This is a genomic window from Mesorhizobium sp. WSM4847 (genome assembly GCF_055811335.1).
Genome location: NZ_JBVVPY010000018.1, coordinates 57,672 through 115,342, shown reverse-complemented (window position 1 = coordinate 115,342; position 57,671 = coordinate 57,672). Strand labels below are relative to the sequence as shown.

At 59.8% G+C, this 57,671-nt stretch carries 48 protein-coding genes and 6 pseudogenes; 27 read left to right on the top strand and 27 right to left on the bottom strand.

Annotation, left to right across the window (positions count from 1 at the left end):
• Positions 1-2: 2 nt before the first annotated feature.
• Positions 3-376: pseudogene (locus AC0L28_RS24165) on the bottom strand (transposase); the annotation flags it as partial.
• A 339-nt stretch (positions 377-715) separates the two neighbouring features.
• On the opposite strand from AC0L28_RS24165, the gene AC0L28_RS24160 reads away from it, so the two are divergent.
• The 3 genes from AC0L28_RS24160 (at position 716) to AC0L28_RS24150 (ending at position 1,725) form a co-directional block, all read left to right on the top strand.
• The gene (locus tag AC0L28_RS24160; protein WP_473480636.1) at positions 716-1,117 is read left to right on the top strand and encodes a hypothetical protein; all 402 of its coding nucleotides are present in this window, start codon (positions 716-718) and stop codon (positions 1,115-1,117) included.
• A gap of 189 nt (positions 1,118-1,306) precedes the next feature.
• Positions 1,307-1,438 (top strand): YHYH domain-containing protein, encoded by a 132-nt coding sequence (locus tag AC0L28_RS24155; protein WP_367185466.1) that lies wholly within the window; start codon positions 1,307-1,309, stop codon positions 1,436-1,438.
• Between the two features lie 11 nt (positions 1,439-1,449).
• Positions 1,450-1,725, top strand: a complete 276-nt coding sequence (locus AC0L28_RS24150; protein WP_254022756.1) for a DUF5334 family protein — start codon at positions 1,450-1,452, stop codon at positions 1,723-1,725.
• Here the strand turns inward: AC0L28_RS24150 and AC0L28_RS24145 are convergent.
• The 3 genes from AC0L28_RS24145 to AC0L28_RS24135 all read right to left on the bottom strand — a co-directional run bounded on the left by AC0L28_RS24145 (position 1,674) and on the right by AC0L28_RS24135 (position 4,073).
• Positions 1,674-2,015: a hypothetical protein gene (locus AC0L28_RS24145; protein ID WP_473480633.1), complete on the bottom strand. Its 342-nt coding sequence runs from the start codon at positions 2,013-2,015 to the stop codon at positions 1,674-1,676. The two genes, AC0L28_RS24150 and AC0L28_RS24145, sit on opposite strands and share 52 nt — an antisense overlap.
• 58 nt (positions 2,016-2,073) lie before the next feature.
• Positions 2,074-2,916, bottom strand: coding sequence for an ATP-dependent DNA ligase (locus AC0L28_RS24140; RefSeq protein WP_473480631.1), 843 nt, complete (start codon positions 2,914-2,916; stop codon positions 2,074-2,076).
• Between the two features lie 1,043 nt (positions 2,917-3,959).
• Entirely contained in the window at positions 3,960-4,073 is a 114-nt protein-coding gene (locus tag AC0L28_RS24135; protein ID WP_473480731.1) for a KTSC domain-containing protein, read from the bottom strand.
• Positions 4,074-4,478: 405 nt separating this feature from the next.
• Here AC0L28_RS24135 and AC0L28_RS24130 point away from each other — a divergent pair, with 405 nt between their 5' ends.
• A complete protein-coding gene (locus tag AC0L28_RS24130; RefSeq protein WP_473480628.1) occupies positions 4,479-5,207 on the top strand; it encodes a thermonuclease family protein in 729 nt (242 codons plus the stop codon).
• 13 nt (positions 5,208-5,220) lie between these two features.
• On the opposite strand, the gene AC0L28_RS24125 is transcribed toward AC0L28_RS24130, so the two are convergent.
• The gene (locus AC0L28_RS24125; RefSeq protein ID WP_473480625.1) at positions 5,221-5,721 is read right to left on the bottom strand and encodes a hypothetical protein; all 501 of its coding nucleotides are present in this window, start codon (positions 5,719-5,721) and stop codon (positions 5,221-5,223) included.
• On the opposite strand from AC0L28_RS24125, the gene AC0L28_RS24120 reads away from it, so the two are divergent.
• The gene (locus tag AC0L28_RS24120; RefSeq protein WP_473480622.1) at positions 5,715-6,851 is read left to right on the top strand and encodes an ImmA/IrrE family metallo-endopeptidase; all 1,137 of its coding nucleotides are present in this window, start codon (positions 5,715-5,717) and stop codon (positions 6,849-6,851) included. The genes AC0L28_RS24125 and AC0L28_RS24120 overlap by 7 nt on opposite strands.
• A gap of 4 nt (positions 6,852-6,855) precedes the next feature.
• A complete protein-coding gene (locus tag AC0L28_RS24115; RefSeq protein WP_473480620.1) occupies positions 6,856-7,299 on the top strand; it encodes a hypothetical protein in 444 nt (147 codons plus the stop codon).
• Between the two features lie 509 nt (positions 7,300-7,808).
• Here the strand turns inward: AC0L28_RS24115 and AC0L28_RS24110 are convergent.
• The 7 genes from AC0L28_RS24110 to nifB all read right to left on the bottom strand — a co-directional run bounded on the left by AC0L28_RS24110 (position 7,809) and on the right by nifB (position 14,855).
• The gene (locus tag AC0L28_RS24110) at positions 7,809-9,713 is read right to left on the bottom strand and encodes an ABC transporter ATP-binding protein (RefSeq protein ID WP_473480618.1); all 1,905 of its coding nucleotides are present in this window, start codon (positions 9,711-9,713) and stop codon (positions 7,809-7,811) included.
• On the bottom strand, positions 9,713-11,575 hold the full coding sequence (locus AC0L28_RS24105) for an ABC transporter ATP-binding protein (protein ID WP_473480616.1): 1,863 nt from the start codon (positions 11,573-11,575) through the stop codon (positions 9,713-9,715). Before AC0L28_RS24105 ends, AC0L28_RS24110 begins: the two co-directional genes overlap by 1 nt.
• A gap of 93 nt (positions 11,576-11,668) precedes the next feature.
• Positions 11,669-12,553 carry an SIR2 family NAD-dependent protein deacylase gene (locus tag AC0L28_RS24100; RefSeq protein ID WP_473480614.1) on the bottom strand — a complete coding sequence of 295 codons (885 nt, stop codon included), beginning with the start codon at positions 12,551-12,553 and terminating at the stop codon, positions 11,669-11,671.
• Between the two features lie 38 nt (positions 12,554-12,591).
• The gene (nifT, locus tag AC0L28_RS24095; RefSeq protein ID WP_473480612.1) at positions 12,592-12,804 is read right to left on the bottom strand and encodes a putative nitrogen fixation protein NifT; all 213 of its coding nucleotides are present in this window, start codon (positions 12,802-12,804) and stop codon (positions 12,592-12,594) included.
• Positions 12,801-13,121 (bottom strand): nitrogen fixation protein NifZ, encoded by a 321-nt coding sequence (locus tag AC0L28_RS24090; RefSeq protein WP_473480610.1) that lies wholly within the window; start codon positions 13,119-13,121, stop codon positions 12,801-12,803. Before AC0L28_RS24090 ends, nifT begins: the two co-directional genes overlap by 4 nt.
• An 88-nt stretch (positions 13,122-13,209) precedes the next feature.
• Positions 13,210-13,404 carry a 4Fe-4S dicluster domain-containing protein gene (locus AC0L28_RS24085; RefSeq protein WP_008878193.1) on the bottom strand — a complete coding sequence of 65 codons (195 nt, stop codon included), beginning with the start codon at positions 13,402-13,404 and terminating at the stop codon, positions 13,210-13,212.
• A 32-nt stretch (positions 13,405-13,436) separates the two neighbouring features.
• A complete protein-coding gene (gene nifB / locus AC0L28_RS24080; RefSeq protein WP_473480728.1) occupies positions 13,437-14,855 on the bottom strand; it encodes a nitrogenase cofactor biosynthesis protein NifB in 1,419 nt (472 codons plus the stop codon).
• On the opposite strand from nifB, the gene AC0L28_RS24075 reads away from it, so the two are divergent.
• Entirely contained in the window at positions 14,770-14,991 is a 222-nt protein-coding gene (locus tag AC0L28_RS24075; RefSeq protein WP_473480750.1) for a hypothetical protein, read from the top strand. The two genes, nifB and AC0L28_RS24075, sit on opposite strands and share 86 nt — an antisense overlap.
• 423 nt (positions 14,992-15,414) lie before the next feature.
• On the opposite strand, the gene nifA is transcribed toward AC0L28_RS24075, so the two are convergent.
• From nifA to AC0L28_RS24030, 9 genes are all read right to left on the bottom strand, one after another.
• Positions 15,415-17,094 (bottom strand): nif-specific transcriptional activator NifA, encoded by a 1,680-nt coding sequence (gene nifA / locus AC0L28_RS24070; protein WP_473480608.1) that lies wholly within the window; start codon positions 17,092-17,094, stop codon positions 15,415-15,417.
• 247 nt (positions 17,095-17,341) lie between these two features.
• Positions 17,342-17,641: a ferredoxin family protein gene (locus tag AC0L28_RS24065; RefSeq protein ID WP_473457739.1), complete on the bottom strand. Its 300-nt coding sequence runs from the start codon at positions 17,639-17,641 to the stop codon at positions 17,342-17,344.
• Between the two features lie 12 nt (positions 17,642-17,653).
• Positions 17,654-18,961 (bottom strand): FAD-binding protein, encoded by a 1,308-nt coding sequence (locus AC0L28_RS24060; RefSeq protein ID WP_473480606.1) that lies wholly within the window; start codon positions 18,959-18,961, stop codon positions 17,654-17,656.
• Between the two features lie 11 nt (positions 18,962-18,972).
• Positions 18,973-20,082: an electron transfer flavoprotein subunit alpha/FixB family protein gene (locus tag AC0L28_RS24055; protein ID WP_473480603.1), complete on the bottom strand. Its 1,110-nt coding sequence runs from the start codon at positions 20,080-20,082 to the stop codon at positions 18,973-18,975.
• Positions 20,083-20,100: 18 nt separating this feature from the next.
• Positions 20,101-20,949, bottom strand: a complete 849-nt coding sequence (locus AC0L28_RS24050) for an electron transfer flavoprotein subunit beta/FixA family protein (RefSeq protein ID WP_473480601.1) — start codon at positions 20,947-20,949, stop codon at positions 20,101-20,103.
• Between the two features lie 181 nt (positions 20,950-21,130).
• On the bottom strand, positions 21,131-21,508 hold the full coding sequence (gene nifW / locus AC0L28_RS24045; protein ID WP_473480599.1) for a nitrogenase stabilizing/protective protein NifW: 378 nt from the start codon (positions 21,506-21,508) through the stop codon (positions 21,131-21,133).
• Entirely contained in the window at positions 21,505-22,371 is an 867-nt protein-coding gene (locus AC0L28_RS24040) for a beta/alpha barrel domain-containing protein (RefSeq protein WP_473480725.1), read from the bottom strand. Before AC0L28_RS24040 ends, nifW begins: the two co-directional genes overlap by 4 nt.
• 171 nt (positions 22,372-22,542) lie before the next feature.
• Positions 22,543-23,742, bottom strand: coding sequence for a cysteine desulfurase NifS (gene nifS / locus AC0L28_RS24035; protein ID WP_473480597.1), 1,200 nt, complete (start codon positions 23,740-23,742; stop codon positions 22,543-22,545).
• Between the two features lie 180 nt (positions 23,743-23,922).
• Positions 23,923-24,243, bottom strand: a complete 321-nt coding sequence (locus tag AC0L28_RS24030; RefSeq protein WP_473480595.1) for a HesB/IscA family protein — start codon at positions 24,241-24,243, stop codon at positions 23,923-23,925.
• A gap of 318 nt (positions 24,244-24,561) precedes the next feature.
• Here AC0L28_RS24030 and AC0L28_RS24025 point away from each other — a divergent pair, with 318 nt between their 5' ends.
• The 5 genes and pseudogenes from AC0L28_RS24025 (at position 24,562) to AC0L28_RS24005 (ending at position 30,163) form a co-directional block, all read left to right on the top strand.
• Positions 24,562-25,623, top strand: coding sequence for a hemin-degrading factor (locus tag AC0L28_RS24025; RefSeq protein ID WP_473480593.1), 1,062 nt, complete (start codon positions 24,562-24,564; stop codon positions 25,621-25,623).
• A 1,343-nt stretch (positions 25,624-26,966) separates the two neighbouring features.
• On the top strand, positions 26,967-28,184 hold the full coding sequence (locus AC0L28_RS24020; RefSeq protein ID WP_473480592.1) for a cytochrome P450: 1,218 nt from the start codon (positions 26,967-26,969) through the stop codon (positions 28,182-28,184).
• A 31-nt stretch (positions 28,185-28,215) separates the two neighbouring features.
• A pseudogene (locus AC0L28_RS24015) lies at positions 28,216-28,398 on the top strand (ferredoxin); the annotation flags it as partial.
• Between the two features lie 126 nt (positions 28,399-28,524).
• Positions 28,525-29,094: a nuclear transport factor 2 family protein gene (locus tag AC0L28_RS24010; protein ID WP_473480722.1), complete on the top strand. Its 570-nt coding sequence runs from the start codon at positions 28,525-28,527 to the stop codon at positions 29,092-29,094.
• Between the two features lie 424 nt (positions 29,095-29,518).
• Positions 29,519-30,163 carry a nitrogen fixation protein NifQ gene (locus AC0L28_RS24005; RefSeq protein ID WP_473480590.1) on the top strand — a complete coding sequence of 215 codons (645 nt, stop codon included), beginning with the start codon at positions 29,519-29,521 and terminating at the stop codon, positions 30,161-30,163.
• Here the strand turns inward: AC0L28_RS24005 and rpoN are convergent.
• From rpoN to AC0L28_RS23990, 3 genes are all read right to left on the bottom strand, one after another.
• Entirely contained in the window at positions 30,142-31,551 is a 1,410-nt protein-coding gene (gene rpoN / locus AC0L28_RS24000; RefSeq protein WP_473480587.1) for an RNA polymerase factor sigma-54, read from the bottom strand. The genes AC0L28_RS24005 and rpoN overlap by 22 nt on opposite strands.
• A 180-nt stretch (positions 31,552-31,731) precedes the next feature.
• Positions 31,732-32,265, bottom strand: coding sequence for a peroxiredoxin (locus AC0L28_RS23995; protein ID WP_065010713.1), 534 nt, complete (start codon positions 32,263-32,265; stop codon positions 31,732-31,734).
• A 1,393-nt stretch (positions 32,266-33,658) separates the two neighbouring features.
• Positions 33,659-34,876 (bottom strand): MFS transporter, encoded by a 1,218-nt coding sequence (locus tag AC0L28_RS23990; RefSeq protein ID WP_473480585.1) that lies wholly within the window; start codon positions 34,874-34,876, stop codon positions 33,659-33,661.
• A gap of 633 nt (positions 34,877-35,509) precedes the next feature.
• Here AC0L28_RS23990 and nifH point away from each other — a divergent pair.
• The 9 genes from nifH (at position 35,510) to AC0L28_RS23945 (ending at position 45,371) form a co-directional block, all read left to right on the top strand.
• Positions 35,510-36,403: a nitrogenase iron protein gene (gene nifH, locus AC0L28_RS23985; RefSeq protein ID WP_404926324.1), complete on the top strand. Its 894-nt coding sequence runs from the start codon at positions 35,510-35,512 to the stop codon at positions 36,401-36,403.
• A 92-nt stretch (positions 36,404-36,495) separates the two neighbouring features.
• On the top strand, positions 36,496-37,998 hold the full coding sequence (nifD, locus tag AC0L28_RS23980; RefSeq protein ID WP_473480583.1) for a nitrogenase molybdenum-iron protein alpha chain: 1,503 nt from the start codon (positions 36,496-36,498) through the stop codon (positions 37,996-37,998).
• Between the two features lie 131 nt (positions 37,999-38,129).
• Positions 38,130-39,671, top strand: a complete 1,542-nt coding sequence (nifK, locus tag AC0L28_RS23975; protein ID WP_473480581.1) for a nitrogenase molybdenum-iron protein subunit beta — start codon at positions 38,130-38,132, stop codon at positions 39,669-39,671.
• 60 nt (positions 39,672-39,731) lie between these two features.
• Positions 39,732-41,234, top strand: a complete 1,503-nt coding sequence (gene nifE, locus AC0L28_RS23970; protein WP_473480579.1) for a nitrogenase iron-molybdenum cofactor biosynthesis protein NifE — start codon at positions 39,732-39,734, stop codon at positions 41,232-41,234.
• Positions 41,231-42,613: a nitrogenase iron-molybdenum cofactor biosynthesis protein NifN gene (nifN, locus tag AC0L28_RS23965; protein WP_473480577.1), complete on the top strand. Its 1,383-nt coding sequence runs from the start codon at positions 41,231-41,233 to the stop codon at positions 42,611-42,613. Before nifE ends, nifN begins: the two co-directional genes overlap by 4 nt.
• A complete protein-coding gene (gene nifX, locus AC0L28_RS23960; protein ID WP_163603092.1) occupies positions 42,579-43,076 on the top strand; it encodes a nitrogen fixation protein NifX in 498 nt (165 codons plus the stop codon). The genes nifN and nifX overlap by 35 nt, the downstream gene beginning before the upstream one ends.
• 17 nt (positions 43,077-43,093) lie before the next feature.
• On the top strand, positions 43,094-43,573 hold the full coding sequence (locus AC0L28_RS23955) for a NifX-associated nitrogen fixation protein (RefSeq protein WP_065010706.1): 480 nt from the start codon (positions 43,094-43,096) through the stop codon (positions 43,571-43,573).
• Positions 43,574-43,600: 27 nt separating this feature from the next.
• A complete protein-coding gene (locus AC0L28_RS23950; protein ID WP_141246642.1) occupies positions 43,601-44,386 on the top strand; it encodes a response regulator transcription factor in 786 nt (261 codons plus the stop codon).
• A gap of 97 nt (positions 44,387-44,483) precedes the next feature.
• Positions 44,484-45,371 (top strand): universal stress protein, encoded by an 888-nt coding sequence (locus tag AC0L28_RS23945; protein WP_473480575.1) that lies wholly within the window; start codon positions 44,484-44,486, stop codon positions 45,369-45,371.
• Positions 45,372-45,898: 527 nt separating this feature from the next.
• Here AC0L28_RS23945 and AC0L28_RS23940 read toward each other — a convergent pair.
• A complete protein-coding gene (locus tag AC0L28_RS23940) occupies positions 45,899-46,561 on the bottom strand; it encodes a hypothetical protein (protein WP_473480573.1) in 663 nt (220 codons plus the stop codon).
• 193 nt (positions 46,562-46,754) lie between these two features.
• On the opposite strand from AC0L28_RS23940, the pseudogene AC0L28_RS23935 reads away from it, so the two are divergent.
• The 4 genes and pseudogenes from AC0L28_RS23935 to AC0L28_RS23920 all read left to right on the top strand — a co-directional run.
• A pseudogene (locus AC0L28_RS23935) lies at positions 46,755-47,098 on the top strand (oligopeptide/dipeptide ABC transporter ATP-binding protein); the annotation flags it as partial.
• Between the two features lie 587 nt (positions 47,099-47,685).
• Positions 47,686-48,672: pseudogene (locus tag AC0L28_RS23930) on the top strand (NAD(P)/FAD-dependent oxidoreductase).
• Positions 48,673-49,115: 443 nt separating this feature from the next.
• A pseudogene (locus AC0L28_RS23925) lies at positions 49,116-49,295 on the top strand (ATP-binding protein); the annotation flags it as partial.
• A gap of 61 nt (positions 49,296-49,356) precedes the next feature.
• Entirely contained in the window at positions 49,357-50,523 is a 1,167-nt protein-coding gene (locus AC0L28_RS23920; protein WP_473480571.1) for an NAD(P)/FAD-dependent oxidoreductase, read from the top strand.
• Positions 50,524-50,925: 402 nt separating this feature from the next.
• On the opposite strand, the gene AC0L28_RS23915 is transcribed toward AC0L28_RS23920, so the two are convergent.
• On the bottom strand, positions 50,926-52,713 hold the full coding sequence (locus AC0L28_RS23915) for an acetolactate synthase 3 large subunit (RefSeq protein ID WP_473480568.1): 1,788 nt from the start codon (positions 52,711-52,713) through the stop codon (positions 50,926-50,928).
• A gap of 186 nt (positions 52,714-52,899) precedes the next feature.
• On the opposite strand from AC0L28_RS23915, the gene AC0L28_RS23910 reads away from it, so the two are divergent.
• Together AC0L28_RS23910 and AC0L28_RS23905 are read left to right on the top strand one after the other, a co-directional pair.
• A complete protein-coding gene (locus AC0L28_RS23910; protein ID WP_156768484.1) occupies positions 52,900-53,259 on the top strand; it encodes a hypothetical protein in 360 nt (119 codons plus the stop codon).
• 295 nt (positions 53,260-53,554) lie between these two features.
• On the top strand, positions 53,555-53,869 hold the full coding sequence (locus tag AC0L28_RS23905) for an SMC-Scp complex subunit ScpB (protein ID WP_348626653.1): 315 nt from the start codon (positions 53,555-53,557) through the stop codon (positions 53,867-53,869).
• Positions 53,870-54,565: 696 nt separating this feature from the next.
• Here the strand turns inward: AC0L28_RS23905 and AC0L28_RS23900 are convergent.
• Positions 54,566-55,045 (bottom strand): annotated as a pseudogene (locus tag AC0L28_RS23900) (LysR family transcriptional regulator); the annotation flags it as partial.
• Between the last annotated feature and the right edge of the window lie 2,626 nt (positions 55,046-57,671).

Genomic DNA, 57,671 nt, shown 5'->3' with positions numbered 1-57,671 from the left:
ATCGACTGCCAGCGCCGCGACGTCAGCGAAGTAGGCCGCAACGTCACGCGAGCGACGGAAGCGCGTCGGATCATCGATCGAAGTCATGAGCGAAAGCGCCGTCACCGGACCGACACCTGGGATAGCCATGAAACGCCGGCACGGCTCACTACGCCCGACAATCTGCACGACGAGATCGTGCAGCCGGCAATACTGTTTCTACCGCGTCGCGCACCGCCAGCATCGCGTCCAACAGTTCGCTCGGCAGCGGATCGTCCGCCACCGCTTGGCGCACCGACCGCTCGAACGCCCCGCGTCCGACCTTGCCCAAGCGGGTGCCGAACGACTTCAGCGAGTGCCGGATGGCGTTCTCTAAGTCGAGGAACTTGGCCTTCAGATTGCGAGATACTTGGCCGATCTTTGGCCGGAGTTCGCCGATCGGCGGGACTCAGATAAGATGGGGCAGGTAGAATGAAGGGCGCTCCAAACATGGTCTCTGCAGAGCTTGTCGAAGCGCGCGAGTTTGCAAACAGGCTGCGCGAAATCTGCCAGGCTCGTATCGACGCTGCCGCTTTAGGGGTTTGGTCCAAAGCGCCATTCCAATTGCTGTGCCCACGCGAAGCGCTGATCTGGCGGAGCGAAGAGCTGGCGCGCAATGCATGCGATGCTCTTGGACGCGAGGACCTGAGCGTTGCCGCCCTTTTGACCCGAGCGGCTCACCGAGAATGCTGCCCTGGTGTGGAAACTCTGGGAAATTCTCGATGCGCGGCATACCCATTCACCGCAAGACCTGAACGATCTGCTGATACGGCTGCTCGTGGACTCACGTAAATGGCCGGATGGGCCACAGGCCATGCAAATCCTGAGCTGTATCGACCGCATGGACAAAGCCGTACCCGGGGTGCTTGCCAGCTACGAGAGCCTGAGTGAAATCGCACATCCGAATTGGTCCGGCGTCGCCGGACAATATTCCAAGCCCGACCCTGCACGGTATTTGACAGATTTCGGACGCGGATTGAGGGATACAAAGAGCACCGTCGACATGATCGCCAATGCGCTGCTTGGCTCGTTCGGCTTGTTCGAAACTTGCGTACAGTCGAATAGCCGAAGCCATGCCGGAATTCCTGGTGGAACTTGAACCCATTTGATCGAATGAACGCTCCCAGGTCGCAAGCATGGATCACGAGCAAGCGCAGAAGTCCTACGGCACCGATCGAGCGCAACTCGTCTATGATCGTCGACGAGCCCGCCACACAGACCGCCTTTCCGTGTTCTCTTGACTCCGCCAAGATTGAGCGCCGAATAGCCATCTACTTGGGAGGGCGGAATGAAATATCTGATTTTTCTTAGTGTTCTTTTTGGCGCCTATAGCGTTGCCCCGGCGTTCAGCCATGGCGGCGGAACAGACTCAAACGGCTGCCATACGAATCATAAAACTGGCCAATATCACTGCCATTAGGGCGGCTTACTATGATCAAATGTTTTGCGCTCGCAATCGGACTCGTTTTGGGCGCGTCCGATGCATATGCTTGGGATGGGACGGATACGACGACTGGCGAGTCTGTTGAGATTGGCAAGGGTAATCTTGTCAGGACGGGCAGGGACATCGAAATATTTGATAGTGGTGCTGGCGAATATCGAGACGTAACCGTCGAAAGTATCCGGCGACACGGATCGACAGTTGAAGTCGAGGTCTACGACAACGAAAGCGGCGAGTATCGGACTCTTGAAATGGAAGACGACTGATCTCGCTCATCAACTGCGCTGGCGCAGCGGGCCGCGATATCTTCTTGCCAGTTGTTGCCGGCCATCGGTTCAGCGACCCTATTGCGAACGCTCGACCGCAAATGTTGGGGCATCATCTCCCTTGCGATGGCAAATAGAAGTTGCTCGGCCAAGGTCCTATTCATAGCCAGCTCGATCGTGCCGGTGTCGGTCTCCAGTTCGAGGAATCCGATCAAAGGCTCGGCTGATAGGAGTGTGGTGTCGACGTCGAGAAGTTTGTTGAATCCGGATTTACTGGGCTTGCGTTTCATAGGGCCTCCCTTCTAGCGCCCGTCCCTTGCCTCGCGCTAGGCGCTCGGACGGAGCGCATTAAATTCCTTCATCCCAAAAATCCTGCAGCGATGCGTGCCGAAGATCTTCCTCGCCTCTGAGGTGCTTCACGCGGGCTTTGATGCCCGGTTTGACCCACTGCGTTGCCGGCCGCTTTGGCATGTCCTTTGGCGGTGGCCCGGCATGTTCCTGGACGCGTTTCCAAAGCCGCTCCCGCATCTCGCGATTTACACTGACAAACGCGCTGCCGACATACTTGCGGGTCTCCGGCTCGGCCATCAGAGCAAAGGCCGGCTTACCCCGCTCGCGTTCGACGCCAAGAAGCTCGAACTCGCTTTCGGTGAAGGATTTTGTCTTCAGCCAATTGGTGGTCGGCCCGCTGCGATATTTGCTGTCTCGACGCTTCGATACCATCCCTTCCAGACCGGCCGCGTCGATCAGATGATAGATCGCGTTGGCTTCGCCCGGCATCGTCTCGCTGAACTGGATGCGACCGTCGGACCCTATGAGGCCGGCGAGGATTTCCCGCCGATCCTCAAGCGCCATGTCGCGCAAGTCGTGGCCATTGAGATGCAGCATATCGAACGCGACGAAATAGAGGTCTTGCTGGCGCCTGGTGATTGCCTTGCGCAGCGCGGCAAAATCCGAAAGGCCAGCCTCATTCAACACGACGACTTCGCCGTCAATGATGGCGTTCTGTAAGTTGAGACCTTTGGCTGCCTCGACCAGATCGCGGTATTTGGAGGTCCAGTCGAGCCCGCGGCGGGTGAAAATCCGCGCACCGCCGGCGTCGATGATGATCTGGGAGCGGTAGCCGTCGAATTTGGCTTCATGCATCCAGTCATCGCCTTGGGGCGGCTTTGCCACCAAGGTAGGCATCATTGGCGGAATGAACTCAAGCCGGCCAACGCCGGTACTTACAATTTTACGCACTTATTCGATTCTAGGCACCAAGCTTATATTAGCCAGAGTGAACGGAACGTGATTCCGCAGGGCTGCGGAAACAAAAACATGCCGGCCAGCGTTCCCATTCGCGCGGGATCGATGGCCTCCGCCGAAAAAAGCGGTGAAAGCAGGACCTATTTGCGTGCGCCTACCGACCCAACGGCAGCTTTGACGCTGAGACAAGTTCGTCCTCGTCAGTGATACCGGCCGTATAATTTGCCAGGATCCGGGACGCGAGAGCCTCACGGAGGTGTTCGGAGTCGCCCTCCCTCTTGAGCCGGTCGAACACGCGGCCCAGCGTAGCTACTTCGGATGCACTGAAGACGCCAAATTCTTTAGCCTTTCGATTAATCGGCATACCACCCCCTCCGGCCAAATTCTGCGCAACTAATACGATTCAGGACATCTCGGACAACAAAAAAAGCCCGCCGCACCTTTCGGCACCGCGGGCGAGACTTCTCAGCGTTCACCAGGCACAGGGGTGTGGGCGGGGGTAGTGTGCCCGGTGAACCGAAAACCTATGCACGCCGTCAGGACGCGTCTACCAACCGGCAGTTGGAAGTATCGAGCGCTAGGTAGAGGAGCGTAGCAGCCCCTCCTCCTTGGCAGCAGCCTCGTTCCTTACGTCGTCGGGGGTGAGCGCACATAGGAGCGGCCCTACTGATGCCGCGCGAGCCGGTCCATGGGTGCGTTTGCTTCGGCCAACTGCTCGACTTTTTGAGCCGAGGCGTCAGTGCGCTTGATGTGCCGGATCATTGCTGCCTCAACCGCGCGAGCCTTTCCGCGCGATATAGATCGCCGTATTTTCAAGGTGGAGGGTCGCGAGCCTCATGGGCGACGATTCCGATTATCTAGCAGTAGAAATTCGCGAATCCGCCTTTCGTTCCGATGTCCGACCTTGCCTCGCAAAGGGTTGGGCCGGGGAGCCGCGATGAATGAGCCGCCTCACTGCCAAAAGAGAGATCGTCCGCTGATGCTGCTCAGCCGACCGCGGGGCCAACCAGACGGTAGCGGAAGTGATTGCGGATGTGGTCATTGAAGAAGCGGCCCTTGGCAAACGCGGCCTTGAACGCGGCAAAGGTCTCCGGTGGGATGTCCTCAAACTTATCGTTTGCCGCCGGCGACGAGCCACACGGAAAGGATTCTGCTGTCCGGATCGTATGCCGTTTTGCGTATCCAGGGATGGCATGACGGCGGCTCGACCAAAAGACGTCAACGATCGGGTGGGCCGTCGCGTTCCTTGTTGGGGGGGCGCAAGGCCCAGGAAGGTGGTCCCGGCGACCACGAGGTCAATGGCTTCATGCCCACGAAGCCGAACGCTCTTGCCACGGACCTGTCCGCGCGACCGTGAAGGGCCACTGGACTCTCCGGAGCCAGTAACGCATTGTTCCCGAGGGAGCGGGGACTTGGACAAATCTCGATATAATAATCGGTCTGGCCAGTGGAGGAAGCGCGCTGGCTTAAGGCGGTATCGTGCGCGACTATTCTCGGGCGTGCCGATGCGGCTGGTGTATGTGACCATCGCGGCAGTGGCCGCATTCGCGACACAGTACTTCCTGCAGCACACCGACGGTTTCCAAGAAGCAGTGAAATGGATCGGCCCGGCGCCCGCTCCGATAGCGGGTGTTGCTTCCGTAATCGACGGCGATACGATCGAAATCCGCGGACAGCATATTCGTTTCAGTGGAATCGACGCCCCGGAGGCCGCGCAACAGTGCGATGACGCCAAGGGCTTCCGCTACCAGTGCGGTGCGAAGTCCGCCGCCGCCCTTGACACCTTCCTGGCAGCCTCGAGGCCGGTCCGGTGCACTTTTGTCGCTTGGGACCGCTACAGCCGCTTTGTTGCCGACTGCTCGCGGGCCGACGGGAAAAGCGTTGCCTCGTGGCTGGTGGAGAACGGCCAGGCGCTCGACTGGCCCCGTTACAGCCGAGGCGGCTATGCAGGGCAGCAGGCGAAGGCCAAGGCGGCGAAGGTCGGTCTTTGGGCTGGCGAGTTCGAGGCGCCATGGGATTGGCGCGCTGAGCAAGCGGACCATGCCCGACCGGCCGTCAGCCAGCCTCTCGGCATCATCAGCCGACAGGTAGTGCAAAGTTACTCGTGCCAGCCGCGGCGGACTTGCTCGAAAATCAGCTCATGCGATGAAGCCCAGTGGTATCTCAGCAACTGTCCGTGGGGTGGCAGGCTGGACCGCGATGGCGACGGAAGGGCATGCGAGACGCTGTGTTAGAGTCAGCCAAGCGCTATGCTAGTGCATCTTGCTTAAGCAAATTGATCTTTTGCCAAACGTCTTTATAGACAAAATGGGCTCTGGCGTAGAGGATTAGAATAGCCAATGGGAGGGGAACGAAATGCACAATGGTCGTAAAGAGAGCAAGCGGCTCGCCCATGCAAGATTGGTCCACCGCAGCGTAGAACGACCAATATAGCGCCGTCAGCCCGAACAAGGATGTGACGGCCGCGCAACACGTTACCCAGGTGGCCAAGCTATCGTCATTGATTACGATCTCTCGCTTTGCCGATTCCAAACGTGCCCGAAGGCTGCCGGCTGATGAGGGGTTTCTCACCTTTCTTGATGCGATTAACGTTTCGATTGCCGCGATCTGGCGTGCAAGCGGGCCTCGAGGGACAATTGCTAGCTCTTTGAAAATCGACAGCGCCAAATTTAATCCGAATGCTAGTTGAAGCAGTCCGGAAAACTCATTGAGCCGAAAACACTCTATTGCGAGCGACTGAGATGCCATTGAAACTTACCCCCCGACCTTCGGCCGTCGAAAGCATCCGCGGCGCGCGACGATTATCAATCGAAGCGGTCGCGATTGAGGCGAATATCCGACCAGATTTGCTGACCGAAATTGAAACGACCCCGACCGATGTGAGCAAGCGGGTGGCGTTCTCACTTGCCTCCGCTCTGGCTGTACCGGTCCAGTTCCTGTTCGCCAAAGACGTAAAAATCGACGCCAATATGCCCGATTTTCGCACCGCCAATAACAGGCCAGCGGTTCTTACATCGGCAGGACTGACGCGAATCGCGCGCGCTCGTTCTATTGCCGCCTACCTGGCGGACCGAGCGTTCGAAGACTGCACCAGGTTCGCCAATACGAATAGCGTGACCATCAATCAGCAGTCGACCGCGCAAAAGCTACTGAAATCGCTCTATGTCCCCGTCCAGCGCCCCGACGGATCGGTAGATCCGACCCTGACGTTCAGAGAGACGCGTGTATCGCTAGAGCGGAAAGGCATCATCGTGCTCTGCGATAGGGTAGCGGACCCGTTCCGTGGGTTTTGTTACTCTCCCACCGGTGACTTTCCTATCATCTTCGTGAACACAACCGGACAGCGGCCCGCTACCAAGCTGTTCACACTGATGCATGAAGTAGTGCATGTGCTCCTTGGCAAAACGGGAGTTTCGGACCCGGCCATTCTCAACAACCAGGTTGAAAGATTCTGCAACTCGGTAACTGCCTCGGTCATGATGCCTGCAGAGGAATTTTCCCAAGCGTATAAAAGGGTCGCGGGAAGGGATCCCAGGGCCGTCGTTGATATCCTTTCCAGACGATTTGGCGCCAGTAAGCAGGCGAGCGCCTTACGCGTCTCTGATCTGGACTTGAGCAAAGGCTTTTACGGGGCGTGGTCTGCGACGCTGCCGTCTAAAATCCCCATGATCGAAGAAGAAGATGAAGGTGAGGAAACCAGCGGGGGCGGTGGGATCAGCTCGCAGATTGCCAGGTTCGGATATCTTCTGCCTAACATGCTCACTGCCGCCGTCGACAGGAAGGCAATTTCTCAGTTCGATGCGTACCGGCTCACCAATCTGAAGCCAAGTACGATAAAGCAGATCGCCGCCATCGGTGTTAACCGGCTGGGGCCATAACGGCATGGCCTATAGCGGCATCAATTTTGTGCTGGATCTAGAGGCATGTCTCTATTTTAGCGAAGCTGGCGGAAACCTGAAAGCCGCTCTGTTCCAACGAGCCATAGTCGAACGCATTGCGGTACCCAAAGAGGTTTTCGACCAGATTCGCATCTTCGACAAAAGCTTGGCCGATGAAATATTGGAGTCGGACATCGAAATTGTCGAACTCGATTCCGATGTATACGTCGCCGCTGGCGCACTCAATGAAATCTTTATGACCTCAGGGCATCGGTTAAACGCTGCCGCAAACGAAAAGGTCCCCGTCATAGCGCTCGTCCATTATGCGCAAAATGGCGCTAAGCCGCCATGCCACCTTGTATCCGGCGATAACGGACTCCACTCCTCGTCAATGAGAAGCCTCTGTGCCGCCCTGAAAGTCCCCTTTATGGAAGTCACCAGCTTCTAGCAGCATTTGGCGCTGGGTGGGAGATTTGGTGTGGGACCAAGTGGCAGATTTGCTCGAAAGCCCAGCTAAGCGACTGTGCCCTTCCCGAGAGATGCACTTCAGTTCATTCCGGAGACATGGGTTACACTTTCGGCCCCTTTGCAAGGAGAGCAAGGGTGCCTTGGAAGGAGTGTAGCCAAATGGATGAGCTGCTGAAATTCGTCGCGCGGGTTCTGGATGGAGAGAAGATCGCGGTGGACGAGCAGGCGCGCGGGTGAGTTTGTCGAAGAGGCGTGGGAAGCGTCCATCGAGATGGGCGAGCGCAATCCTCCAACATGGCCACGCGCACATAGAGCACGAAACGATCGAGCCCTGCTGCTTGCCGGCCGAAGGCGCCGGCCAGCCACGACTTGCCGGTTCCGATCTGGCCTGTGATGATCAGGTTCCCATGGCCGTCCGGGATTTAGCGCAATCGCTGTCCGCGCTTTCGCCGGTGGCCCTGGACGGTCAGATACTGCTCGCAAGGAGCATCAGGTACGAGAGGCGGCTTGTCCGGTCGGATCGGCTTCCTCTTCGGGAATGTCGTCGAATGACGAGTAGTTCAGATTGTAGAGTTTGGAATAGAGCCCGCCCATAGCCATCAGTTTGTCATGGCTGCCGGTCTCCATAACCTGGCCGTTCTGAAGCACGATGATGCGATCGGCACCACGGATTGTGGCGAGACGGTGGGCGATGACAAGCCCGGTGCGGCCTTCCAGGAGTTTTCTGAGAGCTTTCTGGATGAGCATTTCCGTGTAGCTGTCGATGTTGGCGGTGGCCTCGTCAAGAACAAGGATCTTGGCGTCGGCGACGAGAGCGCGGGCGAAACTGACAAGCTGGCGCTGGCCGAGAGAAAGGTTGCCGCCGCGTTCGCCGAGTTGGGTTTCATACCTGTCGGAAAGTCTCATGATGAAGTCGTGGGCGCCGACCACCTTGGCGGCCTCGATCACTTTCTCCCTCGTGGCTTCCGTCTTGTGGTAGCGGATATTCTCAAAAACCGTCCCAGTGAACAGAAACGGTTCCTGCAGCACCATAGCGATCTGAGTGCCGAGCGATTCCTGGGTGAGATCGCGCACATCATGTCCGCCGACCATCACTTGGCCTTGCTGAATATCATAGAAGCGGTGGACGAGGGCCATCGCGCTCGATTTGCCAGAGCCGGTCGGCCCGACTAAGGCGACCGTCTCGCCGGGATTGACCCGGAAGGAGACGTTTTTCAGCACCGGCTGTTTGGGATCGTACCCGAACGTGACGCTCCTGAACTCGACCGAGCCGTCCATTTCGGGCGCAAGGATCCTGGCATCCGGTTTGTCCTGGACCTCGATCCTGACGTCGAGCACATCGGTCAGGCGCTTGCCGGAGGCCATTGCGCGCTGCATGACGGAATATTGCAGAGTAAGTGAGCGAATTGGGTCAAAGAAGCGTTGGATATAGAATATGTAGGCAACCAATACGCCCACATCGACGCGGCTATTCATGATCATGGAGCCGCCGACCACAATGACGACAGCCATGGCGAGGCCGGTGAGGCCATCGACGATCGGGACCATGACCTGTGCATATTTGGCAGCGGTCAGGTGGGTCGTGAGGTCGGCATGTGCCTTGTCGTCATACAATACGAAGTTGACGTACTGGCGGTCCATGGACTGGACGGTTCGGACGCCTTGAATCGCTTCGGCCAATGCGCCGTTGACGACTGAATTGGTCTCTTGTGCAGCCATGAAGGCCTCGCGGGCACGCGGCAGCCACACGATGCGGATAATCAACAGGGCCGGCAAGACCGAGAGCGTCAGAAAGCCGAGGTTGAAGTTGACCGACAGCATTACGAAGATGATGCCGAAGAGAAGCGCAATGTCGCCTACGGAGTAGATCGAGTTTTCGAGAAATTCGTGGATAGAGTTGACGTCGCCCTGAAGGCGAGACATCAGGCGTCCTACCTCGGTCTTGTCCATGAAGGAAAGCGATACCTTCTGCAGATGGGCAAACATGGCGCGGCGGATGTCGAAGAGGACGTTCTCGGCCATTTTCCCTACCACGGTCTCTTGCGCGTAGGCGGCGCCGAAATTAACCAGAATGGCAAGCGCAAACGCGAGGGCGGCCTCAAGAAGGGCGGATGCATCAGCGCCTACCGGAGTTATGGCGTGGTCGATCGCGTAGCGGATGATCAGCGGGATGAGAAGCTGCGTGCCAGTGAAAATCAGCAATGCGGCAAGCGAGACGACCGCCATGGCTCGGTAGGGACGAACGAAGGCCCATATGCGGCGAATGATGTTCTTGTCGAAAGCCCGGCCAAAGATCTCCTCCTCGATGCGATGGGACCCGACGACCGCGCGCGGAGGGCGTCTACCGCTATCATTCGGTTCGATTTCGAGTTCGTTGGCGTGCCGCTTGGCCATCAGGGCGCGCCTCCAAACGTGGTCGCAATGTCATCTCCCGGGCGCAACTGAAGATCATAAAGCGCCTTATAGCGTCCTCGCTTGGCCAAAAGCTCTTGATGGGTGCCGCGTTCCACGATCTCGCCGTTGTCGACAAACAGAATCCGGTCGGCGTGCTTGAGTGAACTCAGCCGGTGGGCGATGATGATCGTCACCCTATCCTTGGCGAAACGCCGTATCGCCGCGCGGATGCGCTGCTCTGTGGCGGCGTCGATCGCGGCCGTTGAGTCGTCGAAAACGACGATTGATGGGCGCAACATCATCGTGCGAGCTATGGTGAGACGCTGACGCTGGCCGCCCGAGAGAGAGGCGCCACGTTCGCCGACGACCGTCTTGTAGCCAGCGGGGAGGCCGAGAATGTAATTGTGCAACTGCGCGGATTCGCTAGCGCGCTCGATCGCCTGTTCCTTCGCCCAGGGGTCGCCATAAGCGATGTTGTTCTCGATCGTGGTTGTGAACAGGAATGCATCCTGCTGTACGACCGAGACCGCCTTGCGAAGCGATGCGAGGGTGACTCCGCGGATGTCTTGCCCGTCAAGCATGATGGTGCCACCAGTGACGTCGTAAAAGCGGGGGATCAGGTGAGCAATCGTCGACTTGCCAGAACCCGGCGGACCCACGATCGCGATCGTCTCGCCCCTACGGGCGCAGAAGGTAATATTCTTTAGAATGACGCGGTTTCCGGTGCCGGGATATGCAAACGAGACATTGTCGAAGCGCAGAGTTCCTTCACCGATCTCGAGCGGTCTTGCACCGGAAGCATCCCCGATCGTGATGTCCTGGTCGAGCAGACTGAAGAGGCGCGAACCGCAAGTGTAAGCGCGGGCAAAGCCGTTGACCATCAGTCCGATCTGGCGGACGGGCATTTGCAGGATCGTCATGAACGTCAGGAACGTCGTGAGCGTTCCAACGCTGATCTGGCCGGCGATGAGTTTGTCGCAACCGACCCAGAGGACCAACCCCATGGCGACAAAGAAGGCGAGGGTCATTGCCGACGTGTTGGGCACGTACACGTCAACCTGCTCGTGCGCGAGTTCGAGCGCGTTTGTCGAGGCGATGTCGAACTTCGCCATCTCATGAGCCTGTGCCGAAAACGCCCGGACAACGCGGATGCCCGCGAGATTTTCTTCCATCACGCGGCCCAGGACGGAAAGCCGCTCCTGCAGGTCGAGCCAGATGGCGCGTAGCTTAAGCTGGGTGACCGACGATCGCCAGGCTACGAAAGGCACGAAGCTCAGCGCGATCAAACCGAGCACCGGGTCGGTTGAGATCATCATGCAGGCGCCTATCCCGATCAGCATGGTGAGCAGAAAGAACCTAACCAGGGCGGTGGAAAAATACATCCGCACGCCGTCGAGATCGAGGATGCCGAGGGTGATCAGGTCGCCTGAATGCACCCGGTCATGAAAGGAAAAGCTCAGGCGCTGGACCTTGTCGTAACAAGCAAGCCGCAGTTCGTACGCGACGTGGTGCCCGACGGCTTCGGCAAAGTAGTTTTGCGCCATCGTAAAGAGGCCGCGTAGCGTACTCGCGCCGAGCAGCAGGAGAGCAGGAGTCCAGAGGGCTTGTTCTGCAGCCGTCACCGTGACACCGCCCCCGATGGCTACTTGGGTCTGGTCGACAGCCCGGCCGAGAAGCTGGGGAATGAGCAACTGCAGGATTACGGCTACCATCGTCGAACCGATAGCTAACGCGACCTGCCACGGGTGCCTCAAATTCATGCGCGTAATGCGCAGTAGCGTGCTCAAGCCCCGGCCCCACCCGGCCGCTTTTACATGCGCGGACGATTTGAGAGAGGTCGTGCCAACAGCATCACTGCCCACCGAGTGCCCCCGACTGAATTTTCCGCCTTCGGAAGCGAGCCGGTCGACTCACATCAAAGACGTCCCTCCAAGTTGATCCTGGCCACCATCGGCTCAACATGCTGAGCCGGCGAGTTGCGCCACGGCTTCGCTCGCTGGCATGTCGATCACCGTGATTCCGCTCGCCGCAAGGAAACGGGCTTCGTTTCTGGTCAGCGTTTGCCCGTCCATTATCGCGTAACGAGGGCCTTCTGAGCGCTTCATGATCTGGCTGGCGTAAGTGCGCAGCATCTGATCATTGAAGCGGCAGCCGACGAAGAAAAAACCCCGGTCGACGCGTCGTTCCTTGACCACGTCAGGGATAGGCGTCTGGATATCGATTTCAGTCAGGGCTTCGACATAGTCGGAATCGGCGATGAGGAAATTTGCGGCCGGCCTAATACTGCCATGTGGCGCATAGAGAACCGTCTTCGTCGCTGCTCCAGCCTCGAGTTCCCTTCCCGACAAGTCGTAAGTTCTGGTCCAAATGTCGCCAACTTCGTTCGCCCGCGTAACGCCTTGTATCTCGACGACGTCGGTTCGGCCGGCCTCTGCCAGCGCCGCGCGCATGGCGCCTTCGTACCAGCTGTCGATGATGAGGGAGAGCGGGAGTTTTGCGAGCCAGGCGTGGAGGATGCTCGGCGCCGCCGGCCCCGCAAATATATCAGTCATCCAAGCTTGAAGTGTGCGGCGATGCCGGCGCTGTTCAATGAACTGCGCGACCGACCACATATTGGTGCGGATCTTCGAGGGGGCTGGCGCCCGCGTGTTGAGTGCCTCGGCAACGGCTTCGGGGGTACACGGCACAGGCGGCTCAGCAGAGCTGAGCCGGAGGAGACCCGGACCGAGATATGGGATCACCTGATCGGAGACTAACGCTCGTCTGGCCAGCTCAAGCAGCTTTCGGGCAAAACTGTCCCGGACGACGACTAGGTGGCCCGAGGTCGGGATCGTGTTCATGCTCGTTTCCTCTTGACGCCTCTCATTGACGGGCGGCATCAGTCCCCGTCGGAAAGCTTCCTTGCCTCGACGGTGATCGGCAGACGCGTATGCGGCGGAAGATCGGGAAGGAGGAGCCGCCAGCCGTTCCTGAGCGTTACGATCCCGCCCCACAGGTCCTGGTTCTCGAACTTGATAATCGGCTCCTCGAGATCCTTTTTGGGGACATACGCCGACAACCCGGCCTCGGTCCTGCGGATCATTACTTTCATCCGGCCGTTCCTTTATTGGCGTTTTCTTCGGCACTGCAGGAAGCGTCGGCTTTGTCGAGGCTCGTCAATTCACGCGCTCGCATGCCGACGACCGTCCCACGGTCGATCCATTCGACCGCGTAGATGAAGAACTGCTGGAGAAACGTGCCAATGTCTCGCACGTAACCCTCTTCGCCCTTGCGCACGAGATTTTCGCCGATCTCCCTGCCAGGATAGGTGCCGTCATTCTTAATGTGGCGAGTGGCACGGACCCGCTCTCCCGGCTGAAATTGGGGGGGTCTGCGGATTTCCACCTCCTGTTCGCGTGCGAGCCACATGGCGGTTCCTTGGTTCTCTGAGCTACTGTCATTGATGAGGCGCGCAGGCATTCCCCGGGGCAGCCACTTGTGTGGGTGCCCAGTGGACTCAGGCAGGAACGCAGGTCTTCGGCACAGGACACACCGAAGCACATTGCTGAGTGTCGAAAGCTCCTTCGCATTCGGTGCACTTCTGCAGCTCGACCACGTAGCTCTCGCCTTTGAACTTGATCGCACCCGACGGGCATTCGAATTCGCAGGCGCCGCATTGTGTGCATTGGGATGCGATGATCTTGAAAGCCATTTTGACTCCTGATTCGAGTAAATGAGATGGGTTCAGGCTGTCACCGCGAGTGCCTGGACGCCGAACTCGGCGGCGTAAATCGCGCCGATTGCCGTTTCGATGTAGTCATGGCCGTAAGCGTCGGTTGCTCGGATACCGGCGGCCGCGAGCTGATCCTTGGGGCAATCTCCAATTTTGACGCAAAGCACTACGTCTACGCCTTCCAGCGCAGCGATGACCCCGTCGAGAGTGGCCTTCTCGCCCCAACCCCCGAGGCAATACTGCTCAACCTTGCGGTGCCCGACAAACTTGATCCCCCGCGCCGAGGCTTCATACACCTGGAATTCCTTGGCATGGCCGAAGTGTTCGTTGACGCGGCCGCCGCCCTTAGTTGCCACCGCGACGAGGAGGGACTTGCCGGAGCTCGCAGTCTTGACCATTCCGATCGCTTCGCTCCTAGCCGCGAGGTGATCACGGCGCTCGTCCGCGACCAGCTCCCGATAGGCTTCGCGTTTGCTGGCATCGTAGGTGAGCTCACCGGGGATGTGGCCGAGCGTGAATTCCTGGCCACGATCCTCGCCCAGCAGGCCGACGGCATCTGCCCGGCACTGCCGGCAGTGGCGCATCAACTTGGCGCCGCCTTCAAGACGATCCTGAAGAGCCTTCATCTCCATTGCATTTGGGCCGCGCTGCCCGGTCAATCCGTAGTGCGTGCCGTGCGCCGGGTCCGAAATCAGAGGCATGACGTTGTGCAGAAACGCGCCGCGCTGGTTGACCCACTTATTCACCTCAATCAGGTGCTGGTCATTCACTCCGGGGATCATCACCGAATTGATTTTGGTGAGGATGCCGCGTGCGCTGAGCATCTCCAATCCCAGCATCTGCCGCTCGTGCAGAATTCTGGCGGCTTCTATGCCGCAATAGCGGCGGTGATCGTAAAAAATCCAGGGATAGATTTTTGCGCCGATTTCCGGATCGACCATGTTGATCGTGATCGTCACGTGGTCGACATTCATGTCGGCAAGCTCGTCGACGTGGTCGGGCAGCGCGAGCCCATTCGTAGAGACGCAAAGCTTGACGTCGGGGATTTCCCTGACGACGCGTTCGAACGTCGCCTTCGTCTTCTCCCAGTCGTAGCAGGCATCGCCCGGTCCGGCGATCCCAAGCACGGAAAGCTGCGGCACTTCATTGGCGACCGCGATCACCTTGCGTACTGCCTGATCGGGCGTCAGCTTTTCCGAGACAACCCCGGGCCGGCTTTCGTTGGCGCAATCATATTTGCGATTGCAGTAGTTGCACTGGACATTGCAGGCCGGCGCGACGGCGACGTGCATGCGCGCGAAATAGTGGTGCGCCTCTTCTGAAAAGCACGGGTGATCCTTGATCTTGTCCCAGATGGCCGGGTCCACATCGTCCGGCCTTGTCGACGATCCGCAGGAGGAAGATGCACAGCCACCCGACTTGGCGCTCACCAGCAACTGGTCGGAGACCCTCGCGCCGGTCAGGCTCTCAACTGAAATCGCCGGTGCGGCCATTGAACGGCTCCGTTACGGGTTAACGTCGCGGTTCGAAGCGCAAGAGCAATGCCAACTGAAAAAGTGGCGCTAGTTCACGAATTGGCTTTGCGCGTCGGATATCATGGAGTTGCTCCGACATAGCTTTGTCGGACTTCTAACAGGACTATGTTAGAAGGTGAGGAAGACGACCCGGCCGGACATCAGTTCAAGATAGAAATCCCGCGTCGACCGCTCGGCCGTGATCGCCCTCGGCACAACTCCCGACCGGTCTTCCGACGAGGATGTCGGTCTCGGCGACGGCGAGCTCGTCCGCGGTGAAGTTGCCACTGCTCACTTGGGTCTGCATGGTTCCGATTCAGGAGAGTGGGGTGACTCCTTTCTGCGATCGGCAAGACGTCGGCAAGGGCGGGTGATGAAGGGGTGACAGCATCACACACTCGCGCAGCTTTGGCCCGGGCTCCGACACATTTCGCGTAGCTGGCGCAGTGTTCTCGTTCTCCACCTCATGAGAACGCTAGAATTTCTTCACCTCGATCCCGTGTCGGCGCAAAGCATATCCGACCTGTCGCGGCGTAACACCGAGGACACGGGCGGCCTTGGCCTGAACCCAGCCGACCTTCTCCATCGCGCCGATCAGCCGGTCGCGTTCCGTCAGGCGCGGGCCTATTGCAGGGAGAGCGGGATCGTTTGCAGGGTCGGCAGTATGGGGTCGCACGTTATCCTGCGGGGCGCCGAAGCGCCCGGCCGGCATCGGCAATCCGGCGGGCATTATATTGCTTCGAAAGCGCTGGTTGCCGGTATTGCCGCTGTGCGAATGATCAGCTCTTTTCCAGAGGAGCCAAGATAGGCATTGGTTATTGTTGCAGGCAAAATCTGATGGAGCGATTGTCCTTGAACGCGCTAGCGTGGCCGTCCTTTGCACGCAGTTCTCCAATTCGCGGACATTTCCAGGGAAGTAGCATTGCGAGATAAACTCGAGCGCCGACGGCGCAAAGGCGAGTTCGAGATGGTTCTCCTTGTTGAATCGTTCGAGGAAGGCGTTCGCAAGGCGAGGGATATCCCCCGGTCGCTCTCGGAGCGGAGGCAGGATGATTGGCACCACATTGATGCGATAATAAAGATCGGCCCTGAACTCCCCGCTTACGACAGCCGACTCGAGATCCCTGTTGGTGGCGCATATAAGTCGCACGTCGACCTGCAGCGTCTTGGTACCGCCAACACGCTCCAGTTCGCCTTCCTGCAAGACACGTAACAGCTTGGCTTGGAATGCAGGTGAAATCTCGCCGATTTCGTCGAGTAGCAGCGTTCCCCCGTTTGCCAATTCAAAACGGCCGGCGCGCTGGGAAATTGCCCCTGTGAAGGCGCCTTTTTCATGTCCGAACAGCTCCGACTCCAGAACGCTTTCCGACAGTGCGGCGCAGTTCAACTTGACGAAAGACTTCCTCCGCCGGCGCGAGAGCCTATGTATGGCTTGCGCGAAAAACTCCTTGCCGGTGCCGCTCTCGCCCCTCAGGAGCACGGTGGAATTCGTCCTTGCTACAATGGAGACGGTTTCGAGCACCTGCTTGAGTGCGGGGCTCTCCCCGATGATCCCATCCATCTTGACGGGTGCATGCGGGACGGGGTCGGTCCGGTCCTCATCGGACGAATTCTCCGCTGTCCAGCTCTCATCGGCGCGCCGCTCACGATCCCTAGTCAAGCCGCGATGGAGGCGAATAGTGCGGCCTACGAGGTTGGCCACCATCGTCAGGAAGCAGATGTCCTCATCGTAGCGGGACCCGTGTACGCTGTCTCTTACGATCGACAACGTCCCAAGGATCCTGTCCTCAGCCTTAACCGGGACGCCGATAAAGGCCATCGGGAGGGAACTGACACCAGGACGTGTTTGAGGCTCGGCCTGAAACAACTCGGACGTGCTGAGGTCCGCGATGACGAGCCGCGTGCCCGTAGCGACGATTTGATCTATTGCCGCCTTTGGTATGATGGGGTGAGTGCTTGATGGGCCGCTGCCGGCACTCGCGGCGATCTCCGGCTCACCTTCAGAGTCCAGGACAAAGATTGCTCCATGACGCATTTGCACAAACGACGGGAGAGTGTTCGCGACATTGGCCAGCGTAACCTCCAGCCGGGCGGGAGCCGTCAGCGCCTTCGACACCTCGTAGATTCCCTTGAGCCAGTCATCTGCTTCGAACATCCCATCACTGGCGGGTTTGCGGAAGGTGTCTCGAGGTCCTACTCCGTTGACCCGATCATCCGGCCGTATGTGAGCCATGGAAACACCTCAGCGGTTGTGGTCCAGGGTGCTCCTCCCAAGCGCCTTTTCATCAGTTCAGGAAGTTCATTCGCTCCGCAATTTGGCGAGATGGTGCCGGCAAGATTGCGCTTTGTCGCGAGTTCGGGAGTACACAGGTGCACACCCGCCGAAACGGTGCCAAAGCCGATCATCCGAACTTGAAGAGGACGCCGAAGCCACCACGCGGATAATTCCATTCGATCTCGCCGCTGGCCTCGCACAAAACGCGGCAGGTGCCGCACTCCATACAGCCATCGGCGGTGATTTCAACTTGACCTTTGTCGTTCAATTCATAGCATTTCGCCGGACAGACGCGTGTCAGCGCGAGCAGATTCGCGCTTGGTTGCTTGTGCGGTCGCACCTTTATATGCGGACGGCCGGAGTCCACAAGATAGCGGTTCTGGTAAAGCTTGTCTTCGACACGTAATTCTGTCCCTGGGTTCGTCATGTCGTCAGTGCCTCACCGCCACGCCAATGCCAGCCGGATCGCGTCGCTGACCAGCCCCAACCGCGAGCGCGCCTTGATGAAGGCTGCCGTGGTAGCCTTTTCCTTTTCAATCTTTGGCGTGCCGTCGACACGCATGAAGTTCTGCGCGGCTTGTGACATTAGCCGCGGGTAGGTCGTGAAGAAATTGCAGGCGTTAGTGTGGAGTAAAGCTGGCATGTCTTTGTATTTCCGCAGGTCTTTGACCACGAAGGATTTATCCAGCATCGTCTTGTAAAGGGCGAGGTTCTGTTTGGTCATAGGATCGTTGCGTCTCGTCAGCTGGATGATAGCCTCAGCCGCGATGCGACCCGAGGTCATGGCGAGGTTAGAACCCTCGCGGTGAACGGTGTTGTTCAATTGCGCGGCATCGCCGACAACGACCCAACCGTCGCCAAAGAGCTGCGGAATAGCCTTGTAGCCACCTTCGGGAATGAGATGAGCCGCGTATTCTTTCACCTCCGAACCGGCGATCAACGGCCGGATCGAAGGGTGGTTTTTCAGCGCGTCGAGGAGGCCGTATGGGCTCTCCATCTTCGCGGCGAAATCCGAGACGAGGCAGCCGACGCCCAGTGAGACCGATTCCTTGTTGGTGTAGAGGAACCCGAGCCCGGCCATGCCGTGGGATATCGTGCCGACTGCCTCAATCACGCAGCCTTCACTCCCTTTGACCCCGAACCGCTGCTCAATGACCTCTTCGGGCAGGAAATGCATCTCCTTGACTGCGAGCGCCACGGCTTCCGGCTTCAGCATCTTGCGCAGGCCGCCCCGCGTGCCAAGCAGCCCGCAGACACCTTCTGCAAGAACAACTACGTCCGCGTAGATAGCTCCGCCGGCCCGATCCGTGCGGACGCCGATCACCTTGCCCTTGGCGTCACGGACGAGTTCCGTCACCGTCGTCTCGCACAGAACCGTCGCGCCGGCCTCGCGCACCCTGCGCGAAAACCATTTATCGAACTGGGCACGAATGATCGTATAGCGGTTGGGCTTCACCTCGTTGAAGTCGTCCGACCGATAGTGAATCCCGGTGTGGGAGGTGTCGTCCATCACCCAGAGCCGCTGTTCAACCAGATGACGTTCGAGAGGTGCATCATCCCGGAAATCCGGAATGATCTTCTCCAACATGTTCGCATACATGATGGCACCCTGGACATTCTTGGAGCCCGGATATTCACCTCGCTCCAACTGCAGCACCTTCAAGCCGTTGCTTGCCATAGTGTAGGCAGCTGCGTTCCCGGACATGCCGGCGCCGATGACAATGGCGTCGAACTTTTCCTTGATCATCTCCATCTCCCTTAGCTCGCAAGCTTGTCGCGACTGTGCGGTGACAGCCGCCGGGTGAAGGCCTCGGTCAGCGCCGGCAGGAAGCGAACGGCATCGGTGACGATCCCGAGGTGAGCGAAATCGAAAATCGGCGCGTTCGGGTCGGTGTTGATGGCCACGATGAGATCGGCTCCCTCAACTCCAACGCGGTGCTGGATGGCGCCGGAAATACCGGCCGCTATGTAAAGCTTCGGCCGGATTGTCTTGCCTGTTTGGCCGATCTGCCGATCGGCCGACATCCAGCCCTTTTGGACCAGCGGCCGCGAACAGCCGAATTCGGCGCCTATCACTCGCGCGAGACTCTTCACAAGCTGCAGGTTCTCCGCTCCGCCGAGACCGAGCCCTCCCGCAACCACCACATCCGCATAGGCGAGATTGGCGTTGCCCGACTGGCTGTCCGGAAGGAAACCTAGCACCTTGGTGACGATTTCATCCTCGGCTAGCGACAGCTTGTGCGGGATGACACGCCCGATCGCTCTGTCGGCCCGCTGGGGCATGGGCATGACCCTCGGCCGCACCGTCGCCATCTGCGGCCTGTAATTGAGCGTGTAGATCGTGCATAGCAACGAACCGCCAAAAGTCGGGCGAGTCGCGGCGAGCGAACCGTCAGCATCCACGTCAAGTTCGGTGCAGTCGGCCGTTAGCCCTGTTAGCAAGGTGGTTGCGACGGAACCGGCGAGATCCCTGCCGAGCGTGGTTGCACCGAGAAGCAGGATCTCGGGTTTGTAAGTAGAAACCAGATCGGTCATCGCCTTGGTGAAAGGCTCATTACGATAGTCGGCGAGCACCGGCGCCTCGACGAAGTAGACGAGGTCGGCGCCATAGGCGAAGGCCTCGGCGACTGCGTTCTGGGTGGCTTCTCCCGGGGGTCCGAGCACAGTGCCCGCGAGTTGGACGCCAAGTTTGTCCGCCAGCTTGCGGCCCTCGCCAAGCAGTTCGAAAGATACCGGGTGGACCTGGCCACGTTCGAGCTCGATGAAAACCCAGACATGCCGATAGTCCCTGAAACGCTCAGGAAGCTCCTTCTTCATCCCGGCACGGCCGGGGGGCTGGCGAGGGGTGTCTGAGTTCGTGCTCGACATATGGTCTGCTCCTTGCCGTCACGCGCCCTCGAAGGCGAGTTCCGGTTCCAGCGCCGGCTGGCGGGTGAAGATTGCACCAATCAGTTCGTCTGCGGCATCGCGCAGCGTCTTTTCGGCCGTCTCAATTTGCTCCGCCTTTTCCGAACGGCCGCTAGGGGCAAAAACGCGTTTGACGACCGTCGGCGAGCCACGCAAGCCGCATTTGGTGAGATCGTCAATGCCGGCCTCGGCCGCACTCCATTTCACAATCTGGCTGCGCGCGGCGCAAAGCGCGTCTTCGATCGAGCCCCGGCGCATCTCGTTTGTGCCTTCCAGCATGGTGATGAGGCAAGGCAGCCTGCTCTTCAGCTTCTGAATGCCGCCCTCGCAACGGCGCTCGACCGTGATCTCGCCTGCAGCAAGATCAATGGAGGCGATTTTCGCGACATAGGTGAGTTGAAGGAGATCGAGACGCTTGGCGATGCCGGGCCCGACTTGGGCGGTGTCGCCGTCGATCGTCTGTTTGCCCGTGAAGACCACGTCCGGTGTGCCGAACGTCTCGCCGATCTTCGCGATTGCCTGGGAAAGAGCAAAGGAGGTGGCCAGCGTGTCAGAACCGGCAAAATAGCGGTCGGTCAAAAGCACCGCGCGATCGGCGCCGTAGCCGAGCGCCTTGCGCAGGGAGTCCTCGGCCATAGGTGGACCCATAGTGAGCACGGTGACCTCCCCGCCATAAGCGTCGCGCAGCCTGAGTGCTTCTTCGAGGGCGAACAAGTCGTAAGGGTTGATGATGGTCGGCACACCCTGGCGCATAATGGTGTTCGTCACCGGATGGACCCGTATCTGTGCCGAGTCCGGCACCTGCTTGATGCTGACGACGATATGCATTGGCGTTCTCTACGCTGTTATCCCGATGCGGGCTGGCGGTGCGAGTTCTTGTTTGCATCATCCGTGCCAAGTGATTTGCGAACGTCTGTTCCTTGTAAATTGCATTGATCTTTTCTGAGGCCACCGGTTTCGGTGCCCGAATTGTTGGCTTGTCGACATTGTCGCGTCGCAACTATGTAGCTTATTCGCCGAACCGCTTCAGGACGGAGTCGAACGGAACGAATGTGCGGCCTGGCGTGTGAGGTTTGTTCGGATTGTGATCTTTGAGCACCTTGAAAACCCGGTGCGTAAGCGGCGAGGAAAGCGCGAACTCCTCGTAGGCGCGTTCCAGCATGGCGCGCATGCGCGCGGCGATCACCTGGTCGGGCAGACCGGAGAAATCTTCCTCGGCAAGGTATTGGCCCACACGCTTGAGGATATGCAGCCGTGAGACATTGAGCACCTTCGGATCATACGAGACGCCAAGGACAGCGAAGAACTCCTCCGCGGACGACAGGCCTTTCAGTCGCGTGAGGATGTTGGTGACGTCGATGGAACTGCTGTCAGCGGAACAACTCATTGCGTTCTCCCTTTGTCGGAAACGGTGGGTTTTTGGTGCGTTGGTCGCACATTCGACATGCAGCCCCGAAAGCCGCGGGCTGATGAACGAATGCGCTGAGCCAGCGCGGCAATCGCCTCGTCGTCACAACTGCCTCCGGTGCCGAGGCCGGATGTCGCGCGCGGTACAACTGGTCGACCTCCATGGAGGCAGCCGGCCCCGCTTGGAAGCGAGCGAGGTGGGCTGACGCAACGGCCCGCAGGGCCCGAGCGGGATGGGCTCGACTGTCTCCGGATTGGCCCTCGACCTGGCGCTCGGCCCCGCCCGAGGTCTCCCGGCCGCCAAGGGGGGCAATGCGGTGAGGCCGACTTATCTGCCTCCTGAAGGACAGCCATCGCGGCGGCCACCTCTTCGCGTGCGGCATTGCCCGCGCGCTCGCCGACTCCAAGGACGACCGAGGCATGGCGCGCGCCGGCGCGGAACGCGGCCACCGTGTTGGCGGTAGCGAGGCCGAGATCATTATGCGCATGGAATTCGAGGTCGACGGGAGACTTCGCGGCGAGCGGGGTGACAAGCTCGAAGGTCGAAAGGGGATCGAGGGCGCTGACACTATCGACCAGGCTGACGCGGCTTGCGCCGGCGCGCGCCGCCGTCTTAATAAGGCGGGCGAGATAGTCCTGGGCTGGTATGCGAGCATCCTCAGAGCCCAGGGCGAGGAAAAAGCCGCTGGCGGCCGCGCGCCCGACCATATGCTCGATGAGCTTTAGCGCTCGTTCCCGGACTAGCCCGAGCTTGGTGGCAAGCTGGATATCCGATGCAGGCAACGACAGATTGAGGGCACGGACGCCGCTCTCGACTGATGCATGGAAATCCCGTGAGGTCATCCGGCGCCCTGCCGTGAACCGCACCGGAACACTCCGTGCGACCACGGCGCAATTGCGTCGATCTCGATCCCAAGCTTTCCGACACCGTCAAGGCAACGCCGGGTGCCTGCTCGCCCTCGTGCAGGGTAATATCCTTGAGAAAGACCCGACTGCTCATGAATGGACGCCGGTTCATCTGCCGCTGAGACCCGGTACGCATTGAAGGCCTTCGGCGCTCCGTATATTCGACCCGGAACTGTGGGCGTCGCGCAGCTTCTCCACAATTGAAGGCAAGGCCTCTAGCACCCGGTCCACCTCTTCTTGTCCGTTGTCACGCGCGAAAGAGAAGCGGACCGCGCCATGTGGCATTTTCATCGCCTTCAGCACATGGCTTGGCTCCGCACAGCCCGATGTGCAGGCGGACCCGGAGGAACAGACGATACCCTCGCGGTCGAGGAGATGCAGGATTCCATGGCCTTCAATACCTTCGAAGGCCATGTTTGCGGTGTTCGGCAAGCGCTCCAGGGGATCGCCGTTGACGAAGGTGTTTGGGACACGCTGGACAAGCCCGTTCTCCAGCCGGTCGCGAAGCCACTTTATCCGTGGGGTCTCCTCATCCATGAATTTCAAGGCGAGTTCGGCGGCCATGCCGAGCCCGACTATGCCGGGCGTGTTTTCGGTGCCCGCGCGCCGGTCGCTCTCTTGGTGACCCCCCTTGATCAGGGACTGGAACGGCACGCCGCGCTTGACGAAAAGTGCGCCGGCCCCTTTTGGTCCATGAAATTTATGGCTGGAGAGCGACAGCATGTCGATGGCGGTTGATTTCAGGTCGATCGGGAACTTGCCGACTGCCTGCACGGCATCGGTGTGGAAAAGGGCGCCGACTTCCTTGGCCAATTCGGCGAGCTTGGCGATGGGGAAGATCGTACCAGTCTCGTTATTGGCCCACATGATCGAGACGATTGCCACGTTTGGGCTGAGAGCAGCCCGGTAAGCGTCAACGTCGAGCCGGCCGTGGCGATCTACCGGAATCCTGTGCACCTTGACGCGGCGCGTCTCCTCAAGATGCGCGCAGAGCGTCAACACGGCCGGATGTTCGACGGCGGAAGTCACAATCTCTGTTCGGTCAGGCATCACCTCGAGCGCCGAAAGAATTGCCGCATTGTCGCTTTCCGTTCCGCCCGAGGTGAAGGTGATCTCGTCGTCGAACTCCGCACCGATCAGCGCGTGCAACTGCCGCCGCGCGTTTCTCACCGCCGCGCCGGCAAGGCCGCCAAAACCGTGCGCCGACGAAGGATTACCGAATTGATCCGTAAGCAACGGCAACATCGCGTCAACGACCGCGGGATCGACCCGTGTCGCTGCGTTGTTGTCGAGATAGACAACTTTCATGGGCTATGGTCCTCAATAGATCGAATGACGTGAGGCGCAACCCGGTCGCATCGAGCCTTGCGCATGCCGTTGCTGGCGGAGACAATCCAGAAGCGGTGCAGGTGCCCCCAGATTGGCGCAGATTGGGCCGCCATCGCACCGACAAGCTCACCTCAGGCGCCCTCTCTACTTCTTCGGCAATCAACTACAGGACTTGCCGCAGGAGCACTTCCCGCTCGCATTCGGATTGTCGAAGACAAAGCCGGAGGTTTCGAGACCCGTGACGAAGTCGACGGCCATGCCGGCTACATGCGGCTGGGTGCCGGCGTCTACGAACACCTTGATCCCATCTTTCTCGATGATCGCGTCGCCCTCGCGCGGGACGCTCTCCAGGCCCATCGAGTATTTGAAGCCGGAGCAGCCGCCGGCCTCGACCATGATGCGAAAGCCTTCTGCCGGCTCACTAGCCTTGGAAAGAGCGGTTTTAACGGCGGCAACGGCCTTGTCGGTGAGCGTAATCATCGCTCGTTTCTCCTCAGTGCGTGACGGTTTGGGCATCACCGTGCATGGACCGTGCCAATGGGAAAAACCGTTTCCGGACAGTGCGACATCGCCAACGCGGCCACGATTCTGGTTCGGCTGTTACCGCGAAGGCGTCGGACAATCGACAGGTATTGTCGGATTTGTCGAGACCGCCACAGGGGGGTGGGCTCAAGTTCCCTGTGAACTGGGATGTAAGTCGGTTTCCGAGCGCTTCGAGCAATTGGCACGACTTTTGAGCTCTTTTTTGGCGAGGGCGAAGACGCCCAACCGACAGTATGCGCAACCAGGGGTCAAGACATGCACCAGCGCGAGAAACCTTCGCCGGAGAGAATCCGGCGGGCACGCGAAGACAGCCCTACAATCCGCGACCGCGATCTCGCCGCCCAATTGGGCATTTCGGAAGCGGAGCTTTTCGCGGCACATTGCGGTTTTGGCACGGTGCGCATCCAGCCACGCGTTAATGATATGCTGACCGGTCTCGAGGCGGTCGGCGAGGTGATGGCGCTGACCCGCAATGCCAGTGCCGTGCATGAGAAGATAGGCATCTACGATAAGGTGTTCACCGGAAAGCGTCACGCCATGGTGCTCGGCAAGGACATTGATTTGCGCATCTTCGCGAACGTGTGGGCGCACGGCTTTGCGGTCGAGACACGCGATGGCGGGGAGATCCACCGCAGCCTGCAATTCTTCGACGCCGCAGGCGAGGCAGTGCACAAGGTGCATCTGAGGTCGTCCTCCAACCTCTATGCCTATCAAAAACTGACAGACGAGCTCCAATCCTCGAACCAGGAGCCGATCGTGTCGGTTGAGGGGAGGTCAGCCGAAAACCTCGCAAAGATTGCGGACCAGGCCGCTACAGTCGATGACCTGCGGGAGCACTGGAGTCGGCTGACCGACGTGCACCAGTTCTTCGGCATGCTGAAGGCCCTGAACCTCAGCCGCCGCCAGGCGGTGCGCATGGTCGGCCAGGATTACGCCTGGCTGCTCGACAATGCTGCCGTTGGCGCCATGTTCCATCGTGCGGCCGAGGACGAGATGCCGATCATGTGCTTCGTCGGCAATCGTGGCTGCATCCAGATTCATTCCGGCCCTATCAAGTCGGTCAAGCAGATCGGGCCTTGCATCAATGTGCTCGACGAGACTTTCCACCTGCATCTCAGGGCCCACCACATCCGTGAGGTTTGGGCCGTGCGCAAGCCGACCAGGGACGGTCACGTCACGTCACTCGAAGCCTATGGCGCCAATGGCAAGATGATCGTCCAGTTCTTCGGGACGCGCAAGGAAGGCGAACCCGAGCGCCACGACTGGCGGCTACTGGCCGAGAACCTGCCGCGCATTGCCCGTTCAACCGCCGCTTGAGGTGAGGCCGATGCATATCGATTCCCGTTTCGCTCGGCATGCGCCGCTACTCTGGATTTTGCTGACCACCGCTTTGCCTGCCGAGGCCAACGAGGGCACAGCTGCCTTTTGCGGCCCGCCGAGGATCACCTCGATCGGAGGCGCCATTCCCGAGGGCCACCGCGCTTGGCGAGGATCGCCATCATTGCTCCCGTTGCGATGAGCCACAACCTGAACTCCGCGGTAAAGCTACTCAATGCAGGCAAATGCGTCAGCTGCCCGGACGGGTGTGTTGTCGGTCAATTGTCCAACATCCCAGATGTACGGCAGCGGGCGGGAGGAATTGCTCGAAGTGAAGTCGATTGGTCCCTCCGTCAAGATTCCAGAGGACGGCCTCCACAAAGGCATCTCGAATGATCCTTCGCCGGCAAGAGCCCTCGGCGTCTCATGCCAAGCTCGAAAAGGTAACGTCCGAGACGGATGCAAAGCTGAACACGCCCCAAAGCAGCCCGCATTATCAAGGAACGCTTAGCGCATCCTGTTCGCGCTCTCGGCTCAGCGCGGCTAGATTCTTGCCAAGAGCAGCAACACAGCAGTCAACGGCCAGGTTGCCGATGCGACCAGTGCGGTCGAGGATTTCTCCGGCTACCAGCAGATACCCCCACGAGGCGATCGCCATCGTCAGGCCGATGTGATCCTGACGCAGAAGAATTGGGGCTGCCGATCTCCGCAGTGAGCTATTTGCGGGCGCCCTGATGGCCTCGGCGCCGGCGGACGTGGGGCCCTCTTCTTGCCATAGGCGCGGCCGATCGCGGCCCCGTCTCCGACTCGCTCAGGCGCTCGACCGCATACAAATCATCTCGCGCAAGAGATCGGGATCCGGAGCCTTCTCCACGAGCGCGCAGGTTCACCATGCCGTCGGTCATCGATCGTCCTTCGAATTAGTTGGGTCAGCAACCCGACCTTACCGACGAAGTATCGATGACGACCGCAAAGCCGCTCGCTCGCTACAGCGCTCGTGGAGGGCGCGCTCGCGAGCGGCTTCGCTACCGCCGAGCTACACCCTCTCTCGCAGGTGACCTCGTTCGATACTTAGCCTCTTCACTCGGCTCCTCGCTAGCATTCTTTTCTGCAAAACCTTGTCGTGTCAGGAACAGTCATGAATGTCGAAATTCGTACCAAGGTTAGCCTCAGAAGGGCAGCTACAACGGAGATATGAGCAGCGCCAATGGTGCGCTTATTCGGCACGCAATTTGCTCGACGTTGTCATCGGAGGCGATGTCGGCAGTGCGCGCGGAGCTCAGCGGTGACGAACAGCCTTGCGATCTCAACCGAGCGTAAACGCCTGAACGCAGGAGAACCAAATGGCGACCAACCCGGTTCCAGATCATGTCCCGCCGGAAATGGTGGGCGACTTCAGCCTTTTTTCCTCGCCAGGCATGTCTCCGGCGCCCAACGGCGACCCCCACGCAGCAATCGCTTGCGTGCATGCCGGACCGCGAATCTTTTATTCGCCCTGGAACACGCGTACCGGGCAGGGTGCTTGGGTCATCACTCGCGCCGCAGATCAGCGCCGGGTGCTGCAGGAGACCGAAAACTTTTCCAGTCATCGCAACGTCTTCGCATCTGCACTGGGCGAAGACTGGCCGACGATCCCGCTCGAACTCGATCCCCCTTCCCATGCAGTCTTTCGCTCATTGCTCAATCCGCTCTTTTCGCCGAAGCGTGTAACGGAACTGGAGCCCGCCATCCGCGAGCGAGCGATAGCGCTTATCACGAGGATCGCCTCGTCGGGAACAAGCTGCGATGTCATGAAGGATTTCGCCTTTCCTTTCGCGGTCAGCATCTTCCTTCGCTTCATCGGACTTCCGGAGCACCGTCTTGAGACGTTTGTTGCCTGGGCGAAAGATCTGCTCCATGGCGATGATGTCAGACGGCCGGCGGCGGCTCGGACGATTGTAGCGTTCATAGACGAGCTGGCGGCGATGCGCCGCAACAAGCCCGTCGACGATTTCATGAGCTTCATTGTGCAGGCGCAGGTCGAGGGCCGCGGGCTGACAGACCAGGAGGTCCGTGGCATTGGCGTGCTCGTTTTGGTGGCGGGGCTCGACACGGTCGCTACAGCCATAGGCTTTGACTTGGCCTATCTCGCGCGAAAACTGGAAGATCAGGAATTGCTCCGAAAAGAACCGGACCGGATCGTGCGCGCAGCCGAAGAACTGCTGCGTGCCTTTCCGACCGTTCATTTGATCCGCGTCGCACGGAAAGATATCGACTTCGAAGGCGCGCCGATCCGCAAGGGGGACTTCGTTTCCTGCGCCACGATGATTGCAAATCGTGACCCGGCGGAATTCGAATCTCCCAACACGGTCGATCTGACCCGAGAAGGCATCCGCCACGCCGCCTTTGGCTATGGTCCCCACCGGTGCCTTGGTTCACATCTCGCGCGCCGGGAAATTGTCATTGGCCTGGAGGAGTGGCTGGCGCGCCTGCCGCCCTTTCGGATCAAGGAGGGAACAGCACCCATCACCCACGGCGGCCAACTGTTCGGGATTGAAAATCTGATCCTGGAGTGGGGCTAAACCTAGCCCGGCCTGAGCTGGGGCACAGACGTTGGAGGTCGCCTTGCGCATCATCGTTCACCAAGCCAGATGTCAGGGGCATGCGCAATGCGCGGCGCGAGCGCCGGCAGTCTTCAAGCTGGATGAGGCGGGTTACATCCTCCCCGGTGACATCGAGGTTGCGGACGCGGAGCAACTGCTTGCGTCGGATGGGGTGCGATCCTGCCCCGAACTTGCGCTGGAAATCGACGATCCACCCGCTGCGCGAATCGCTTCGGAGGCCACCCTCAAACCGAAGACAGAGGTCCCGGAACACGTCGGAACCACCGAATTTGCGGCAGACCCGACGGGCCAAGCGAAAATCGTCGAACTGCTCGACCGCGAGGCGATCCGCGCCTGCCTCTATCGGTATTGCCGCGGGATAGACCGTGCCGATGAAGCGGCACTGCGCAGCGCCTACTGGCCAGATGCACATGACAATCACGGGGCCTATTGCGGCTCGGCAGAGGGCTTCATCCGGTTTGCGCTCGGCGTTTTCAAGACCGGACCGCGCAACATCCATCAGATCACGAACATCCTTGTCGAATTCATCAACCCGGCAGAGGCCGCAGTCGAGAGCTATTTCACCGCGCTGCAACGCGGACCGGACAAAGACGGAGAAGTCCGTCAGATGTTTCTATGCGGGCGCTACTGCGATCTGTTTCAAAAGCGGGAAGGGGAGTGGCGGATTGCCGAACGGACCGTTGTCTATGACTGGCTGGAGGAGCAGATCCCATCCTTGGTCCTGGAGGCAGAACGCTTCGGCCCGCGACAGCCGATTGGAGCACCGTATCCGGACGATCCTGTCTATGCGCTCGGGGAGCGCCGCATTGCTTCTCATGACCGTGCCATCACAACCTTGGGACCGCATCAGTATGACTACGGACTGTGAAACTTCCAACGCCACCGCGCCACCTGCAAGGGAAAGATGGGCCGGCAGGAACCCCCGCGTGAGAGCGGCAACGCTCTGGTCTGAAACCGTGAGCGCACCGAGACGCCGGTGGTATCGATTTGCTGGAGCTTGGCAGAGCCCCTCATCGATCCTGAAACTGTCCAATCGCGTTACGGACCCAGTTGAGAGATTTCGACCAGGGACAATGCTGCCAGACCGAACTGGGGGAGACCGGATCATCCCCCCATCAACAACGCTATGGGTAATGGTTTAGCGCGGTGACTTCGAAGGCCAGCTTGGTCATGCGGTCGACCCGCGGCCCGCTGTATTGGGGTTGAGCCCGCGCCGGCGCGTGCCCGTAGTCGGACCCATGTGCTCTCGGCAGGGCCGCTGCATCGCGAAAACAAACCAGGAGAACGGGACCATGTCCGCACAGAAAGACGCATGTGTCGGCGCCGGCCAATGGCCCACCAGCATCGAGCCGGAGAGGGGGTTCGACGAGCATGTTCTTGCCTGCGTTCTCTCGTGTGCGCTCAAGGAGGTCGAGGCTGGCAAAGCGACAGCGACGGAGTCAACAGGGCTGTCCCTTGCCGAGCTGCGCGAGGTCCTGCCCCTGGGTTTGTCCGCAACCGCTATGGCGGCCTTAGCCTTGGAAGACGTCAGCGATCCTGAGCGGGGCATGGAGGAAGAACTTCTGCGCGGCCTTCTGCTGGCGCATGCCCGGCCGAGCGACCCGGCGAGCGCGCGCTTCGCTAAGATCGTCGCCCGGCGCGCCATGCGCGATGACCATCTGTGGCAGGATCTTGGTCTTCTCAATCGGGCCGAGCTCAACCGCCTGCTTGCCACCCATTTCCCGATGCTTGCAGCCGGCAATACCCAAAACATGAAATGGAAGAAGTACTTTTACCGCAAACTCTGTGAGGCCGAAGGGTTTTTGCTATGCACTGCGCCCAATTGCCGGGAATGTAGCGATTTCGACGGTTGCTTCGGCCCGGAGGAGGGCGAATGTGAAGAACGCGTCACATTTGATTTAGGGGCCGCTTTTGGTCACGAGGCCTTGAGGCCTTGATCGCCGTCCCGCCACAAGCGCTTTTCCCGGCGCCGCTGTATGGAGGAGGGGATGTTCATCGCCTCGCGATATTTGGTGACCGTGCGGCGAGCGAGATCTATGCCGCATTCCTTGAGCCGGTCAGCGATGTCATCGTCAGAAAGCATGTTATCAAGCGATTCTTCGGCGACCATCGCTTTGATCCGATGGCGGACAGCTTCGGCGGAGTGCGCGTCACCGCCTTCACAGGAGGCGATCGCGACAGTGAAGAAATACTTGAGTTCGAACACGCCGCGTGGGGTAACCATGTACTTGTTCGAGGTCACCCGGCTTACAGTCGACTCATGCATGTTGATCGCGTCAGCGACCGTCCTGAGATTGAGGGGCCGTAGGTGGGCGACGCCATATTCCAGAAAGGCATCCTGCTGGCGCACGATTTCGGTGGCAACCTTAAGGATCGTCTTGGCGCGCTGATCGAGGCTGCGGATCAACCAGTTCGCGTTTTGCAAGCATTCATTGAGAAATGTCATGTCTTTCGATTTTTTGGCGGCTCGGCAGGAAACCTCCGCGACATAGCTTTGGTTGATCAGCACCTTGGGCAGCGTGTTCGGATCAAGTTCGATCTGCCATCCACCTCCTGGCGAGCGCAGGACCCATACGTCCGGTATCACGCATTCCGGCGTTCCCGACTGGAATCTGTTTCCAGGCTTGGGGTCAAGCGCACGGATTTCCTGCAACATGTCGAGAAGATCTTCTTCATCGACGCCGCAACGCTGCTTCAATGTCTGAAAATCGCGTCGCGCAAGCATCTCAAGGTTGGCAACCAAAACCGCCATCGCCGGGTCGAACCGGTTTCGCTCGCGCAACTGTATCTCGAGACATTCGCTGAGCGATCGTGCGAAAATTCCCGGTGGATCGAGGTGCTGCAAGACGCCCAGCACCCGTTCCACATGGGCCAGCCCGACGTTTAGGGTGTCAGCCAAGTCCGAAGGACTTACCCGAAGATAGCCAGTGTCATCCAGATGCCCGGCAAGCTGATGAGCAATCAGCCGCTCGTGCGGTGTGAAGGCGGTGAGGGAGATCTGACGAGCGACATGGTCGTGCAACGTTTCCGCTAAGGCGACAAACTCCTCGTAGGCAGGACGCTCGCCCGGCGTGGTGTTCGTCGTGCTGAGCTGGGATTTCCCTTGCCTGGGCAGGTCCGGGGACCTTGCCCAGTTCGGTCCTTCAACCTCGCCAGACCACCCTTCGTCGTTTGGCGCATGCTCCAGAAGCGGATTTTTCTCGAGCTCCTGGTCCACGAACTGATGCAGTTCGGCATGCGTCAGCTGCAACAGGCGAATCGACTCGATGAGTTGAGGCGATGCCGCAAGAGACTGTTTCTGAAGTAGGCTGAAGGACGATTTCATGGTCGGTTCGGTATTCCTGTCAAAGAAGCTCTTGGCGGTGGCTAATTAGATCTCTCACAGGTCGACGCTTCTAAGCCGCGTCACGTTTGAACGACCTCACGGGCCGCGCGCCTCCAGAGCTTTGCGCTCTGCACACAGTGTCGTCCAAAACGCAGTTGCGCATGGTCGATGTGCACCAGGTCACGCAGCGTCCTTCAATGATTGAAGGACGTTCTGCGGGGATGAGACGCCATAGGGGTCGGTCTCGCAGTTGTCGGAGAAACCTTCCTCCTCAAACCACTGCTCCACCACGCCATTATTAAGCAGAGCCGCGTAGCGCCACGAGCGCATACCGAAGCCCAGATTGTCCTTGGCAACCAGCATGCCCATTTTGCGCGTGAACTCGCCAGACCCGTCCGGGATCAGCTCGACCTTCTGCAGCCCCAAGGACTTTCCCCATGCGTTCATGACAAAGGCATCGTTGACCGAGAGGCAGTAGATCGCGTCAACTCCTTCTTTCTTGAAATCCTCGTAGAGATCTTCGAAATTGGGCAGTTGGTAGGTCGAGCAGGTCGGGGTGAAAGCGCCAGGCAGGGAGAACAGGATGACGCGTTTGCCGGCAAAGTAGTCGTCGGATGTTTTTTCTTCCCAACGGTACGGATTTGGCCCCTGGATTGAATCATCGCGAACACGCGTCAGAAACGTGACGAATGGGACCTTCTTTTGACCGGTCATCAACTTGCTCCTTTTGAAGAAACTGGCGCACTGGATTTTACTGAGGCTATCGGATTGCCGCGCTGGGGTGCTGCCAGGCCAGGGCGCGAGACAATGCCCTGCGCGGCTCCCGATTCTTTCCCCCTTCTGGTCTATGGGAACGGCCCGGCTCCAGATGTTCGGATCTCCAAACCGGGCGATGCGCAGTCTTCAGCGAGGACAACCACCGCCGCCTTCGCCGATCGTTTAGAGCTTCGCGTGCCAGCCATGGTTCGGTATCCGCTTTCATCGTGTTCAATGGGCTCTGAGCACGAGCAGCAAGAGACATGCCATTTGCAATGAAGCTGCTTCTGCACTCCCCTTTCGGACGACGTCTTTCGCCACGCGGGATGCGCGCCATAGCCGTCGGTGTGTAGCGCGGATATTTGCGCTTCCGCCGGCTGGCAAACACCACACAGCGCATGCCCATGCCCACGGCGCAGCCGCGGGCACCACCGCAGCGAGGGGGCACAGTGCGCTCCTAGTAGCGGTGTTGGCAGAGGCATGACTGACGCGAACGCACGCCTGTGACAGCAATTCATGGCGGCCGCTCTTCGGCAATCGCCATGATCCCGAGTCGATGAGGATCGAATTTGGCTCGGCCACGATCATGACATGCTTGGCGTTCCAACTGGCTTCGCCGTGCGCGTCCATCGAAACCTCTGTGTCGGAAACGGAACTAGAATTGTCGCAAGGCCGACCGAAACGTCGCCAAGCCGCCGCTGGTTAGCGGGAAGGGGCGCAACGCAAACGAAGCGCCACCCGGGCACGCAAATTGCGGTCGATGATCTTGTCGGTGGGACGTCCGCAATTCGAGCGAGACCCTCGGCTGCGCCCTAACGTCGGCGTTGCAAGAGATGATTTGACGTCTCGCTAGCTCGCGGTTGCTGAACATACGATGCCTGACCTTCAAACGATGATTGAAGAGCAGATTACGCCCTATCTCCCATGCTCGTCGGCTCCGCCAGTGGGAAGAGTCCATGCCATGAGGCTGTCGGACATAGTTATCCGCGACGGTGAAGCCCTAGCGCTGACACCTTGCAATCTCAGGACATCGACGAGGCTACGCCTCAAGAACGGCACCTGGTCATCCATCAGCTGCCTAGCGCGACCCGCGCTCGCCCGGGCTGCGTAACCTGACCAACTCCGCCCGGGCGAACGCTGATGCACTTCCTGTAGCCGCGAACGGTGAAACCGGCGAGGCGAGGCGCCCGGCACTGGTCCAGGCCCCATCGGGTGGTAGCCGCGACCCAGGTCATATCTAGGCGAGACGAAGGCCTGAACCGACAAAGTAGTCGTGGGCGGGATCGCGCCGCGCGGCTGGTGCGGCTGCATCGCGAGCGCTGAGCTGAAGGTCTTTCCCGTCAGAGGTTGGTTAGGTTGTGCGTTTCGGGCCGAATAGGAACACCGTGAGGGCTGCGAGGAACGTGGCAACCGCGCTGTAGGCAAACACACTGGCGACGCCGACATTGTTCACAAGCAAACCGCCGAAGATCGCGCCGGCTGCGATGGCAATCTGGAACGTTGATGTCATCAGCACACCGGCGCTTTCGGCCTGCTCGGGAACGGCGCGCAGCACCATCCAAGTCTGTACCCCCACCGGCACCGCACCGAAGCCAAAGCTCCATACAGCAACCGCAATGGCCGAGGCGGAGGCCGATGCTCCAGGCATCAGCAATGAGACAGCGGCTATCGCCATGAGCAGGGGCGGCAGCGCCGCGACTGCCTTGAGGCTGTGTTTCGCCAGGAATGCGCCGGCTAAATTGCCGAAGAAGCCACATACGCCGGAAACGAGCAACAGCAATGAGATCGTCTCGATTCGGAGGGCGGGAATCTCCTCGAGGTAGGCCCGGACATAGGTGAAGCTGGCGAAGTGCCCAGAAGCGACCAGCAGTACGACCAAAAGCGCGACCCTGATAGTTGGCTTCTTGATCACATTCAGCAGACCGCGGAGTCCAGCCATTTCAACCGGCGGCAACGTCGGAATGGTTACGAGTTGCACCAGCAATGTAACGCCATTGACGGCTGCGGCGATCATAAAGGTGGCTCGCCATCCCCAGATGTCGCCTACATAGGCGCCGACTGGAGGCGCGCAAACGATAGCGACCGAAACGCCGGTGAGGATGATTGATAGGGCGCGCGGCAGGAGATGATTTGGAACCAGCCGAATCGCCAGCGATGCCGAAATCGACCAGAAGCCTCCAAGCGCAATGCCGAGCACGACGCGTGCCGCTAGGAAAACCGGCAGCGACCACGCGACACCCGCCAGAACGTTGGACAGGATCTGAAGCAGCATCATCGCCCACAGGACGATCCTGCGGTCCAGGCGCTTTGTTATGAAGGCGATCGTCGGCGCAGAGATCGCCGCAGCAATCGCCGTCGCTGTCATCGTCTGTCCAGCCGCACCCTCTGTGACATGCAGATCATGCGCGAGCGGCGTCAGTACGCTGGCAGGCAAAAGCTCTGCCGCCACCAACCCGAAGGTGCCCAGGGCAAGCGATATGACCGCGCCCCATGCGGGACGAGATCGTTGATCCGGCTTTTCTGGGCCGTGCAGAAAAATCTCCATGAAGCCTGTCGCGGATTCGGTCATGAATAAGCTCGCCAGCTTGGGTGCAACTGCAACATGGGTTCGCTGCAGCGACCCGCATTCATGGAGCACGCCGTTGCCGGCGGCGTCGCACGAAGGGAATGTTCATCGCTGCCCGACATGTTGTGACAGCGCCGCGTGCAATATCAGTGCCGGTTCTCCGAGCCGGACGAGGATGTGATCGTCGGCAGTCGTCGCATCAGGCATGTTCCATGCCGACTTCGCGGGGGCCAGTCTCGAACCAGCCATGCGCAACCAGCTACCGAGCACGCACGTCTGATGTCCCGCGGCGGAGGCGCGCAAGCCGGTCGCTTTGCCGCCGCCTGTATGCAGCCAAAGGTCGGCTCTAGCTCGAGGGCCCGAGTTCTTCAGGTGTCGGTCTCGAAGCTGACGCCTTGTGTCGGGCATTGTCGGGTTCGCTACAGGGCTTGTTACGACAATCACTTGTCTGGCAGCAAACACTTGTTGAAGCTCAGGCTAACTCGCGGGACACAAACGAAAAAATCCCTGTTCGTTATCAGCAAGTCTACTTGGCACGAGTCTTGAGACCCTTTCGGTGTGAGGCTGCAAAAGCTGCCCATCGGCATTCATATTGCGGCCAGCCGCGACGGATGGAACGAAGGAAGGAAATCTATAATGTCAGGTCTGCGTCAGATCGCCTTTTACGGAAAGGGCGGCATCGGCAAGTCCACCACCTCCCAAAACACACTCGCCGCCCTGGTCGACCTCGGGCAGAGAATCCTCATCGTCGGCTGCGACCCCAAAGCCGACTCCACCCGCCTGATCCTGAACTCGAAGGCTCAGGATACTGTCCTGCATCTGGCGGCACAGGAAGGTTCGGTGGAAGATCTCGAGCTGCAGGACGTGCTCAAGATTGGCTACAGAGGCATCAAGTGCGTGGAGTCCGGCGGCCCGGAGCCGGGTGTTGGCTGCGCCGGCCGAGGCGTCATCACATCAATCAACTTCCTCGAAGAGAACGGCGCCTATGACGATGTCGACTATGTCTCCTATGATGTGCTCGGCGACGTGGTTTGCGGCGGCTTCGCGATGCCAATCCGCGAGGGCAAGGCGCAGGAAATCTACATCGTTATGTCTGGGGAGATGATGGCGCTCTATGCCGCCAACAACATCGCCAAGGGCATCCTGAAATATGCCCATTCGGGGGGCGTGCGGCTCGGAGGCCTGATCTGCAACGAACGTCAAACCGACCGTGAGCTCGACCTCGCTGAAGCCCTGGCTTCCAGGCTCAATTCCAAGCTCATCCACTTCGTGCCGCGCGACAACATCGTCCAGCACGCCGAGCTCAGGAAGATGTCAGTTATCCAGTATGCGCCCGATTCCAAGCAGGCCGGAGAGTACCGCGCGCTGGCCGAGAAGATCCATGCCAATTCTGGCCAGGGCACCATCCCGACGCCGATCACCATGGAGGAGCTCGAGGACATGCTGCTCGACTTCGGCATCATGAAAACCGACGAGCAGATGCTTGCTGAGCTTCAGGCCAAGGAAGCGGCCAAGACGGCCGCCCAGTAACGACCGATATTGGTCGCCTCTCGAGTTGGGCGTCTTGCAAAGAACGGGCGCCTCATCGGTGGGGCGTCATCAGACACCTTGAAAGGGGTCCCATGAGCCTGGAATACGAGAATGATGGTGCTCTCCATGCGAAGCTTATCGAGGAGGTGCTATCGCAATATCCCGACAAAGCGGCGAAGCGCCGCAAAAAACACCTCAGCATCGCAAAGAGCGGGGGTGAGGCTGGCGGGGAAAGTGAGATCCTTTCCGAATGCGACGTCAAATCGAACATCAAGTCCATCCCCGGTGTGATGACAATACGCGGCTGCGCCTATGCCGGCTCAAAGGGCGTGGTCTGGGGCCCAGTCAAGGATATGGTCCATATCTCGCACGGGCCCGTCGGTTGCGGCCAATATTCCTGGTCACAGCGACGCAATTACTATTTGGGCACAACGGGCATCGACACTTTCGGGACAATGCAGTTCACCTCCGATTTCCAGGAGAAAGACATTGTCTTCGGCGGTGACAAGAAACTGGAACAGATCATCGACGAGATCGAGATGCTGTTTCCGCTGAACAACGGCATCACCGTGCAATCCGAATGCCCGATCGGTCTCATTGGTGATGACACCGAGGCAGTTTCTCGCAAGAAAGCCAAGGAGTACGAAAAGACTATCGTGCCGGTGCGCTGCGAGGGCTTCCGCGGCGTCTCGCAATCACTCGGCCACCACATCGCCAATGACGCGATCCGCGACTGGGTCTTCGACAAGAAGGACGTCGAGTTCGAGGCCGGTGCTTACGATGTTAACGTCATCGGAGACTACAATATTGGCGGCGACGCCTGGGCCTCGCGCATCTTGCTTGAGGAGATAGGATTGCGCGTGGTCGGCAACTGGTCGGGCGACGCAACACTGGCCGAGATTGAGCGCGCGCCAAAGGCCAAGCTCAATCTCATCCACTGCTACCGCTCGATGAACTACATCTGCCGGCATATGGAGGAAAAGTATGGCGTCGCCTGGATGGAGTACAATTTCTTCGGACCGTCCCAGATCGAGACCTCTCTGCGCAGCATAGCCAAGCATTTCGGGCCGGAAATCGAGGAGAAAACCGAGAAGGTGATCGCCAAGTACAGACCGCTTGTTGACGCCGTCATCTCCAAGTACCGGCCGCGTCTCGAAGGCAATACCGTCATGCTATACGTCGGTGGCCTGCGCCCACGCCACGTCATCACAGCTTACGAGGACCTCGGCATGGTGATCGTCGGCACTGGCTACGAGTTCGGCCACAACGATGACTATCAGCGCACCGGTCATTACGTAAAGAACGGCACGCTGATCTATGACGACGTTACCGGCTACGAGTTGGAGAAGTTCATCGAGGGAGTTCGACCCAACCTCGTGGGCTCTGGCATCAAGGAAAAATACCCGGTGCAGAAGATGGGTATTCCGTTCCGTCAGATGCACTCCTGGGACTATTCGGGACCTTATCACGGCTATGACGGCTTTGCCATTTTCGCGCGTGACGTGGATCTTGCCATCAACAATCCGGTCTGGGATCTCTACCAGGCCCCTTGGAAAGAACGCCCGCCCAGTGGGCGGGCGATAGCTGCCGAATAGACGCCCTGTCCTGGCCTAGTCTCCCCAGAGAGACCATGAACCCCGCGAGCTTGTGAGCCTCGGGATTACCGGAAACGTCTCGATCTATCTGAGCTGCCGAATGCGCGGCCAGATTAAAAAGAGGAATACCAATGCCGCAGTCGGCCGAAAAGATTCTCGACCACGCTCCCCTGTTCCGCGAGCCGGAATACAGGCAAATGCTCGCCGAGAAGAAGCTGAATTTCGAATGTCCGCACCCGGATCAGATCGTTACCGATCAAGGCGAATTTACCAAGACCTGGGAATACCGCGAAAAGAACCTCGCCCGGGAAGCGCTGGTAATAAATCCCGCCAAGGCCTGCCAGCCGCTCGGCGCGGTGTTCGCGGCCGCGGGCTTCGAGCGGACCATGTCCTTCGTCCACGGCAGCCAAGGCTGCGTGGCCTATTACCGCTCGCACCTGTCGCGCCATTTCAAGGAACCTGCTTCGGCGGTTTCCTCCTCGATGACCGAGGACGCGGCAGTGTTCGGCGGCCTGAAGAACCTGGTCGACGGGCTCGCCAACACCTACCAGCTTTACGATCCCAAGATGATCGCAGTGTCGACGACATGTATGGCGGAGGTCATAGGCGACGACCTGCACAGCTTCATCGAGAACGCCAAAGAGGAAAAGTCAGTCCCGCTCGACTTTGACGTGCCCTTTGCCCACACACCAGCCTTCGTTGGTAGCCATGTCGACGGCTATGACGGCATGCTCAAGGGTATTCTGGAGCACTTCTGGAAGGGCCAGCAGCGTACGGAAACCAAGGGAAGCATCAACGTCATTCCGGGCTTCGACGGTTTCTGCGTTGGCAACAACAGGGAACTCAAACGTCTGCTCGATGTGATGGGTGTTTCCTACACCTTCATCCAGGACGCGTCTGACCAGTTCGATACACCATCGGATGGGGAATACCGGATGTACGACGGCGGCACGAAGATTGATGAGGTGAGGGGGGCACTCGACGCTGAGGCAACGCTTTCGCTGCAGCACTACAACACCCGAAAAACGCTGGACTATTGCGGGCAAGTTGGGCAGGCCACGGCTTCCTTCCATTATCCGCTCGGCGTCCAGGCGACTGACGAATTGCTGATGAAGGTCTCGGCGCTTTCCGGGAAGGAAATCCCCGAGGCAATCCGGCTGGAGCGCGGCCGACTGATTGATGCCATGGCGGACAGCCAGTCCTGGCTGCACGGCAAGAAATACGCGATCTACGGCGACCCGGACTTCGTGTACGCCATGGCCCGCTTCGTCATGGAAACGGGCGGCGAGCCGACACATTGCCTCGCCACCAACGGCACCTCGGCGTGGGAAGCCGAGTTGAAGAAACTGCTTGCATCCTCGCCCTTCGGCAAGGACGCTCAGGTCTGGGCGGGCAAGGACCTTTGGGCTATGCGGTCTCTGCTCTTCACCGAGCCAGTGGACCTGCTGATCGGCAATTCCTATGGCAAGTATCTGGAGCGCGACACCGGCACGCCGCTGATCCGGCTGACATTTCCGATATTCGACCGGCACCACCACCATCGCTTTGCGCTCATGGGCTACCAGGGCGGATTACGCGTGCTGACCACGATCCTCGACAAGATCTTCGACAAGCTCGATCGCGAGACGAGCCAGACGGGCGTGACGGACTATTCCTATGACCTCACCCGCTAAAAGACGGCCGGCTTTTCGCCCAGGCGGTTCGTTGCCGAATTGGCTTTGGGGCTTAACGCGATGACCGCGCTCAGTGCCAAGATCCAGGACGTTTTCGACGAGCCTGCCTGCGACAAGAACCGTGGAAAGGACGCCAAGGCGCGCAAGGAGGGCTGCACAAGGCCGCTGACGCCAGGAGCGGCAGCGGGCGGTTGCGCGTTTGACGGGGCCAAGATCGTCCTGCAGCCGATCACTGACGTTGCGCACCTGGTCCATGCGCCGCTCGCCTGCGAGGGCAATTCCTGGGACAACCGAGGTGCTGCTTCGTCTGGGCCAACCTTGTGGCGCACAAGCTTCACGACCGACCTTACCGAACTCGATGTGGTGATGGGGCAGGGCGAGCGGAAGCTCTTCAAGGCGATCCGCGAAATCAAGGAAGCGTATGCGCCGCCGGCAGTCTTTGTCTATTCGACCTGCGTGACGGCGCTCATCGGCGATGATATCGAGGCAGTCTGTAAACGCGCCGCCGAAAAATTCGGCTTGGCCGTGGTTCCGATCAATGCGCCGGGATTGGCCGGCTCCAAGAACCTCGGCAACAAGCTCGCCGCCGAGGCGCTGCTCGACCATGTCATCGGCACGGTGGAACCCGACGACGCCGGGCCGTACGACATCAACATCCTTGGTGAATTCAACCTTTCCGGCGAATTCTGGCTGATAAAGCCGCTCCTTGATCGGCTCGGGATCCGGGTACGCGCCTGCATTCCGGGCGACGCGCGCTATCTCGACGTTGCTTCCGCGCACCGCGCCCGGGCGGCTATGGTGGTGTGCTCGACGGCCCTCATCAATCTAGCCCGCAAGATGGACAAGCGCTGGGACATCCCTTTCTTCGAGGGCTCCTTCTACGGGATCTCGGACACCTCGGAAGCCCTCCGCAAAATTGCTGAGCTGCTGGTGAGGAAGGGCGCCGATCGGGAGATCCTCGACCGCACAGAGACGCTGATCGCTGAGCAGGAGGCGGTTGCATGGAAGAAGCTCAAGGCCTACCGGCGGCGGCTCAAAGGCAAGCGCGTGCTGCTCAACACGGGTGGCGTGAAGTCCTGGTCGGTCCTCCATGCGCTGATGGAGATCGGCTTGGAGATCGTCGGCACCTCAGTCAAGAAATCCACGGTCGAAGACAAGGAGCGCATCAAACAGATCCTAAAGGACGACAACCACGTGTTCGAGCAGATGGCAGCGCGCGACCTTTACGCCATGCTCTCAGAAGGCAAGGCCGATATCATGCTGTCGGGCGGGCGCACGCAATTCGTCGCGCTTAAGGCCAAGACGCCCTGGCTCGACATCAACCAGGAGCGCCAATACCCCTACGCCGGTTACGACGGCATGGTGGAACTCGTACGCCAGATCGACCTCGCCATTCACAACCCGATGTGGTGCCAGGTGCGCGAGCGGGCCCCGTGGGAGTGCCAGCCCGATGTGAAGGACGAATTGCCGAGCACCAAGAATGACACGGCGACCATGCGCGCTGTCCAGGAATTCGCCGGCACGACGCGGACTATTTCGGCTGGTGTTGAGGAAATCCGATGACCCGAATCCTTGCCCAGACCAAATCAGCCTCGGTCAATCCACTGAAATCGTCACAGCCGCTGGGTGCCGCCTTGGCCTTTCTCGGCATCGCCGGCGCAGTGCCGCTGTTCCACGGCACCCAGGGCTGCACCAGCTTCGCCCTCGTGCTGTTCGTGCGGCATTTCAAGGAAACGATCCCCCTACAGACCACCGCCATGGATGAAGTGACAACCATCCTCGGCGGGTCGGACAATCTGGAAGAGGCGATCCTCAATCTTAAGACTCGCACGAAGCCAAAGCTGATCGGGGTCTGCACGACGGCGCTGGTGGAAACCCGTGGCGAAGATTCCGCAGGCGACATCGCCGACATCAGGCTGAAACGGGCGGAAGAACTCGCGGGTACTGAGATCGTGCTGGCCAACACGCCGGATTTCAGCGGCGCCCTCGAAGAGGGCTGGGCTAAGGCTGTCACCGCGATGATTGAAGGCATTACGCGGCCTGGCGAGCGGGCGCGCCAGTCAAAGAAGATCGCAATCCTGCCCGGCTGGAACCTCACTGTGGCTGACATCGAGCATTTGCGCGAGATGGTTGAAAGCTTTGGGCTGCACCCGGTGATTTTGCCGGACCTCTCAGGCTCGCTTGACGGTACTGTACCAGACCACTGGGTCCCGACCACCTATGGCGGTACGAGCGTCGAGGACATCCGCGAGCTCGGCGCGGCCGAGCACTGCATTGCCGTCTGCGAGCATATGCGCCGGCCGGCCGAGGTGCTGCACAAGGTGACCGGTATCCCTTACGTGCTGTTCGAGTCACTGACCGGATTGAAGGACGCCGATCAGTTTGTTTCCCTGCTGTCCACGATTTCTGGCGAGTCTGTGCCGGCCAGTGTGCGCCGCCGGCGGGCGCAATTGCAGGATGCGCTGCTCGACGGACATTTCCATTTCGGAGGCAAGAAAATTGCTATCGCTGCTGAACCAGACCAACTCTATCAATTCGCAACCTTCTTCACGGGCATGGGCTCCAAAATCGCGGCGGCGGTCACGACGACCGATATGTCGGAAATTCTGGAAAAGGTACCGGCGGAGTCGATTCAGATCGGTGATCTCGGCGATTTGGAAACGCTTGCCGGCGGCGCTGATCTTCTGGTCACCCATTCACATGGACGCCAGGCGTCGCAGCGCCTTGGCATTCCGCTCATGCGCGTCGGCTTCCCCGTGTTCGACCGGCTCGGCAGCCAGCACAAGCTCTCAATCCTCTATCAAGGGACCCGTGATCTGGTTTTCGAGGTTGCCAACATGTTCCAAGCCGACCGGCATGCGCCGACGCCTGAGGAACTTGATCCATTCCGCAAGCGGGAAACGCCAGGTGGGCCCTGTTCGTCGCCTCTCACTCGTCACTGACGAGGTTCAAGGTCCGATGCGTGAACGACAAGCAGGCGCTTTGCGCGTGGCAATCGCAACCCAGGACATGAAGGAGCTCAATGCACATTTCGGGTCCGCCAAGCGCTTTGTCATCTACGATGTTACGCGCGAGGAATGGAACCTCCTGGAAGCCTTGGCCTTCGACGACGTCTCCGACGAAAGGGGGAAACATCGGACCGAGGGGGATGACCGCATCGCACCGAAGGTGGAAGCGCTGAAGGGCTGCCATCTCCTGTTTTGTCTGGCGATCGGCGGACCTTCGGCAGCCAAGCTTGTTTCGGCAAAGATCCATCCGATCAAGGTGCCGCAGCCACAACCCATACAAGAGGTGCTGTTGCGCACGCAGACGATGCTGAGGACATGTCCTCCGCCCTGGCTGCGCAAGGTGCTGGCTGAGGCAGGTGTCGCCGGAGAGAAACCGTCCTTCGAGGACGAGGACTGAAACGAGGAAAGAGCGAAATGTTTGAAGTCGCGGTTAGCCCTGCTGTCAACGAGGACGAGGCGGCCCTTGCCAGCCCGTTCGTCAAATGCCTCGTGCGGTTGATCCGTGCTCAAGACTCCCACGGGTCATGGGACGGCAAAGCGGACGCCGAGTTGCTGGCCGACTTCATCGTCAGCAAGGAACAGCGCCGTACGATTCCAATAATCGGCGATCCCGATCCGGACGTGCTGTGGAGGCTCGACAAGTTTTACACTGCCGTCGCCCTTGCGATCGAAGAGCGCTCCGGCCTGATGGCATCGCCGATGATCGAAATGAGCCATGAGGGCTTCGGGCGCGTGCTTTTCACCGCCGGGCGTCTGGTCGTTCTGTCCAAGACCCTGCGCGACGTGCATCGGTTCGGCTTCGAGACCCTCCGCAAGCTCGCCGAGGCCGGCACGAGACTGGTCGGCGACGCAATCGCAGCCATCGAAACCTATCCCGAGGTAGCGCGCGCGTGATGAGAGCAGCTTTCGAGGGAAGGGGTCATGACAAGTCTTGAGCAGCCGCCATGGCCAGCCTGCGCAGCCGACGCGGTCCGGGCCGATGGGGCTCTTGAGGTAGCGCCGATGAAGCCACTTGTCCTGATCTGTTCGCATGATACCGAGTTCTATCTGTTCCTGAGCCACATACTGGAGGTGGACGGCTTCGCCAGTGAGCCGGCAGGCGGCGCCAAGGAAGCGCTTGCATTGGCCGACGAACGGGAATTCAAGGCCGTGGTGCTGGACTGCGGGCCAGCGAGCATAACCGGGTCTGCAATCTGCGCCCGGCTCAAGCGCGAGCCCCGGACCGGCCGGCTGCCGATTATTGCCCTGATCGCGCCCGGCGCCGAGAACCAGCACCTCGATCTCCTGAAGGCTGGCATTGACGAGAGCTTTGTGCGGCCGATCGCCCCGGCCAAGCTGCTCGACTGTCTACGGGAGAGGCTGGCGCTCACGAAGCGGGGCGCAAATGGTCTTGAAAACGGCGGCTGGCTCTCCTGTGGCGGCCTCGAGATGAAGCTCGACGCCCACCGGGTTCGCGGCAATGGCCACGACATCCACCTCGGACCCATCGAGTTCAACGTGCTGCGGCTTATGATTGAAGCTCCCGGGAAGGTCTTCAGCCGGGACGAACTTATCGGCGCGGCCTGGCCGCCCAACATCCATGTCGGTGCACGCACCGTCGATGTCCATATCAGCCGGATCAGAAAAGCCCTGAAAACGGCTTCGCCCGGCAGCGTCATTCGCACCGTCAGGTCGGCTGGCTATTCGCTCGAGAAGCCGGACGACTGAATCAAGTGCTGGGTGTGGTGCCACTCCCCTCCCGCGCGCGGTGAGCCGGTCTTGCGGCCTGAAACGCCCTAAACGAATACTCAGGAGAAGCAGGCAAATGGCTTTTAAAAGCGTACTCTGTGTGACCGGCGCTGACAATTCCGATCAGGACGTTAGAACTGCCGCCGGGTTGTGTGCCGAAGTCGGCGCGCACCTTTCCGTACTGATTATGCCGCCTCCAATGCTCCTAATGTCGTATCCGTCGATCGGAGATGGTGTCCCCGAGTGGCCTGGAGGACGTGGACAGGCAATTGCCAGATTGAACGATCGGTTTCGGCAAATCGATCGATATACACAGGACGTGGCCAGACTGGAAAGACGCTCCAAAGATATCCAGAGACTGCTGAGAGCTATGTCGCTCGCCTATGACGTTGATACCGACTATTGCGTTCCGGCAAGCCTCGGCGAAGTGGCACGACAGCGGGCGCTCTGCGCCGACCTCACGATCATCGGACCGTGTCTCCTCAATGACGAGAATCTCGGACCTCCTGTTGTCAACGGCTGCTTGTTCGATACGGGAAGGCCGGTGCTCGTTGTGCCGAAGGGCACTGAGGCGACCTTGTGGCCACGGCGCGTCCTGGTCGGTTGGGATTCGCGAGTCGAGGCGTCCCGTGCGGTTCGGGAAGCGCTGGGTGTCTTATGCGCTGCTGAGGAAGTTCGTGTTGCCCTGGTCGATCCGAAGACGAACTACAACGGGAACGGCGCGGAGCCTGGAGCCGACATCGCTGCCTATCTCACTCGGCACGGTGCTCGGGTGTCGGTTGACCTACTGCCAAGTGCTGGCAAACCGGCTGCTATGGTGCTTGCGCAGCATGCAATCGACATTTCTGCCGACATGATAGTCATGGGTGCTTATGGCAACCGTCGGCTGCGTGAGCGGCTCTTTGGCGGCGTGACCAGATGGATTTTTGAAAAGCCGACATTGCCGCTGTTTTTGGCTCGATGACGGTTCCGGAGCCGCACCGATGCTGTTCGAAGCTCTACCGTGATGCCTGCATTCATACCGTAGATGCGCTCCATCGAAAAAATCATTGAACATGAAAAGCATTGCTCGGGAGGCGACGCCCGCCGGAAATCTCTCCAGTCATGCGCAATGCGGAAAGTGGAACGGAGTCCTCCCAGTTCTGATACCCAGGGTACACCACTCAATTTAACCGCTCGCTTTCCTGGCGCATCCTGCAGCACCACGAGCTGACGATTGTGCTCGCGACCGCGGGACGCATTCGATCCGCAGCTTTGTCGAGGCTGCCTTCAGGCATGTTGGGAGGGAGATCGTCTGGAAGGGGAAGGCGTTGACGAGGTAGGCCGCGAGTAAACAGGCGCTGATCTGAATAGAAGCGGCTATTTCGGTCCAGGCCGAGGTGGACCTGCCGATTGGCGAGGGCTGCTAAGGCGGCCACCAAGCACGGTTGGAAGCCAAAGACGACTTTGATGAGCTCGTCTAGTGTCGAGACCGATTGTCACGCTTCGGAATCACGGTCGTTTAAAGGGAAAGATAATGATCTCGCCGGAGGGCAAACGCGTCTGGTCTCCGGACACGGCCGGGATGGTTGGGGTGCGCAGTGGTGCGCCGCTATCCGGCGCGCCCGAGGCAAAGGCCCTACGTGGCTTGCTGTTGTAAAACCAACTCGCCGGATAGCCGGGCACTACGCCGGCGTTGTCAACGGAGTTCGGGCCAAAACCGTCTCTGTAGAACCCCACCGTATGAAAGATGAAGGTATCTAGTTCGATATCGACGAGAACGATGATGTGCGCCTTCCACCCGAACCTCGGGTCGAAGCCGCTCATCCGGTCCTGGAGCCGTGTGTCAACGCGCGCGGTCAGATAATCCTTGCTGCTTCCAGCGTAGAGAACATCTGCGCCGGATCCGCAGAGCTTGTCATTGTCCCTGCCGAAAATGCGCGGTTCGTCGCGGCCATTGTCAGCGGAGAGTTCGTCCCATGCCTTCTCGCCGCAGGATCCGTGATAGCTTTCCCGGGTCAAAGACTGGTCGTCGCCTCCGCAGTCGGCGATCCGGTCGATGCCACTAGAACCCAAGCTAACATCGTGACGCTCGTTGCCGAAGGCTTCGGAAGCTGGTTGACCGCTAAGAAATCGTTTCAGCTGTAGGATGAGTTTTTTGATCTCAATTCTCACAGACTGCAGCCCACCACGCGACGAAGCGCCTCCATATATCGCTCGTCGAGTCATCGCTCTAATCGATTGCCATTATGCTCTCATTTGCACGATGAATGTTCCCACCTGCATTTCGCCTTCCCGCCGAGCAGTGCGCATGGCACTGCGGCGGCCCACGGGTGGCCAATCATCTGAACATTCAAGATGCCAAACCGCCAACCGTGTGGTGGTCACGTATCTCGGCCACATCGTCGAGCAGACATTGTCGCCGCCCTACCACCCCTATACCGATGCACTTTTGTCGGCGATCCCGATTGCCGACACCTGTGTGGTCAAGAAACACATTGTGCTCGAAAGCCACATTTCCTCGGCGATGGATCCGCCGAGCGGCTGCCCCTTCCAGACGCGCTGTCCGCGCAAGCATCTGGTTCCCAGAGAAATTTGTGAGCGCGAGGTTCCGCCCGTCCGAATGCTGCCGGTAGCCATAATATCAAGTGCCACCTACCGGACGACGCGGTCTTCGCAGTGATGGAGCCGGTCATCAAACTCAAGCCTTAGCCCGAAGAGGAGGCGGGTGAGAGAGGCGGGATCGGGATAGGATCAATTCGGTCGTGTGTGCGCCAGCTGCTGTGCGGCCGTGTCGACGTCTCTACAGCCTCCATCGCTGTTAGGTCGCCATCCGGGTCGACTTAGGCGCGGCGCGCCTGCCGGTGCCCCTCCTCACCCGACAGGGCCCCTACTTTCAACCAAACCAATGACCGAGACGAATTTCCCGAAGGCCCCCCACGGGATCTTCTTGGGTAGAGATCGCCGAAGACAACGGCGTCGGCAACGCACGCCGACGTTAGGAACAAAGGATCTGAGCGGGAACGGCAAAAAATTCAGACATCCGTTCGATCACTTTTCTCCAATGGTGCTGATCCGGGACATCCCGTCCGTTGCACATCATCGGCAATCCCTCCGAACATTAGGGACAGGCTAACCCTTGGCACAGGAAATGCTAATTTGCGCATTTGGGTCCATTCAGTAAATCGAGAATCAGACCGCCGCCGCATTCGCAGACACCTGGGCAGGAAGAAAAGGAACGATATGACTCTTGAAAAGTGGACACGCTTGTCGTCGGCGGCGGCCAAGCGGGAGTGGCTATGAGCGAGCACCTGAGCAAGTGCAGGGTGCCTCAAATAATTCTTGAACGCGGCCGCATTGCCGAACGCTGGCGCTCGCAGCGGTGGGACTCCCTCGTTGCCAATGGCCCGGCCTGGTATGACCGGTTCCCGGGCATGGAGTTTCCGGGGACCGGTCCCGATGACTTTGCCTCCAAAGGAGGAGGTCGCCGACTATTTTGTCGCTTATGCAAAGCAAATCAATGCGCGATCCGCTACGGCGTGGAGGTCAACTCGGGCAAAGAAATGTCGGGCGGCCCGGATTCCGCGTCGAGACGCCGGACGGCGTGATCGAAGCCAACAGCATCGTCGCCGCGACCGGACCTTTCCAGATCCCAGTCACGATCGCCCGCCGCGGGCCTATCGCGGGCGCGATTTCTAATGGTGGCTGGGCGTCCTCGGCAAGTGGGACGCCGAGACCCCGGGACCCGGCACCGAACACGTCACGGTCGCGGTGAGCGGCGCGCGCGGCGGCGAGACGATCGACTTCGGTCGTCTGGCCGCGCAGGGGCTTACGCTCCTCGGTATGACAAGCAAGTACCAGGACGGCGTGATGAGCTTCGCGCCCGATCTCGCGAAAAACATTGCCCTCGGCGACGTAAGCTTGATGTCGCTGCTGGATGAAGCCGACGCCTATGTTGCTCGCAACCGTCTCGACCTCTCGGAAGAGCCCGCGGCCCGTCGGGTCGACCAGGATCCGGAATGCGTGACCAATCCGGTCCGCGAGCTCGACCTGGCCGAGGCCGGGATAGCGGCGATCGTCTGGGCGACAGGCTTTGCTGTCGACTACAGCTGGCTGAAGGTCGACGCCTTCGACGAGAAGGGCCGGCCAAGGCACCACCGTGGCGTCTCGAGCCAGCCCGGCTCTATTGCCTGGGTTTACCTTGGCAGTCGCAAAGAGGGTCCAGCTTCTTCTGGGGCGCCTGGCATGATGCCAAACAGGTGGCCGACCGTATTTCGACGCAGTGAAAATATCTGGCCTACCATGCTGCCGCGAAGGGCCAGCCCGTGGATGCCTGACCTGACCCTGCCCGGCCTGCGGTGTGGAAGGATCACTGCCGCGAGCATCCATCTGCCCAGATCGTCGGTTATCCGACAATGTCGGGTTCCGGACGAGCTGGAATTCGAGAACTCATTGCTTGGGCAGACTTCTTTTCCGGCACGCCTCATGCATGGGAAGTTTTCGAACGCATTTGTGAGATGTCATCCCATGTTAGCCCCTCGAAGAACGAGCCGCGCCCGTTTGAAAAAGCCAAATCCTGTGGTGGAGGTAGCCGCTAGAAGCCGCCGTAACATCCGGAAAAGCTGCGCGACAGCATCACACGCGTCCTTCTCGCCCTTGGCGTGGGTTTGGCGTCCGCTGTCGATGTTGCCGACCTTGAGCCCAACGAGGACAGGCTTTTGCCCTCCTCATCTCGCCGAGCAACCGGGCACGCATCTTTGAGCCATTCTTCACCACGCGCCGCGATTGCGGCGGCACCGGCATGGGCCTCGGCATCGTGCTGGCCCTCCTGATAGCGCATGATGGCACGATCCGCCTGGTTGACTCCGAGCGCGGCACGCGCTTCGAGATCTTCCTGCCGGCTGCATGAATTGGAGCCTGATCCGAAAACCGTCTTTCGGGATCATGCTCTGGAACTGGAGAAGCGAAAAGTGCGCTACGACGTCGTCATCATCGGCGGAGCCATCGTCGGCTCCTCGATCGCCTATTATCTGCGCGAGGAAGGATTTTCGGGCTCGATCGCGCTGGTCGAGCGCGACCCGCAGTTCGCCCATGCGGCGACGACGCTGTCCTGTGCTTCGATCCGCCAGCAGTTTTCGATTCCGGAAAACATCCGGCTGTCGCAGTTCACGCTAAAACTGTTCCGGCGGCTGACGGAAGAATTCGGGGCCGACGCCGATATCGGCTTTCGCGAAGGCGGCTATCTTATCCTTGCCGGCGAGAACGGGTTGCCGATCCTCAAGGCCAACCACGAGACGCAGTTGGCCGAGGGCACCGACATCGTGCTTGAAGATGCGGAGGCGCTCGTCCGCCGGTTTGCATGGCTGTCGGCCGACGGCATCACCGCCGGCGCTTATGGCCGCACGGGCGAGGGCTGGTTCGACGCGCATGCCATGCTGATGCTGTTCCGCAAGGCGCTGCGCGAGAAAAACATCGATTTCATCACCGCCGATGTGACCGGCATCGAACGGCAGGGCGAGCGTGTCACCAGCGTCAGCCTTGACAATGGCGAAAGGCTCGACGCCGGCATCGTCGTCAACGCCGCCGGGCCGAATGCCGGCAATGTTTCGGCAATGGCCGGACTGGTGCTGCCGGTGGAACCGCGCAAGCGCAATGTCTTCATCTTCGAGGCGCGCGAGAAATATGACGACATGCCGATGCTGGTCGATCCCTCAGGCATCTATGTCCGACCCGAAGGCTCGGTCTACATCACCGGCGGGGCCGAACCCGAAGAGGGCGACGGCCCCGCCGACCCCAACGATTTCGAGCCCGACTGGCCGCTGTTCGAAGAGGTGATCTGGCCGGTGCTGGCGACCCGCATTCCCGCCTTCGAAGCCATCAAGCCGACGCGCGCCTGGGCCGGCCACTACGACTACAACACGCTCGACCAGAACGCGGTGATCGGCCCGCATCCGCAGGTGGAGAATTTTCTCTTCGCCAATGGTTTTTCCGGCCACGGCCTGCAGCAGGCGCCGGCGGTCGGCAAGGCGCTGACCGAGCTGATCGTGCATGGCGGCTACCGCACGGTGGACTGCTCGGCGTTTGGGTACAGCCGAGTCGCTGAAGGGCGGGCATTCAGGGAATTGAACGTGATCTAACGCTGGCGTGACAGCGCCCCCCCTCTGGCATGCCGGCCATCTCCCCGCAAGGGGAGATCGGCAGCTTCACTGGCGGCTCCAAACTTCAGCCTTGGAGATTGGCGAAAGCAGCGATGACGGCCAATCTCCCCCCACACGGGGCAGGGCTATCGCATTTGAGTCATGAGTTGGAAGAGATAAGCATCGTTCCAGCCTGCACGCATCATTTTGCCACGCATGGTGCCTTTTTGCTGTCCGTTCGAAAGGTATTAAGGCAGAAGCGCCAAGCGAGGTTTTCGGGGCCGTGATCCTTTCTGGTCCGGCAGTCGTCCTCGCAGAAGACCTCGTCGAGCTGCCAGTGCAGGCCATTCTCGACATCCCAGTGACGGCGCACGACGGCGAGCAGGACTCGCGTCCGCCAACTTACACCAGCTCCCTGCCCTTCGCGTCGATCGCGTTGGCAACCACCTCGTTCGTGGCCTCGTCGGGCAGCAGCATCTCGTTATGCGCCTTGCCGGACGGGATCATCGGGAAGCAGTTTGCCAGCGCGGCGACGCGGCAGTCGAAGATCACCGGCTTCTTGACCGAGATCATCTCCCTGATCGCGTCGTCGAGATCGCCGGGCTTTTCGCAGCCAATGCCGTGGCCGCCATAGGCCTCCGCCAGCTTGACAAAGTCCGGCATCGCCTCGGTGTAGGAGTGCGACAGCCGGTTGCCGTGCAGCAGCTGCTGCCACTGCCGCACCATGCCCATATACTGATTGTTCAGGATGAAGATTTTTATCGGCGCTTCGAACTGAACCGCGCAACTCATCTCCTGGATCGTCATCTGCACCGAGGCGTCGCCGGCAATGTCGATGACCAGCGAGTCCGGATGCGCGATCTGCACGCCCAAAGCCGCCGGAAGGCCGTAACCCATCGTACCCAGCCCACCTGAAGTCATCCAGCGGTTCGGCTTCTCGAAATGGAAATACTGCGCAGCCCACATCTGGTGCTGGCCGACCTCGGTGGTGATGTAGGTGTCGAGATGTTTGGTCAGCTCGGAGAGCCGCTGCACCGCATATTGTGGCATGATCACCTCGTCGTTGGGCGTGTAGGCCAATGAATCGCGGGCGCGCCAGCGGGCGATCTGCTCCCACCACGGATGGAGCGGCTTCTTGTCGGCCCTTGCCGTCGCGCGCCACAGCCGCACCATGTCTTCCAGCACGCGGCCGACATCGCCGATGATCGGCACGTCGGCGCGGACGTTCTTGTTGATCGACGACGGATCGATGTCGATGTGGATCTTTTTCGAGTTTGGCGAGAACGCGTTCAGCCGCCCGGTAATGCGGTCGTCGAAGCGCGCGCCGATGCAGATCATCACGTCGCAATCGTGCATCGCCATATTGGCTTCGTAGGTGCCGTGCATGCCGAGCATGCCAAGCCAGTTCTTGCCGCTGGCCGGATAAGCGCCGAGACCCATCAGGGTCGAGGTGATGGGAAAGCCGGTCAGGTCGACCAGTTCGCGCAGCAGGGGGCTCGCTTCCGCGCCCGAATTGATGACGCCGCCGCCGGAATAGATGACCGGGCTCTTGGCCTCCATCATCAGCGCCACCGCGGCCTTGATCTTGTCGAGGTCGCCCTGGACCTTGGGCTGGTAGCTGGTGCGCGGCGCCGTCTGCGGCGGCGTGTACATGCCCCTGGCGAACTGAACGTCTTTCGGCACGTCGACGACCACCGGCCCGGGCCGGCCGGTCGTGGCGACATGAAACGCCTCGTGCAGGATGCCCGCCAGTTCGTTGACGTCCTTCACCAGCCAGTTGTGCTTGGTGCAGGGCCGCGTGATGCCGATCGTGTCACATTCCTGGAACGCGTCCGAGCCGATCAGCGAGGTCGGAACCTGACCGGTGATGCAGACCAGCGGGATCGAATCCATCAGCGCGTCCTGCAGCGGCGTCACCGCATTGGTCGCCCCGGGCCCAGACGTCACCAGCATCACGCCGGCCTTGCCGGTCGAGCGTGCATAGCCCTCGGCGGCATGGCCGGCGCCCTGCTCGTGGCGCACCAGAATGTGTTGGACGTCGTCTTGCTGAAAGAGCTCGTCATAAATCGGGAGAACCGCGCCGCCGGGATAGCCGAAGAGATGCTTGACGCCATTGTCCTTCAGCGCCTGCACGACCATTTCGGCGCCGGTCATTTCACGCCGTCCGGTTTCGTCCTGTCGGTTGCTCATCGGTCTGTCCCGTTCTTGTCGCCTGCGGCGATTGCTGGTCGTTTAGTCTTGTTTCAGGCAATAAAAAGGCCCCCGAGGGAGCCTGTGTGTAGCGCATGGGAGGTTTTCGCCCGGCGGTTACACCGCCTTGCCCACGCGCTTTCCTACTACGAGAATGAGTGTCATCTTCATGGGCGCGGAGACTAATTGCGGGAAAGGCATGGTGTCAATGAGCAAATTCGACACCTCTGCCTATCGGCTTTAATTGCTAAAGAAGCGGCCGAGAGCGTCGGCCGTCTGTTCGGGAATCCCTTCCGGGAAAAAGTGGCCGCCTTCAAGCTTCTTGCCTTGAACGTCATCCGCCCAGGCCCGCCAGAGCGCGATCGGTCCGCCTTCTGCGGCATACCAGGTATCGATTGGTCCGTTGGCGCTCCAAACGGCGAGCAGGGGAATCCGGCGGCCGCCGGCCCAATCCGCCCTGTCGTGCTCGCGGTCGATTGTCGCTGCCGCTCGATGTTTCTCGCAGATTGCATGGACGTGGTAGGGATCGCGAAGGCGTCGACATAGGCTGCTTGGACTTCAGCGGAAAATGCGTCGGGCGACGAGCCCCATTCTCCGAGCGCATTATCAATGATGGCATCGGCGGCTGCGGACACGATGCGCTCGGGCAACGGCTCGGGCTGCGCCAGCAGCGACCATGGCCAGAATGCCAATACAAGCCTCGCGTCGGCCTCTCCCACGTTGTCTCCGTCGGCAGGACGTCGAGCACGGCGAGCCGGTTGATATACGGTCAGGATGGTCAAGCGCCATGCGATAGGCGACGCGTCCCCCGAAACGAAGAGGGCGGACGGCGGAGGAAGAGTTGTTCGATCGCGAGCTGGAACACTTGCCGGCAGAGGCGCGCTGGCGCGAATGGATGCACCGGGTGGAAGCGATGATTTTTGCTGCGAGCGAGCCGGTCGGCCGCGAGACGCTCGCCCGCATCGTCGGCAAGAATTGGGGCATCGAGCTGCTCATTGACGACATTCGCGAGGAGCTGCGCGGCCTGCCCTACGATCTGGTCGCGATCGCCGGCGGCTGGCAGCACCGTAGCCGGCCTACGCCGATGCCATTCATGTCGCGTCAGGCGAGAGCGAACAGAGCAGCGATCTGTCGCAATCGGAGGCGCTGGTGCTGATGACGATCGCCTATTTCCAGCCGATCACCCGCAGTGAGCTGTCGAGCTTCTTTTGGCCGTGAGATCAGCCGCGATCTGATCGCCAACCTGTTGGAGAACGATGCGGGACGCTTGAGACAGATTAGAGGCAGTTGGGTAGACGGACATGCGCTCGACATCCACACGACGGGAAGTGTCTATCTCGGCGTGAACGAGACGGGCACGACGTCTATGACACTACGCGCTTCGAAGTCGGCGAGTTGCTCTACCGCTTGAAAATATCGCGCTGATCTTAAGGCTGCAGAGGAACTGGTCGCGATGGCCGCAGCCTACATCGCACCAAACGCGGCGAATTTCGATGTGCCATCCCGGTTGCGAACTGCATCGTGACCACGCGCCCGCCGACACAATTGAAGGGCGTAGTTGATCCACAGCGCCGCCGCGAACTGCAGTTGTGTGCGTCAAGTTCTTGTGTGGATGCCAGCCATTTTGCAAGGAGGAACCTGAAGCATTGGACATGTGATCGAGTGCGGGCATGTGTCAGGCCTTGATTTGCGGCCGTTCCATGTGCCGCGGGCCGGTATGGTGATGCGCGGATCAGGTCCAAATCAGCAAAGCGAGCTTGCGTGGGCTCTCAACTTGACTCTGGTTTTCCTGACCCCGATCTGATCGATCATTTGCCCATGCAGTTCATGCCTTCATTGTATTAAATATTCGTAGAAACGAGCCGGTGACGATGTCGAGATTTGGCGCGTGCTCGCGCAGCAGGGGTAGGAGAGGCGGCAGCAAGATCAGGGCTTGATGGTCGGGTATCGGCATTATTGTCTTTAATCGCCATCCCCCCTGGCGGTTCAACATCCCGCGGAGCGCATCCAACACCGGCGGCAGCATTCGGGCCAACCGTTCGGCCTGCGGCGTCGGGACCAAGCCGCTCGAGCCGCGAACCAAAAGATCGTCATTGAAAATGCCACGCAGCCTTGTCAACGCTCGGCTCATCGACGGTTGGCTCAAGCGCACGTGCCGAGCCGCATGCGTGACGTTGCGGTGCTCCAGCAGCGCCTCAAGAGACAACAGTAAATTCAGATCAATGGATGCCAGCATTTGCTGTTGCCGTGCGGCGCGAGCACCCTCGACAATCAGTCGTGGCCGATCACGCGTGTTTGAAGAAATCTGCCGACTGCAAGAGAGCTCACCCATGTCTTTTTCCTCTTGTTTTAATATGGAATGTGCTCAAGCTAACGTCTTGAGATCTGGCGTGCGGTGTAGGTCGATGCTGCTTAGCACATCAGCGATGTCGCCAACCGGGTGGGTCGACATATTCAATACACGGGGTCTCGATCAGCGAAGCGATGACAGTCGAATGCTCGACACCGACGGACCCGGCGACGAGAGCCCTTATTGCGGATCGGCTCAACTAGTTTGACGAGGGGCCGCAGCCGCAAGTTCGTCGCTCCCGTGCCAGCACAATCGGCTACAACCGACCTGGGTAGTTGGTCTGCGGTCTTCGCCATCGGGGTTACCACAGCACATTAACCACGCCTCGGCGAGGCCGGAATGCTGCCCTGATTCACTTGGTCGCGATCAGCCTCATGCTGGCAAGTCCGCCGCCTAGAGCTTTGCGAGAAGTCGTGGCACCATCGATAGGATATCGTGGCCGTGGAGACTGTTCTTCATTGCGCTCCAACGGTCTTTCCGTTCCTCTGGCGACATGCGAAATGCCTTTTCCGTGGAGGCCGCCACAGCCTCTGGGTCATAGGGATGGATAAGCTCATAATGTTCTTGATGGTCACTCCTGTTGACTGCTAGCTCTTGGCTTTGATCACAACCACGTTAGGAGCGGTCAGCAGGTGGGACAATCTCATTAGGCGCATGGCAGAATAGCACACACAAATAGGAACTAAGCGGGGCAGGAACTGAATTCCCAAAGCTTCGGTTTTGGATCATGGAGCGCGGCCGCCGCAACTATCCTGCGCAGCCAGCCAGGCCGAAGTTTCATCGACGGTGGCGGTGGTGGCAGAACGGGAGGAAAGGTTCGCGGCAAAGTGATTGTTCCTCACTTTGAAGGCGCTGCGTCTCAGTCTACCCCATGGTGGGAGAAGGTGGATGGGCGGGCGGCGCCGAGCCGGATGAGCAACCGTTTTCATGTTGCCGGGCCTCAGTTGAGCGTCATCGTTGGCTGGATCCGGGAGACCCGCGGCGGCAGCTTTCGGCGAGGTGATCATGGAACGATTTCTCCTTGGTCCGCGACGTGTCTGCGAATCACGGCGCATGTACCGTGCCAAGTGTGAAAACCGTTCAAACGCAAGGTGATGAATTCGCCTCAGCTACGTTGCGTATCCGATATTGTCGGACATTGGACAGGACCGAACGCAAAGCCCTCGCGGTGAGACGATATGTTGCTCGTGCGGAAGAGGATTGAGCGCTACTGCCGCGCAAATGGGATAGGATGTGCCTCGAACTGGCCGCGAGCACCTGAGAGCGTTGGAATTTGAGTGCGAGCTGGTGAAGGCCTGGAGACGATGGTGATCGGCGAGGTGGGCTTCCTCGATCGGCAGGCCAGGATCGCTACGAGCAGAGGAGTCAGGAGCGGTTCGGTTGGCCGGGAAGGGAGATGGCCGCCAGGCGACTCGCAGTGGAACGGTGCTGCATCGAGCATTCCCGCTCGAACAGATGCATGACCGCCCACCCCGTATTCGGCAATTGGCCGGAGCCGCTTGAGCTGAACGAAGAGCCGCCGTGCAGTGCCGTTCAGAAAGCTCGAATTTAGCGTAGGGGTCTTCTCCACGAGGAGCGTTGGTCCATCATGTGGTCTCATCGGTGGCTCCTTCGACTCAGGTTGAAGATCAGCAACCCGACCCTGCCGGGGAGCATCGATGACCACCGACACGCCGCTCGCTCGCTTCAGCGCTGTTGAGGCGCGCTCGCGAGCGGCTTCGTCACCGCCGACTTACGCCACTCAGCAAGGCACGCCCCCGCATTCCGCTTTTTCTGCAGTCTAACAATGTCGGGTATGGCCACGGCGGTTTGCAGCTATCCTATTGAAACCGAATAATTTCAGATTTGGCACGGAACATGCGCAAATAGCTGCAGACGCATGAGTAGAGGAGAGACAGCATGGTGCCGAGACATCCTGATACGCGGGAGTACGTGCGATTCCGGGGCGCGATACCACCGGCCGCGGACTCGAGGTAGGTCGTCGGCATGCGATGTGCCGGTAAGATGCGGCGACTGTTTTTGACATAGGTGGCGCTTTTTGGCCTGACGGCGGGCGCCACCGCTGCCGAGGTGCCGGTGATCGCCGAGTCTGCGTCGGTAGCCGGGGCGGCCTGAGTCTTTTCGTTCGAGGGTGGACTCACGCTACTGGTACAGTACCGGCGAAGCATCGAAGAACCTTTACGATTCCAGCGGCATGTCGCTGCTCTCGTGACTCACCTATGACCATCTCGATGCGCACTCGGAGGAAGTATTCTTCAATGCCATCCACAATCCGACTGGCATTTTCCTCAAGGGCCTCCTCGGTGCGGGCGGGATTACGGAGGGGTCTTTCGTCGACGAGGATTGGCTGGCTGGGGGCTCCCATTCGAGCACGTTAGCGATCAGGACTTCTCCGCGAGAAGGGCTCCGGTTATGAAGGAGCCCCTTAGGGCAGTACTCCCTAGAGCACGCATGTTGCCCGTCAGGAAGTCTAGCCACACAGTCGAGGAAGAGGGGCAATTTGACGCCCCGCGACATGTCGGGTGGCATTGTCCGACGCCCGACGAATGTCGGACATGCGACATAGCCGGTTCGATCGGTTGCCTTGTATCTAAACGGGTTTTTCCTT

What these genes read in the sequence shown, in the direction of transcription:
- AC0L28_RS24125 (WP_473480625.1), bottom strand. Translation starts at nt 5,721, where the DNA reads ATGGCATCTCAGTCGCTCGCAATAGAGTGTTTTCGGCTCAATGAGTTT.
- nifE (WP_473480579.1), top strand. Translation starts at nt 39,732, where the DNA reads ATGACCGCGCTCAGTGCCAAGATCCAGGACGTTTTCGACGAGCCTGCC.
- AC0L28_RS24085 (WP_008878193.1), bottom strand. Translation starts at nt 13,404, where the DNA reads ATGGCTTTCAAGATCATCGCATCCCAATGCACACAATGCGGCGCCTGC.
- AC0L28_RS24140 (WP_473480631.1), bottom strand. Translation starts at nt 2,916, where the DNA reads ATGATGCCTACCTTGGTGGCAAAGCCGCCCCAAGGCGATGACTGGATG.
- AC0L28_RS24065 (WP_473457739.1), bottom strand. Translation starts at nt 17,641, where the DNA reads ATGACGAACCCAGGGACAGAATTACGTGTCGAAGACAAGCTTTACCAG.
- AC0L28_RS23950 (WP_141246642.1), top strand. Translation starts at nt 43,601, where the DNA reads ATGACAAGTCTTGAGCAGCCGCCATGGCCAGCCTGCGCAGCCGACGCG.
- AC0L28_RS24115 (WP_473480620.1), top strand. Translation starts at nt 6,856, where the DNA reads ATGGCCTATAGCGGCATCAATTTTGTGCTGGATCTAGAGGCATGTCTC.
- AC0L28_RS24055 (WP_473480603.1), bottom strand. Translation starts at nt 20,082, where the DNA reads ATGTCGAGCACGAACTCAGACACCCCTCGCCAGCCCCCCGGCCGTGCC.
- AC0L28_RS24020 (WP_473480592.1), top strand. Translation starts at nt 26,967, where the DNA reads ATGGCGACCAACCCGGTTCCAGATCATGTCCCGCCGGAAATGGTGGGC.
- nifT (WP_473480612.1), bottom strand. Translation starts at nt 12,804, where the DNA reads ATGAAAGTAATGATCCGCAGGACCGAGGCCGGGTTGTCGGCGTATGTC.
- AC0L28_RS23945 (WP_473480575.1), top strand. Translation starts at nt 44,484, where the DNA reads ATGGCTTTTAAAAGCGTACTCTGTGTGACCGGCGCTGACAATTCCGAT.
- AC0L28_RS24050 (WP_473480601.1), bottom strand. Translation starts at nt 20,949, where the DNA reads ATGCATATCGTCGTCAGCATCAAGCAGGTGCCGGACTCGGCACAGATA.
- AC0L28_RS23955 (WP_065010706.1), top strand. Translation starts at nt 43,094, where the DNA reads ATGTTTGAAGTCGCGGTTAGCCCTGCTGTCAACGAGGACGAGGCGGCC.
- AC0L28_RS24030 (WP_473480595.1), bottom strand. Translation starts at nt 24,243, where the DNA reads ATGATTACGCTCACCGACAAGGCCGTTGCCGCCGTTAAAACCGCTCTT.
- nifH (WP_404926324.1), top strand. Translation starts at nt 35,510, where the DNA reads ATGTCAGGTCTGCGTCAGATCGCCTTTTACGGAAAGGGCGGCATCGGC.
- nifD (WP_473480583.1), top strand. Translation starts at nt 36,496, where the DNA reads ATGAGCCTGGAATACGAGAATGATGGTGCTCTCCATGCGAAGCTTATC.
- nifW (WP_473480599.1), bottom strand. Translation starts at nt 21,508, where the DNA reads ATGAGTTGTTCCGCTGACAGCAGTTCCATCGACGTCACCAACATCCTC.
- AC0L28_RS23990 (WP_473480585.1), bottom strand. Translation starts at nt 34,876, where the DNA reads ATGACCGAATCCGCGACAGGCTTCATGGAGATTTTTCTGCACGGCCCA.
- AC0L28_RS24130 (WP_473480628.1), top strand. Translation starts at nt 4,479, where the DNA reads ATGCGGCTGGTGTATGTGACCATCGCGGCAGTGGCCGCATTCGCGACA.
- AC0L28_RS24100 (WP_473480614.1), bottom strand. Translation starts at nt 12,553, where the DNA reads ATGAACACGATCCCGACCTCGGGCCACCTAGTCGTCGTCCGGGACAGT.
- nifS (WP_473480597.1), bottom strand. Translation starts at nt 23,742, where the DNA reads ATGAAAGTTGTCTATCTCGACAACAACGCAGCGACACGGGTCGATCCC.
- AC0L28_RS24150 (WP_254022756.1), top strand. Translation starts at nt 1,450, where the DNA reads ATGATCAAATGTTTTGCGCTCGCAATCGGACTCGTTTTGGGCGCGTCC.
- nifN (WP_473480577.1), top strand. Translation starts at nt 41,231, where the DNA reads ATGACCCGAATCCTTGCCCAGACCAAATCAGCCTCGGTCAATCCACTG.
- AC0L28_RS24060 (WP_473480606.1), bottom strand. Translation starts at nt 18,961, where the DNA reads ATGATCAAGGAAAAGTTCGACGCCATTGTCATCGGCGCCGGCATGTCC.
- AC0L28_RS24025 (WP_473480593.1), top strand. Translation starts at nt 24,562, where the DNA reads ATGCACCAGCGCGAGAAACCTTCGCCGGAGAGAATCCGGCGGGCACGC.
- AC0L28_RS24155 (WP_367185466.1), top strand. Translation starts at nt 1,307, where the DNA reads ATGAAATATCTGATTTTTCTTAGTGTTCTTTTTGGCGCCTATAGCGTT.
- AC0L28_RS24005 (WP_473480590.1), top strand. Translation starts at nt 29,519, where the DNA reads ATGTCCGCACAGAAAGACGCATGTGTCGGCGCCGGCCAATGGCCCACC.
- AC0L28_RS24120 (WP_473480622.1), top strand. Translation starts at nt 5,715, where the DNA reads ATGCCATTGAAACTTACCCCCCGACCTTCGGCCGTCGAAAGCATCCGC.
- nifK (WP_473480581.1), top strand. Translation starts at nt 38,130, where the DNA reads ATGCCGCAGTCGGCCGAAAAGATTCTCGACCACGCTCCCCTGTTCCGC.
- AC0L28_RS23995 (WP_065010713.1), bottom strand. Translation starts at nt 32,265, where the DNA reads ATGACCGGTCAAAAGAAGGTCCCATTCGTCACGTTTCTGACGCGTGTT.
- AC0L28_RS24145 (WP_473480633.1), bottom strand. Translation starts at nt 2,015, where the DNA reads ATGAAACGCAAGCCCAGTAAATCCGGATTCAACAAACTTCTCGACGTC.
- AC0L28_RS24040 (WP_473480725.1), bottom strand. Translation starts at nt 22,371, where the DNA reads ATGACCTCACGGGATTTCCATGCATCAGTCGAGAGCGGCGTCCGTGCC.
- rpoN (WP_473480587.1), bottom strand. Translation starts at nt 31,551, where the DNA reads ATGAAATCGTCCTTCAGCCTACTTCAGAAACAGTCTCTTGCGGCATCG.
- AC0L28_RS24110 (WP_473480618.1), bottom strand. Translation starts at nt 9,713, where the DNA reads ATGGCCAAGCGGCACGCCAACGAACTCGAAATCGAACCGAATGATAGC.
- AC0L28_RS24090 (WP_473480610.1), bottom strand. Translation starts at nt 13,121, where the DNA reads ATGTGGCTCGCACGCGAACAGGAGGTGGAAATCCGCAGACCCCCCCAA.
- nifA (WP_473480608.1), bottom strand. Translation starts at nt 17,094, where the DNA reads ATGTTCGAAGCAGATGACTGGCTCAAGGGAATCTACGAGGTGTCGAAG.
- AC0L28_RS23915 (WP_473480568.1), bottom strand. Translation starts at nt 52,713, where the DNA reads ATGAGCAACCGACAGGACGAAACCGGACGGCGTGAAATGACCGGCGCC.